The sequence below is a fragment of the Rhodococcus cerastii genome, assembly GCF_033042195.1.
Taxonomy (GTDB): domain Bacteria; phylum Actinomycetota; class Actinomycetes; order Mycobacteriales; family Mycobacteriaceae; genus Rhodococcoides.
The window spans coordinates 57,672-115,342 of record NZ_JAWLKF010000013.1 but is presented as its reverse complement, the minus strand read 5'-3'; the positions used below and the strand labels follow the sequence as shown (position 1 = coordinate 115,342).

The window sequence follows — 57,671 nt, the reverse complement described above, 5'->3', positions numbered from 1 at the left end:
CAGCTTGCACACCTGGGCGATCTTCACGTTGCCAGGGTTGGCATTCGGCTTCTTCATCTACCGGTACAAGCTGCCGATGCGCGTGTCGTCGGTGTTCTATCCGATTCTGAAGGAACGCATTTGGGGTCCGATAGGCAAGACGATCGATGTATTCGCAGTATTGGGCACGATCTTCGGACTGGCAGTGTCGTTGGGGCTCGGTACTTCTCAGATCAACGCCGGACTGAGTGAGCTTGTCGGGCTTCCCGATGCCGTGTGGGCGAAGGTGCTGATCATCGGCGTACTCACTGTGGTTGCGACGATTTCGATTGCCGTCGGGTTGGACAAGGGCGTGCGTCGCCTCTCCAACCTGAACATCCTCGTCGCGGTCGGTTTGATGATCTTCGTCCTGATCGCGTCGGACACCGTCTTTCTGCTGCGCCAGGTGTTCGAGAGCTTCGGCAATTACGCACAGGACATCGTTCCGCTGTCCTTCTGGAACGACGCCATGGCCGAGTTCACCTCCGACGGCGGGTGGGGATGGCAGGGTGGTTGGACCGTCTTCTACTGGGCGTGGACCGTCACCTGGGCCCCGTTCATGGGCGTCTTCCTCGCACGGATCTCGCGGGGCCGCACGATCCGCCAGTTCGTCGCCGGAGTTCTGGTCGCACCGTCGCTGTTCACACTGGTGTGGTTCGTCGTATTCGGCTGGTCTGCAATGAGAATCGATGGAATCGGTGGCAGCGGCGGTTCGATCTCGGAAGCAGTGTCCGAGAGCGTGCCATTGGCGATGTTCACGTTCTTCGAGAACTTCCCGGCCGCGACCCTGGTTCAAGGGATCGCCGTGGTCGTCGTGGCGCTGTTCTTCGCAACCTCGTCCGACTCGGCATCGCTGGTGATCGACATGCTGTGCTCCGGTGACGGTGAAGCGGGCCCCGTGCGGCAGCGAGTGTTCTGGGGCGTCACCGAAGGCGCGGTGGCCGCCACTCTGATCGTGCTCGGCGGTGAGGCAGGACTGCAGGCGCTGCAACAGGTCATCACCGTGATCGGGCTACCGATCTTCATTCTGGTGTCGTTGATGATCATTGCTCTGGTGATGGGACTGCGCGCCGAGCGAGTGAAGGTGCAACCGCTCACCCGGGAGGAATTCCGCGAACACAACGGCGAGTCGACCGCTACCGAGTCCGAGAAAGTGCGCTCGTCGAGCCTGGCACGGAATTCCGATACCCGCGTCGAGTCTCCCGACGATCGAACGGAGTGAGGGCTCGAATATCTGTTTCGAGGCCGGTCGAGGTCACTTGTGCCGTCACTTCCGTGGGCCTGAGTGTTCAGGATCGTGCGGACGACGCGGGAAGTCGCGCAATGTGTTCGATTGTGAACGCTCGGGTGCGGGCGGGGTAAGAAATACCCTGGGTGCATGGCTCGAGAGCAACCGGATGTGATCGGGTGACTCCATGCGCACCTCGACCTCCACCCGACTGATCACCGCTATCGCAGCGGTGACTTTGACACTCTCCACAGGCGTCGCGTGTTCGGCGACGACTACCGCAGAACCACCGCAGACCGCTGCAACCACCACCGAACAGTCCGTCGATGAACAGTCCAGTACCGAACAGGTCTATCTCGATTTCGAGGCCAGGGATAATGCTCGACTCGGCGTCAGTGCTGTCGATCTCGCCTCCGATTCCACCGAAAATCATCGCGGCGACGAACGTTTCGCGTTCTGTTCGACGTTCAAGGTGTATGCCGTCGGTGCCGTTCTCGCCGCCGTCGACGCAGGCACTCTGCAGCTGACCGACACCAGAACGATCACCGCGGAAGACAAGGTGCCCGAGTCGGCGGTCGATTGGGAACCCGGGTCGGTAGTCACGATCGCAGACTTGGCTTCGGCCGCATTGACCGAGAGCGATAACACCTCCGGCAATCTGTTGATTCGCGAGGCCGGTGGCACGGCGGCTCTCACCGAGTTCGCGAGGTCGCTGGGGGACACCGAGTTCCGGCTCGACCGCACCGAGCCCGAACTCAACACCGCTATCCCCGGAGATCCACGCGACACCACGACACCGAACTCGATGGCCGCCGGCTACCGAACCTTGCTCGACGGCGATGTGCTGACCACGGACTCACGCGAACAGCTGTTGGCCTGGATGGCCGATACCCAGACCTCCGATGCTCGGTTCCGCGCCGGCATCCCCGATGGGTGGACTTCGGCCGACAAGACCGGCACGGGCAGTTACGGCGTCTCGAACGATGCAGGGCTGTTGCTGGGACCGGACGGGCAGCGAATCCTCGTGGTCATCCTCAGTGCTACGACGTCAGACACCGAAGATTCACCGGCCATGAATTCCCTCGTTGCCGATGCGACGCGACAGGTCGTCGAACAACTGCAGTGATTCTCAACCCTCCGCGCGGCGGACGGCGTCGACCAGTGGGATCAGATCCGGCTCGGTCGACGCCTCATCGAGTGCCTCGCGCAGCGCCGCATCGTTGGTCGGGCGTGCGGCCTCGAGCAGGGCCAGGCCTTCTTCGCTGACGTCGGTGTAGATGCCTCGGCGATCGGTGGGGCACAGGTACCGAGTGAGTAGTCCGCGGTCTTCGAGCCGGGTGACCAGGCGTGTCGTCGCACTCGGGCTCAGTACGACGGCGTCGGCCACCTGCTTCATCTGCAGATGCCCGCCCTCCCCATCGTGCTGTCTGCCCAGGACGTCGAGCAGCCAGTACTCACGAGCACTGAGGTTGTGCTCGGCCTGTAGTGCGCGTTCGATCCGACCCTCGATCCGGCCGTGCAGCACCGCCAGCGCCAGCCAGTTCTGCGCCAGCGCCGTCAGCGCGGGGTCGTGTGCGCTCATGTGTCGTGCCTCTCGGTACCGATACTCGTGACCACCCACCGTACCGCGCCGGCAATTAACGGCGTCTGCAACGACAGGCCTACGACGGCCTCCGTGCGACGATGCGTCGAGCATGCGCGAGTACCGGGGCATCGACCATCTGGCCACGGAAGGTGAAGACGCCGCGGTTCTGGGCTACGGCGTCGAGCACGTCGGTGGCCCAGTCGAGTTCCTCGGCGGTGGGCGCATAGGCCTGGCGAACGACGGGGATGTGGCTCGGATGAATGGCCACTTTTCCGTCGAAGCCGATAGCCACGGCATCCTCGGACTCCGCGCGGACACCGTCGAGATCGGGGATGTCGAGGAACACCGAGTCCAACGCGAACACCCCGCGTGCCTTGGCTGCAAGCAGCGTCTGCGACCGAACATGCTGCGCCACAGCACGATACTGTCCATTGGAATGCCTGCTCGAGTTGCCACCCATGGCGGCCACCAGATCCTCGGCACCCCACATGGCACCGATCGCATTGTCGGCGGCGAGGGCGTCGAACACCGTCATCGCGCCGAGCGGGGACTCGATCAGCGCGACGACATTCAACGGAGCCAGTGCCGCAATCTGTTCGGCCGATTCACATTTGGGGAGCATGACGGTGGTGTACTCGGTCTGCTGCAACGCCGCGAGGTCCGCAGCCTGATCGTCGGTGCCGTGCGCGTTGACGCGGACGATGGTGCGCGCCGGATCCAGGGGGGTCGACAGGACGGACTCACGAGCACCCGCCTTGTCCGCCGCCCCGACCGCATCCTCCAGGTCTAGGATGACGACATCCGCTCGTGCTGCGGCCTTTTCGTAGCGCTCGGGGCGGTCTGCCGGGCAGAACAACCACGCGGGCCCCGGCGGAACCCAGGTCACGACGCCTCCTCCGGTGGTTGCATCCGGACGAGCGTCTTGCGGACGGCGATCGCGACGACGTCCCCGTGTTGGTTTCGACCGGTGTGGGTGAATGTCACGATGCCCTCGCCGGGGCGGGATTTCGATTCGCGCTTGTCCGAGATCACGGTCTCGGCGTAGAGGGTGTCGCCGTGGAACAGCGGCTTGGGGAACGACACCTCCGAGAAACCGAGGTTCGCAACAATAGTTCCCTGCGTCAGTTGGGCGACCGACAAGCCCACGACAGTGGAGACCGTGAACATCGAGTTCACCAGGCGCTGCCCGAACGGCGTCGACTCGCTGTAGGCCGCATCGAGATGCAGTGCTTGCGTGTTCATCGTCTGTGTGGTGAACAGGGTGTTGTCGGCCTCGCTGATGGTGCGGCCGGGTCGGTGTTCGTAGATTGTGCCGAGTTCCATCTCCTCGAACCACAGGCCCCGCTGGCGAATTCGCTTGTCGCTCACAGTCCCAGGCTCCGTGCGATGAGCATCAGCTGAACCTCGGTGGTGCCTTCGCCGATCTCGAGGATCTTGCTGTCGCGGTAGTGCCGTGCGACGACGTACTCGTTCATGAAGCCGTAGCCGCCGTGGATCTGCGTCGCATCGCGGGCGTTGTCCATGGCTGCCTCGGAGGCGACGAGCTTGGCGATGGACGCAGCCTTCTTGAACGGCTTGCCCGCCAACATCAGTGCCGCCGCGTCGTAGTACGCGGTTCGCGCGGTGTGGGCGCGGGCCTCCATGCGGGCGATCTTGAACGAGATCGCCTGATTGCGGGCGATCGGGCTGCCGAAGGCTTCGCGCTCCTTGGCGTACTTGACGCTCTCGTCGACGCAGCCCTGTGCGGCACCGACCGAGACGGCGGCGATCGCGATCCGGCCCTCGTCGAGGATGTGCAGGAAGTTGGCGTACCCGCGGCCTTCCTCGCCGAGCAGATTCTCCTGGGGCACGCGTACATCGGTGAAACTGAGCGGGTGGGTGTCGGAGGCGTTCCAGCCGACCTTGTTGTAGGCGGCCTCTGCGACGAATCCCGGGGTATCGGTGGGGACGAGGATCGAGGAGATCTGCTTGCGCCCGGTGGCTTCGTCGACACCTGTCACGGCGGTGACGGTGACCAGTTCGGTGATGTCGGTGCCTGAGTTGGTGATGAACTGCTTGCTGCCGTTGATGATCCAGTCACCACCGTCGCGCTTGGCGGTGGTCTTGGTGCCACCCGCGTCGCTGCCGGCGCCGGGCTCGGTGAGACCGAACGCGGCCAGGGCCTTGCCTGCGGTGAGCTTGGGCAGCCACTGCTGCTTCTGCTCGTCGTTGCCGAATCGGTAGACGGGCATTGCGCCGAGCGAGACGCCGGCTTCGAGGGTCATCGCCACGCTCTGGTCGACTTTGCCGAGCTCCTCGAGGGCCAGGCACAGCGCGAAGTAGTCGCCGCCCATGCCGCCGAACTCCTCGGGAAACGGCAGGCCGAACAGGCCCATCTCGGCCATCCCGGCGACGACCTCGTACGGAAAGGAATGCTCGGCATCGTGTTTCGCCGAGACCGGGGCCACGACCGTTCGGGTGAAGTCGGCAACGGATTTGACCAGTTGCTGGTACTCGTCGGGCAGATTCGCGGACGACAGATGATCGGTCATGATGGGTCCTGTTCGGTGTGGTTGGGGACGATTCGGGCGAGGAGCTGGTCGACGCGGACCTGATCTCCCACTGCAACAGTCAGTTCGACGGTGCCGTCGATCGGGGTGGTGAGGGTGTGTTCCATCTTCATCGCCTCGACGACGACGATGGCCGTACCCGCGCTGACGGCGCTGCCGGTGGTTGTTCCGATCGCGATGATCGAGCCCGGCATGGGCGAGAGGATCTCGGCGTCGCCGGAGTGCGCGTCGTCCTCGCGGACGCTCGCCTCGGCGATCCGGTCGACTCGCCAGGTGCCTCGGGAGCTGGAAATCCATGTTGCCGAGCCGCTTCGAGCGAAGGTCATCGATTCGCGTAGACCGTCGAGCACCAGATCCACTGAATTCTCGGTGGCCGTTGCCCGCAAGGCGCGCGGCGATCCGTCGTCGACGACGACCGTTGCCGCGGCCGTCGTGCCGGTGATCGCTACGTGCGCCGTCCGACCTCCGGACGCGAGGCGACGATGGAACGACGCGTGCGCGCCGACTCGCCAACCCGACGGTGCTGCCCAGATGTCCTGTTCCGCGGTCTGCCACGCGTCGAGCCACTGCACTGCGGCGGCGGCGATCAGCGCCTCGTCGGTGGCCTCGGCGGCCACGAAATCCTCGACACGGCGGTCGAGCAGCCCGGTGTCGAGATTACCGGCACGAACATCGTTGTCGGCGAGCAGGAACCGAGCGAACTCGATGTTGGTAACGACCCCGAGTACTGCGGTGTCGGCCAGTGCACGATCGAGGCTGCGCAATGCGGTCGCGCGATCGGGGCCGTGCGCGATGACCTTGGAGAGCATGGGGTCGTAGTTGCTGCCCACCTCCGTTCCGACGGCGAGACCGGAGTCGACGCGAATCCCCGGCGCAGATGGCTCACGCAATCCGACGACGGCACCGCCGGTGGGGAGGAATCCGCGGCCGGGGTCCTCGGCGTAGACGCGGGCCTCGATGGCATGTCCGGTGAGCCTGATGTCGTCCTGCGCGAGAGTGAGGGGTTCGCCCGATGCCACCCGAACCTGCCACTCGACGAGGTCGAGACCGGTGACCATCTCGGTGACCGGGTGCTCGACCTGAAGACGAGTGTTCATCTCCATGAAGAAGAACTCGTCGGGGCGATCGGCCGAGACGATGAATTCGACTGTGCCGGCACCGGAGTAGTCGACACTGCGGGCAGTGTTGCAGGCAGCCTCGCCGATGCGTGCGCGGGTCGCTTCGTCGAGCAGGGGAGACGGAGCCTCCTCGATGACCTTCTGGTGCCTGCGCTGCAGACTGCATTCGCGTTCGCCGAGGTGGATGACATTGCCGTGTCCGTCGGCGAGGATCTGTACCTCGATGTGCCGGGGCCGCAACACGAATCGCTCGAGGAAGAGGGTCTCGTCTCCGAAGGACGAGGCCGCCTCCCGGCGAGCACTCGTCAACGCTGCAGGCAGATCCTCGGCACGCTCGACCAGACGCATGCCCTTGCCGCCGCCACCGGCGGAGGGTTTGACGAGTACCGGGAATCCGACGTCCGGCGCGCCGGCGACGAGATCGGCGTCGGTGAGGCCGGGGCGGGAGATTCCCGGAACGACGGGTACGCCGAATGCGCTGACGGCTGCCTTCGCAGCGATCTTGTCGCCCATCACTTCGATGGCTTTAGCCGGGGGCCCGAGGAATGCGATTCCGGCTTCGGCACAGGCGGTCGCGAACTCGGAGTTCTCGGAGAGAAAGCCGTATCCGGGGTGAATGCCCTGAGCGCCTGTGCTTTTCGCGGCTGCGATCACCTTGGCGATGTCGAGGTAACTCTCACGAGCGTTCGCGGGTCCGAGTCGGACGGCGGTGTCGGCCTCACGAACGTGTCGGGCATCGGCGTCGGCATCGCTGTACACGGCGACGGTACGAATTCCCATGCGGCGCAGTGTTCGTGCCACCCGCACGGCGATCTCGCCGCGGTTGGCGATCAGAACGGTGTCGATCATCGTGGTCATATCTCTCACATCCTGAAAACGCCGTAGGAGACCGGCTCGAGCGGCGCGTTGGCGCACGCCGAGAGGGCCAGTCCGAGAACCTGCCTGGTATCGGCCGGGTCGATGATGCCGTCGTCCCACAGGCGGGCCGTCGAATAGTAAGGGTTGCCCTGACTTTCGTACTGGTCACGGATGGGAGCCTTGAACGATTCCTGGTCCTCGTCACTCCACGGCCGACCGGCAGCGTCGAGTTGTTCGCTGCGCACCGTGGCGAGCACGGACGCCGCTTGCTCGCCGCCCATCACCGAGATACGCGCGTTGGGCCACATGAAGAGGAAGCGCGGAGAGTATGCGCGGCCGCACATCGAGTAGTTGCCCGCACCGTACGAGCCGCCGATGACGACGGTGATCTTGGGGACCCGAGCACAGGCGACCGCGGTGACCATCTTCGCGCCGTGCTTGGCGATGCCGCCTGCCTCGTAGTCGCGGCCGACCATGAAGCCGGAGATGTTCTGCAGGAAGACCAGCGGAATGCTGCGCTTGTCGCACAGTTCGATGAAATGCGCGCCCTTCATGGCGGATTCGGCGAACAGCACGCCGTTGTTGGCGACGATTCCGACGGGATGGCCGTGGATGTGGGCGAATCCGGTGACGAGCGTCTTGCCGTATTCGGCTTTGAACTCGTCGAATTCACCCGCGTCGACGACGCGGCCGATCACCTCACGCACGTCGTAGGGAGTGCGTGGGTCGGTGGGGACGACGTCGTAGAGATCGGTCTGGTCGGCTACGGGTGCGCGTGTGGGAAGAAGGTCCCACGGCCGCGGAGTGCGGGGTCCGAGGGTGGAGACGATGCGGCGGACGCGGTGCAGCGCGTCTCGATCGTCCTCGGCCAGATGGTCGGTGACGCCGGAGATCTTCGAGTGCAGATCACCGCCGCCGAGTTCCTCTGCGGTGACGACCTCGCCGGTCGCGGCCTTCACCAGAGGCGGGCCGCCGAGAAAGATCGTGCCCTGATTCTTGACGATGATCGCTTCGTCGCTCATCGCCGGCACGTAGGCGCCGCCCGCGGTGCAGGAGCCCATGACGGCGGCGATCTGCGCAATTCCCTTGGCGCTCATGGTCGCCTGGTTGAAGAAGATGCGGCCGAAGTGGTCGCGGTCGGGAAAGACCTCGTCCTGGCGCGGAAGGAATGCGCCGCCGGAGTCGACGAGGTAGATGCACGGCAGAGTGTTCTGCAGTGCGATCTCCTGCGCGCGTAGATGCTTCTTCACCGTCATCGGGTAGTAGGTGCCGCCCTTGACGGTGGCGTCGTTGGCGATGATCACGCATTCGCGACCGGAGACGCGGCCGATGCCGGCGATCACGCCTGCGCCGGGGCACTCGTCGTCGTAGAGGCCGTTGGCGGCCAACGGTGAGATCTCGAGGAACGGGCTGCCGGGGTCGAGAAGCTCGTCGACGCGGTCGCGGGGGAGGAGCTTGCCGCGGGCGATGTGCCGTTCCCGAGACTTCTCGCTCCCGCCGCGGGCAGCAGTGGCCAGCTTTTCTGCGAGCTCACTGGTGAGAAGCTCGTGATCTGCCCGGTTGGCAGCTGTGTCGATCGCCATGAGGTGCACGCCTTAAGGGGTTGGACGTCAGTGTCACGAAAGTTCAGTTAATCGTTGATAACTGACACGATAGTAAACTACGATTAACTGAGTGTCCAGAGTCGAGGAGGTGACGGTGCAGGAGTCGGAAGCGAAACCGACGACCGTGCGTGAGCAACGCAAGGCCGAGCGTCGGCAGCAGTTGCTGGGCGCTGCAGCATCACTGTTCGCCGAACGCGGGTTCACCTCGGTGCGACTCGAGGATCTGGGCGCGGCCGTCGGTGTCAGCGGACCGGCCGTCTACCGGCACTTCCCCAACAAGGAGGCCGTGCTCGTCGAGTTGATGGTCGGGATCTCGGAGTATCTGCTCGACGGTGGCCGTGCGGTGGTCGATCGTGGTGAGGTCGCCGCGGACACCGTGTCCGCATTGGTCGAGTTCCACCTCGACTTCGCCTTCGACACACCGGCATTCATCAGAATCCAGGATCGCGACCTGCAGAGTCTTCCGGAGGGTGCGCGCCGCAAGGTGCGCCGAATGCAGCGCGAGTACGTGGAACTGTGGGTCGAGGTGCTGTGTGCCGTCGACCCGGAATTGAACGAGTCCGACGCGCGAACCACGGCGCACGCGGTCTTCGGTCTGATCAACTCGACGCCCTACAGTGCGGGGCGTACTCCGTCGAAGAACGCTCGTCCGGTGCTGCGGGCAATGGCGCTGGGGGCGTTGGGGGTTGCTGCGCCGAGCCGCACAGCATCGACCTGAGCGTCCACCTACACCGACGCGCGCTCGGCTTTCTCCGCATGTCGGCGGGTGGGCTCGGGCGGACGAGCGCGACGGGATCCGATCACTCCGGCGGCAACGGCACCGACGAGGCACACTCCACCGACCGCGTATCCCAGGAGCGGTCCGCGGGAGGTCACCCACTCCAACTTGTTGGCCGCGTCGCGAGCCGAGGCCACCTGCTCGAGCCGACCCGTCTCGTCCAGGGCGAGAGACGCCTTGAAGATCGTCACCTCGGGGACCTTCGGATCTCTCGCGAAGTACTGGTACGGCGTTTCCTGTCCCCACACCAGGCTCCCGCTCGTGGGCTCGACGTAGATGTCGCGCACGTTCGAGTACCAGCGCTTCATCGTGATCGGCTCGTCCCCGTCGCCCAATCCCCACTTCGAAGCCGGGAGGGTCACCGAGTTGATCGGCGACTGCGTGGTGGTCGAGAGGTCGGCCTCGGTCACGATCGATCGGAAGTGATAGATCGGCAGCCCCTCCATGGTGAGCTCCTCGACGAAGTTCGCCTCGAAGCTCGTCCACGCAGTCGCGTCGTAGACCGTGTACGTGATCGGCTGGGTATCGAAGGGAAAGCGATGCTGTAAGCCGTTGCGCGGCAGAGGAATGGCCGGCGAGTCGACTGTGGTCTGCAAGGATCCGGCGGGCTCGACGGGTAGTCCGGTGCGCCGGTCGCTCGTCACGCGATCCACCGAGGCGGTGAGCAGGCCCGCGTCACCGTCGCGGTCGGCACGTCGCACGGTGGCTCCGACCTGGAAGGTGACGCGGTCTGCATCGGAGGGGTCTTCCACGGTGATGTACCGCTGGAGAACGAGGGGGACATTATTCGCGATCGACAGGGGGCCGGGGCCGGTGATCGTCCTCGAGTCGAGGACCTCGCCGCCTGCGCCTTCTGCCGTGGTGGCCACCGTGGTTGCGGCGATGTCGAGGGGAGTTACCGCCAGACGGTCGTAGACGAGGGTGGGCAGCAGTAGCGCAACGACGATCGCGAATGATCCCAGACCTGCGAGCACGCACATCGCGATTCTCACCCGTGACATAAACACCGTCCCAACTCATTTCGATTCCGGCCATCTCATCCTGCCGTGACGGAAGCACCGAATGTCTGCTTCCGCGTTGTGACCTGTCAGCATGTTCGGCGGCAATCACAGAGACATCAACCGATGTTGAGATTTCGTCGAAAGGGGCACACTGGGATCGATCGCGCTGAACAGGGGGGACGACGCATGGCGACCGGTATCGATCGAGGCACGGTGGTCGGTCGTGGCAGTCGTTGGCGAACCATCGGGACCTTGCGAACCGGGCCCGGTTCTGCAGTCCTTCCGTTCGGCTGGGGACCGGCGATCGTGTTGGTCCTCGTGGCCTTCGTGGACCGTATCGAATTCAGCCTCGTAGCTGCCGTTCTTCCTCAGCTGCAGGCCGAATGGGGTTTCGGCGACGCGGTGGCGGGATCGCTGCCCAGTGCGTCCGCGATCGCCGCGGGCGTCCTGGCGATACCTGCTGCATACCTCGCCGACCGTCACGATCGCGGCAGGATCGTGACGTGGGTCGTCGTTCTGTGGTCTTTGGCGACGCTGGGTTCTGCGCTTGCGCCCACGTTCCTGATCTTCTATCTCGTGCGGGTCGGTCTGGCTGCCGCAGAGGCAGTGGACAACCCGGCGAGCGCGAGTCTTCTTGCCGACTTCTACCCGCCTGCAACACGATCCACGGCGTTCGGTTGGTGGCGAACCTCGGCGTACCTGGGCGGGGCGGGCATCGTCCTGGGTGGTGTGCTGGCGGACTGGCTGGGCTGGCGCGGGGCATTCATGGTCATGACGATCCCGGGACTGCTTGTGGCAGTGCTCGTCTCACGTCTGAAAGAACCCGAACGCGGATACGCAGACAGGTTGGCGGCCCGTGCAGACCCGAGCCTGCAGGCTCACGCGCCGTCCGGACCGCTTGCCATCCAGCTCCGCCGACTGCTGCCCATCCGAACGCTGTGGTTCACCGGTGCGGCTCTGACGGTCATGAGTCTGTCGATCGGTGGCCTGACCTTCTGGCTACCGAGTCTGCTGCAACGCCGGTACGGCCTGTCCGAATCGGCCGCTGCGACGTCGGGCGGAGGAATGACGCTGCTCGGAATCGTCTTCGGCACGCTCGTCGCGGCGATGGCAACCCGTCGCGCCGTGGTCGGCACCAGCCTCGCGCAATGGCGAGTATTGCTGGGTGGTAGCGGAATTCTGGTGGGAAGTGTGTTCATGTCGATTGCGCTCGGCATGAACTCCACGGTGGTGTTCGTCGTCCTCCTCACTGTGTTCGCCTTCTTCTCGGCCTTCGCCCTCCCCACGCTCACCGCCTGCGTCGCCGACGTCGTTCCGGCACGCGATCGGGGTCTCGGATTCGGTATGCTGCAGATCGCCGCGACCGCGGGCGGTGCCGTCGGGCCGCTTCTGGTCGGTGTGGTGTCCGACGCAGCCGATTCACTTACCGTCGGCCTGATTCCGCTCCTTCCGCTGCTGGCCATCGGCGGAGTTTTCGCCCTCCTGGCCTACTGGTCCGTGGAACGCGATTCGCAGCGCGTCCTGGCCGCGGCTGCGCGGGAAGAGTAATTCGTTGTCGTCGGCCACAATGTCCCCATGACGATTGAGCTATCGCGCGCCGAGGTCGGCCGACGGCAGAGTCGATTCACTCTCGACGAGATCCCCCGCCTGTTGGCGATGGCCGGCTTCGTGGCCGCTCTGCACGTGATCGGGTGGGGGTTGTTCACGCACTACGACTCCATCCCGAGCATTCATGGACTCACCGGGGCCGACGGCACCCTCGTGTACGCCGGAGCGGGCGTGTTGGCGTACACCCTCGGGCTCAGGCACGCCTTCGACGCCGATCACATCGCCGCCATCGACGACACCACCCGCTTTCTGCTGCAGAAGGGCAAGCGGCCGTTGGCCGTCGGGCTCTTCTTCTCCCTGGGTCATTCGACGGTCGTGTTCGTCTTCGTCGCCGCCATCGCCTTCGTCGCGTCGCAGGCGACGGCGTTCCAGGACGCATTCGCCGGAGTCGGCGGCATCATCGGCACGCTGGTGTCCGGAACGTTCCTGTATCTCATCGCGGCTCTGAACATCGCAGTGCTCGCGGGAATCGTCGGAGTCTGGCGACGCGCGAAACGAGGTGAGTTCACCGAAGCCGGCCTCGACGAGTTGCTGGCCAAGCGTGGGCTGATGAATCGACTGTTCCGTGGCCGCTACGACAAGCTGATCAACCACTCGTGGCAGATGTACCCGCTGGGACTGCTGTTCGGGCTGGGATTCGATACCGCCACTCAGGTCGGTCTGCTTGCGATCGCAGGTACGACGGCCATGGCAGGCGGACTGCCACCGATGGCGATCATCGCGCTGCCGATTCTGTTCGCCGCGGGCATGACCACCATGGACACCATCGACGGCATCTTCATGTCCAAGGCGTACGGCTGGGCATTCGTGACGCCGGTGCGCAAGATCTACTACAACATGACGATGACGGGACTGTCCGTCTTCGTGGCACTGGTGATCGGCACGGTGCAGCTGTTGACCCTGCTCGCCGAGCAGTTCGAGCTGACCGGCGGACTGTGGGACGCGTTGGCCGTCATCGACCTCAATCTGGCCGGCCAACTCGTCGTCGGCACGTTCTTCGTCGTGTGGATCGGAGCGGTCGTGTACTACAAAGTGGCGCGCATCGACGAACGCGGTGGCTTCGCACACTCGAATGGAATGGAGACCCAGTGACCTCTCGTCGTCGGATCGGTGCCCTCTCGGTTGCCGCGGTTGTCGCGTCGAGCATGGTGACGGCGCTGCTGGCCGTACCTGCCTCCGCTGCACCGGCGATCACTCAGGAGATCGGTGACGTCGTCTCGACTCGCGATCTGGACCGAAACCTCTGGATTCCCGGCGCGGCCTCGGCCGAGGTGCTCACCTACGTCACCACCGACACCTTCGGTGAGAAGGCTCTGAGCACCGGCACCGTCTTTCTGCCGCCGGGCACTGCGCCGGAGGGCGGCTGGCCGGTGATCTCATGGGCCCACGGCACATCCGGGCTCGGCGACGCGTGTGCGCCGTCGTTGATCGGTCCGACCTACGCCGAGCGAGATCTGCCGTACTTGGCGAACTGGCTCGCGCAGGGCTACGCCATCGTCGCCAGTGACTATGCCGGCCTCGGAACACCCGGATTGCCGACCTATCTCGACGGGCGAACCACGGCTCACAACGTGGTCGACATGGTCAAGGCCGGCCGCAACCACAGCGAGGACCTCTCGCGATCGTGGGTGGCCGTCGGCCAGTCGCAGGGCGGCGGCGCAGCGATCTACACCGCGCGATACGCAACGGAATTCGGCGGCCCCGATCTCGACTACCGCGGGGCGGTCGGTACCGGAACTCCCGCGTACATCGAGAAGTTGGTCTCGATCGGTGGACCGGGCGTTCCGCCGGTGGAACTACCGTCGGGCCTGACCGCCTATGTCGCGTACATCGGTGCGTCACTGCGCTACGCGCATCCCGAGCTCGGGCTGGACGACATCCTGACCCCGCTCGGGAAGAAGTACGCAGACCTGGCCGAGACGACGTGCGTAACGGATTTCGAGGCACAACTGGACGGTGTGACGATCGGTGACTTCTTCACCGCACCACTGACCGGCCTGCCCAACTTCACTGCTGTCCTCGACGACTACATGGCGATGCCCGAAACCGGTTTCGACAAGCCCTTCTTCATGGGCAACGGGGTGCAGGACATCGACGTTCCGTTTCCGACCACCGCTGCCTACGTCGCCCGTCTGACGGCCAACGGTCAGCCGGTGACGTTCAGGGCCTACAACACCGACCACAGTGGGGCCTTCGTCCAGTCGCAGGCCGATACGATTCCGTTCGTCGCAAACCTGTTCCGCTAGTTCGCCGGCCGCTTGCTGGGTAGTCCGTAGGCGCGGGCCGTGAACAATTCGAGTACCGTGCGCGGCAGCAATCGCTGGGCGAGGAACACCGCCGGAGCATTGCTGCCGACCGCGTAGATGGGCAGCGTCTTCTTGTCCTCGACCGCTTTGAGGACGGTGAGGGCTACGGTCTCGGCCGTGATCCCCTCGGCCTCTTTGGCGTCGAGCTGAGAGATCACCGTGGTGAAGTCGCGAAGGTACGGCGAATGCGGGCCGCAGTACTTGGTGCGACGGGCCGACAGGCCGGTCGCGATGGCACCGGGTTCGACTGTGGTGATGTCGATTCCGTAGGGCTTGAGCTCGTAGCGCGCGGCCGTGGCAAACCCCTTGATCGCAGCCTTGGTGGCGGCGTACGACGAGCGGTAGGCCAATGGGAAGCTGGCGAGCATCGACCCGACGTTGACGATCTTTCCGCTTCCCCGATCTCGCATGCCCGGCAGCACGGCCTGGGTCAACTCGATCGCTCCGAAGACGTTGAGCTGGAAGAGCCGGGTGATCGCCTCGATGGGCAGCTCTTCGAGTGGGCCGCACTGGCTTTCGCCCGCGTTGTTGATCAGCACATCCACTGCGGTGTCGGCGATGCCCGCGACGAACTCGCGAATCGATGCCGGGTTCGTCAGGTCCAGGTCGCGGTAATCGACGCCGGGAATCGGGTCGGCCACCGAGGAGCTGTCGCGGCTCGTTCCGATGACGTGGTAGCCGCGAGCGATCAGAACCTCGGCGACGGCCTCGCCGATTCCGGACGTCGCTCCGGTGACTATTGCAGTGTTCATCTACGCCTCTTCGTTGCAGTGCGAGCTGCAGTGCGCGTGGCACTGCGGGTATCGGCCGGTTTCGTCGTGGTGGTCCCGGGGTGTTCCACGGCGCGCAAGGTGGTGCTCGGCACCGCAGTGTGCAGTGACGGCACTGACCTACTGGCCGACATCACAGTCCGGTCCGGACGCACGATTGCCGCGACGGCGTGACCGCGCCGCAACCACACGCCGAGATCGGAGGATGCCGCCACCTCGACTACCGCGGCTCCGCGCCGCTCGAGCTCGCGTCGCTGCTCAGTGCTCAGGGGTGTCGACGAGACGAACAGGAACTGCCCCGGTGCCGCATCGTCGAGTCGGATCCCGTTGTTCAACACGCTGTTCGGGCAAAGCTGTCCAGCAAGAGATCGAACCTGCGCACGAGATCGCAGCACATGCGGCGAGCGGGTGAGCGACGGCGTGGTGCTGGCGGTGACCTTTCTGCCGATGAACGGCAGATGCCCCAGAGCCGGCGCGACGTTGGTGCGCATGATGCCGGTCAGTCTGCTTCCGCCGGTCATGGCCAATCCGATCGCCACTGCCATCTGGATCATGGACTTGGCGTGTGTCTTTCGTTCGATTTCGTAGCTGTCGAGCGAGGAATCGGACACGTGTCCGTCGAGAGCGCCGACCAATTTCCACACGAGGTTGCGCGCGTCGCGCAGGCCTGCGCCCATTCCCTGACCGATGAACGGCGGAGTCAGGTGTGCGGCGTCGCCGAGAACGAAGACCCGGCGATCACGCCACCGATCGGCTACCTGCGCCTTGAAGGTGTACTCGGCGCTGCGAATCAATTTCATGTCCGGGATGTCTCCGGAAACGAACCACGGTGTGATCAAAGGTCGGATGGCCGAGAGGTCGGTGAACTCGTCGAGGGTCTCGCCGTCGAGCATCTGGAACTCCCAGCGATAGCGGGTGGTGCCGATGCGCATATACGTCGCCGATCGCTCGGAATCGCACACCTGGTGCACGCCGTCCCACTGATCGAGGTCGTCGTCGGTCTCGATATCGATCACCAACCACCGCTGCTCGAAACCGAGATCCTGCATTTTCGAGCCGATGGACCTTCGAACCACGCTGTTGGCACCGTCGCAACCGAGGACGTAGTCGGCGGTCACCCAATGTGGCGTCCCGTCCTCGGTGGAGGTGTACAAGACTCGGACCCCGTCCTCGAGGTTCTGCACATCGGTGATCTCGCATCCGCCACGCATCTGCACGGAGTCGTAGCGCGCGATGTGAGAGCGCATCAGACGTTCCAGTTCGGGCTGGTCGAACATGTTGGCCTGCGGATAGCCGTGCGGTCGATCGTCGGGATCCCGCTCGAACTCGGCAAGAGTTCGGATGTCCTTGGTGCACAACCGTAGTCCGCGACCCGGACGGGAAATGGCCGCGAAGTCCTCGGCCAGGCCCAGATCGCCGAGGATGCGGTACACCTCGTCGTCGAGGTGGACTGCCCGCGGCTGAGGGTAGACGTCCTCCCACCTGTCCAGCACGAGGCAAGGCACTCCGTACCGAGCGAACAGCAGCGCAGCGGTCATGCCGGATGGCCCGGAACCGACGATCACCACTTTGTGGTGCGTTCCGTCGGCTTCGAGTCCGATCATCGGTAGGAGACCCGGGTGCGCTGAACCCCCAGATCGAGGGAGCCGTCGGGAGTCGAGCAGGTGAGCTCGAGGACGTCGCCGTCCTGGAGGAACGCGGGATTCTTGGCCTGCTTCTTGAAGAAGACCTTCCACTTGACCGACGGCGGAACCAGCGATCCGATCATTTCGATCGGCTTGGCGGGGGCCTTCAACGCGGTACCGCCGGGAGTGCCGGTGAGCAACAGATCGCCCGCGTCGAGGCGCTGGAACTTGCTCAGAGCCTTGAGCGACTCGACCGGACGATAGATCATATCGGCGACCGTACTGTCCTGTCGCACAGAGCCGTTGACCCGCAGAGTCAGTGCGAGTTCGCCGAACCGGTCGAACTCACCGGCCTCGAGAAGTACCAGGCGCGGCCCGACCGGAGTGAAGGTGGGATACGACTTGCCCTCGTAGAACTGGGTTTTCGGCAGCTGCACGTCACGTGCCGAGACGTCGTTGGTGATCACGAGCCCGGCGACGTACTCGGCCACGTTTGAGGCGTCGACCTTGGTCCCGACGGTGAGCGTCTTGCCGAACACCAGCCCGATCTCGATCTCGTAGTCGAGCAGCTTCACATGCGGCGGCTTGACGATGTCATCGGTCGGGCCGCTGATCGATCCCGAAGTCTTGCGGAAGAACGTCAGCGGAACGGTGTCGGGGTTCATGCCCGAATCCTTCACGTGCGAAACGAAATTGGTCATGTTCGCCATCACCCGACAGGGTGCGGTGACCGGGGAGATCAATGACAACGTTTCCACGGCAACGACATCGGTGCCGGACCGAGCTGCCTCGATGGCTTGGCGGTCGGCGAGGAGCTCGGCGGTGGTGGTAGCGGAGGTATCGATGCGCGACGCGCCGACCGGGGTCTCGACCCACCAGGCGTCGGCGGTGCGGAGTACAGCGATGCTCATGAGGATGCCACTTTCATCAGGCCACGAAGGCGTTCGGTGTCGAACTCGTTGTCGTTACGCAGGGAGGAGAGGATCGATTTCAATTCGTGTATCGACGCTTTGCTGGGGGCGATTCCGAGGAAGTCCTTGGTCGCGGGCGGCCCCCACTGGGCCAGCCCGGACGCCGTCATCGGGGCCCAGCCGGGTTCGAGGGAGTCGTCGAACATGTCGCCGTCGCTGAAATGTTCCACCAGGAAACCGTCGGGATCACGCCAGTAGTCGAAGATCTGGCTGCCCTGGATGTGTCTGCCGATACCCCAGGAATGCTTGTATCCACGCGCGGTGAGGAATTCGCCGCCGGCGGCGATGGCGTCGATGTCGGTCACCTGATAGGCCGAGTGCACGTACCGATCCGAGGGGCCGAGAGTCATGGCGAGCGTGTGATGATCGGACGGGATGCTGCCGCGATCGCAGCGGATGAAACTCATCACCGGACCTCGGTCGCGTTGGCCGTCGTAGTAGAGGAAATCGCTGACGATCAGTCCCAGGTGATGCAGATACCAGTTCAGGTTTTCCAGATAGTCCACTCGCTGCAGCACCACATGCCCGAGTCGTTGTACTCGTGCAGGCTGATGCGGTGGCCGCTGAGTGGCGTTCACCCGATTGCGGGGATCGCCGAAGTTGTAGGTGTGTGTGTCCTGGCCCGGAAGCTCCGGGTGTTCGGTGTATCCCGAGACGACCTGAACGGGCTGACCACCCGGATCGGTCAGAGTGACCGCGATACCACCGAGTGTGTCGGGTAGGCGCTGGACCCGCTGCCCGGTGGCCTCGGCGAGTCGGACGACGTCGGCATCCTCGGCGGCGGCGAACGCTGCACCGACGAAACGAGTTCGCTTACCGCGTCGGATGATCACGCACGGTGAGCCGATGTGGGTGCCACGGAGGTGAATTTCCTCGGACGTGCGCAGTGAGACGGTGAATCCGAACGCCACGGCGAATGCCTCGGCCTTCGCCAGATCGGGTTTGCGGAACTCGAGCCATGCGATGTCGCGCACCTTGATGATCGGGTCGGTGGCTTTACCCGGGTGTTCGCCGGGCAGCGCGCCCTGATCCACATGCATGTTCTTGTGGCCGTCGACGTCGTGTCCCATCAGCCCTCCCTCGTTGTTGACACTATCGTCACCTATGACTGCTGAGTCAGTCAAGGATATTGACAAAATCGTCAGCGGTGAGGAAGAGTCAGGGCTTCGACCAGCGCAGACAGAAGTAGGGAACATGACAGAGACCCCGAATCGGCTCGAGCGGCGCAAAGCACGCACTCGCGGCGCGCTGATCGCGGCGGCGCAAGGATTCATCGCCCGCGGCGAACTGAACGCGCCGATCGCGGAGATCACGCAGGCTGCCGACGTCGGGATGGGGTCCTTCTACAACCACTTCGAGAGCAGAGAACAGCTGTTCCAGGCCGCGGTCGACGGCGCGCTCGAGCTGTTGGGTATCTACCTCGACTCGCTGACCGATGTTGCCGCCGATCCTGCCGAGGCGTTCACTCGATCCTTCCGAATCGCCGGCCGCCTGTTTCGGTTGCAGCCGGAGCTGAGCCGCGTACTCATCCACTCCGGCCCCGAATTGATCACCTCACCGCACGGTCTCGGTCCGCGCGCCGCGCGAGACATCGAGGCCGGAGTCGTTGCCGGATACTTTCGCGTCTCGGACATCCAGCTGTCGCTGGCATTGGTCGCGGGTGCACTGCTGGGCATGGGGCAGCTACTGCTCGAGCAACCCGAGCGGAGCGACGTCGAGGCCGTCGACCAGATGGCCTACGGCGTTCTGCTCGCCCTCGGCGTATCCGACGCCGATGCACGGGACCTGTGCGCGCGATCGCTACCGCCCATGAGTGACGTACCCAGCGTGGACGGGGCCAGCGAGTAGCCACCCGCCCACGCCGGCGAGCTCAGCGGGCGTGCGTCTTCTCCAGATCCCGGATGATCTCGGCGATCGCGCGGTCCTTGACGAGTCTGCGTTCCAGAATCGGGTTGAGAACTCCGCGGAACCAGAAGTACGGCGTCCAGGTGGACGGCGCGATGAGGCGGGCCCGACGCGTGCGGACCGAGTGCACCAGCAACTCTGCGGCGCGCTGCGAGGGCAGACGCCGGTTCAGTGGCCAGGGTAGAAACCCGCCGATTCGTCGGCCCATCGGATCGCTGTCGAGGGTGTTGCGGGCCAGATCGGTATCCACCACACCGAAGTACGCGAGGCCCGCTGTTGCGCCCACGGCGGCGAGTTCGATTCTCAGGGCGCGGCCGAGCTGTTCGACGGCCGCTTTGCTCACCATGTAGGCAGACCCGCCCATGCCGGGAGTGAAGGCGGCGCACGACGACACCAACAGGATGTGGCCGCCGCTCGCCACGATCTCGTCGGCCGCAGCACGCACGATGTTGAGCACGCCGCCGAAGTTCACGGCCATCACCGAGTCGAAGACCGCGCGGTCGATGGTCCTGATGGTGGCGGGCGGGGGCGTGATGCCGGCGTTGGCGATCACGATGTCGAGACCGCCGAACGTGCGCACCGTCGCGGCAACGCAGTCGGCCATCGCATCGGGATCGGTGACGTCGCCGGTGAGCAGCAGGATTCGTCCGGAACTCGTGGCGTCCGCGGGGAAGTCTCGATCGACCACGGCCACGGAGGCTCCCGCGGATACCAATTTCGCGACCGTCGCAGCTCCGATTCCACGTGCGCCACCCGTCACCAACGCCACTTTTCCCGGTAGCTCGATGCTGTTCTTCATGTGATGTCCCTCGTGGTCACGAGCTCGGTATCGGGTCGGAAATCTGCACTGCGCCAGTGGTAATGGCCGAGTTCGATGCTGGACATACGTTGGGTGAAATTCCGCACCGAACCGGGCCAGTACGTCACGTTTCGGCCCGACGGGCTCAGGTAGTAGCTGCTGCACCCGCCGGAGTTCCACACCGATCCCGCGAGCTTGCGGTCGGTGTGTTCGGCGAACGTCGACTGCGCACGCATGCTCACCTCGAGCGCCGTGATCGCGTTGGAGTCCATGGCGCGCAACGCCGCCAGGATGTAGTTCACCTGAGCCTCGATGGTGACCACCTGCGAGGTGTACACCACCGAGTTGGGGCCGAGCAGCATGAAGAAGTTCGGGAAGCCGTGCACCGTGGTACCTCGGTACGACGACATCTCGCCGTCGGGCCACTTGTCCGCCAACGATTTTCCGTCGCGGCCGACGATGCGCCGGAAGCCGGTGTGGCCGGAGACGGTGAATCCGGTCCCGAGGACGATCGCGTCCACCTCGTGCACGGTCCCGTCGGTGGTGACGATGCCCTCGGGCACGATTCGAGCGATGCCGGTGGTCTCGACGGTGACGTTCTCTCGGCACAGTGCGGGATAGAACCTGTTCGAGAAGGTGGGTCGCTTGCAGCCGAATTCGTAACCGGGCGTCAGCTTCTCGCGAAGAACAGGATCCTTCACCTGACGGCGCAGGTGAGCGCGGCCCACCGCCGTGAGCGGTGCCAACAACGAGCGATGGCTGATGAGTCCGGGGACCAACGCTTCCTGGAACAGATCGAACACGCGGCGCATGGCCCGCTGGGCCCGGGGGTACTTTCGCAGCACGGATCGGCCGGATTCGGAGATCGGCCGGTCGGGGTGCGGAAGAATCCAGGTGGGCGTCCGCTGGAACAGAGTCAGGTGTGCGGCCTCGGGGGCCAGCCGCGGGACGAACTGCACCGCCGATGCGCCGGTGCCGATGACGGCGATGCGTCGACCCTCGGCGGAGTGCTCGTGGTCCCACTTCGCGGAGTGGAACACACTGCCCGAGAACGCTTCCAGACCTTCGATCTTGGGCGTGGCCGGCTCGCTGAACGGTCCGAGGGCTCCGATCAGGATGCGCGCCGACCACGTTCCTGCACTCGTCCGCACCACCCATCGGGCCTGCTCGTCGTTCCAGGTTGCGTCCAGTACCTCGTGACCGAAGCGGATCCGATCCCGGATCCCGAACTTGTCGGTGCAGTCGTTGAGGTACGCCTCGATCTCGGGCTGCAACGGGTACAGCCGCGTCCAGTCCGGGTTGGGCGCGAAGGAGAACGAGTACAGGGCGGACGGGATGTCGCACTGCGCACCGGGATAGGTGTTCACGTGCCACGTTCCACCGACGGCGGTGTCACGCTCGAAGATCAGGAAATCGCCGCGTCCTTCCTGCTCGAGTCGGATCGCGGCACCGAGACCGCCGAAACCCGCGCCGATGATCGCGACGTCGATCTGCGGCACAGTCGTTTCGGTGTCGTTCGTCAGTGTTCCGGTCATGAGAGTTGGCTCCTTCTACAGATCGAGGACGACGACTTCGCCGTCGACGGCACCACGCGAGACGCACAGGGTGAGCGAGTTCTCGCGTTCGGAGGCATCGAGAACGCGGTCGCGGTGATCGACACGTCCGCCGACGAGACCGACCACGCACGCTCCGCAGAAGCCCTGGCGGCAGGAATAGGGCTGGTCCGGCCGCGATCGACGGAGGGCGTCGAGAGCGGTCTCCTGGGCCCCGACCTCGACGGTCTCGCCGGAACGGTCGAGCTGCAACACGAACGGCGTGCCGTCGACCACCGGTGCGGGCGCGAACAATTCGGTGTGGAATTCACGGACGGCCGTACTCGAGAGGGCCTCGGCACGAAGCCTGCTCGACAGTGCCGCGGGCCCGCAGACGTACATGGCGGAGTTGCCCATCCCGAGATCGACGATGTCCGCCGGAATCGGAAATCCGTCGACATCGTCGGTCTTGACGATCACATGACCGCGCGAGGTCAGTGCCAACTGCTGCAGTAGGGCAACGAACGGCAGACTCGCCCGAGAGCGACCGTGGTAGTACAGCGTCCACCGCGCCCCGTCCACAGCGGCGCGCTCGATCATCGCCCGGATGGGTGTGATGCCGATTCCTGCGGCCACGAAGAGGTAGTGCTCGGCCTCGGCCATCGGAAAGGCGTTGCGGGGTCCGCGAACTCGGAGGACATCACCGCGAGAGAGGGTGTGAATCTCGGTGGACGCCGTGCCGCCGGGGATCCTGCGAACGCTGATGCGGTAGCGATCACCTGCGCCGGGGCGACCGGCGAGCGAGTACTGCCGCACCGAGCCGGACGGGGTGGTGACGTCGATGTGCGCGCCGGGCAACCACTTCGGAAGCGGTGCACCGTCTGTGCGAGACAGCAGCAGTGAGCGAACATCCTCGGCCTCGTCGATCGTGTCGTCGACGACGGTCACGAATTCGTATCCGACACTTCGCCGGGGCCGCGCCGCGGACAGTGCTGTCACGATCGACGAATCGGTGACGAGTTTGGCGTAGACGCGGGACGCGGCACCGACGGCCCGCAGTCCGAGGCCGGGCGCGGTCACGGTGACCTCGCCCAGATGGCTGTGGGTGGGAGTGTTCACCACGTGAGTGCCTGTCATTGCTGGGCCGCCAGGGCTGCGGGGGAGACGGCGAGATACTGCACTGCTTTGTCGATGTCGCCCATCTTCGAGGGGTGGAAGCCCGGACGGATGTAGAGGGCGAGCTGTACGAACAGGAACGACAGACCGGGAATGAGATTCTTACGGGACGCGCGGGTGAAAGCGAGGGGCCAGGGGGTGCGCATTCGACGTTTTCCGGTTCGCGGCGTGGCAACCGAGTTCTTGTACAGGTACGCGGCGGTGGTGAACCAGAGCACGGCCAACCCGGCACTGGCCACGACTGCCGTTCGGGCCCGGCGGAATCCGCCACCGTCGACGTATTGGAACGCGTCGAATGCGACGTTGCGGTGCTCGAGCTCTTCCGCGCCGTGCCAGCGGAGCAGGTCGAGCATCGTGGGGTCGACGCCGATGCGGTCGAATTCGGTGTTGTCGAGCAGCCATTCGCCCACCACGGCAGTGAAGTGCTCTGCCGCTGCGTAGATTCCGAGGCGCTCGTTCAGCCATGCTTTGCCTGCGCGGCCGGTGAGGCCGTGGTCGCCGAACACCACACCCACGGCGAAGCGAATGCGCTGCAGAATCGGTTCGATGTCCACTCCGTGCGCAACGAGGTAGTTGCGGAAGCTCTCGTGGGAGGACGCGTGCGTTGCTTCCTGACCGACGAATCCCACGACTTCCTCGTGCAGTCGGCGGTCGTCGATGAACGGCAGCGCGCGGGCGAACACGTCCGCCATCGCTCGTTCTCCCTCCGGCAGGAGCAGGTGCATCACGTTCCAGAAGTGGGTGGCGTACCACTCGTGGGGGATGTACTGGAGCGGAACGCCGGACCAGTCGAATGTCACCGCGCGCGCCACTATCGCGTAGGACTCGTCCGTGTACTGCTCGTTCGAGTCGACCGCCTTGTTCCGAGACATTCGAAACTCCGTTTCTTCGAGATGGTGATGCTGCTGACATCGATGCTACATAGCAACACATTCTGTTGCAATGTTGCACGATAGTGGCCGGACGACCGTTAGGATCGAGCGATGCATCCAGATGGTGACGACGGGCCGATTCTCGATGCCGCCTTGGAACTGTTCGGTGAGGTCGGTATCCCTCGAACCACCATCGGCGACGTTGCCAAGCGCGCCAGGATCAACCGAGTGACCGTCTACCGCCGGATCGGGTCCAAGGACGACCTGGTGCGGGCGGTCATGGCGCGGGAGTCGTCGCGGCTGTTCGTGGCGGTGGCGGCAGCGGCCTCGGAGCAGACGTCACGAGCCGATCGTGCGGCGCACGGATTCGCCACGACCATCGACTCGGTTCGGACCAATCCGGTACTGCTCAAGATGTTCGATTCCGAGAGTTCGTTGGTGCTCGAGCAACTGACCACCAATGCGTCGGCATTGCTCGTGCCCGCGATCAACGCTGCCGCGCACATCGCCAGGGGCGAACTGGAATCCGATACCTTCGCCGTACCGGACGCACCGGAAATTGTTGTGCGCGTTGTTCATTCGATCTTGCTGACGCCGTCGGCCGCAGCCCCGCTCGATACCTACGATGATCTACTCGCGTTCGCGCACCGCAACATCGTGCCGCTTCTCGTCGGCGCTGGCTAGCGGGCTCCGACGTCAGGCTCGCGGCACGTACGAGTCGAGTACGCGCAGCAGGGCATCCTTCAGTTCGGCCCGATTGCCACCCGGTGTCGGCCTGGCGATCTCGTGCAGGGTGTAGCCGTCGATCAGCGCCAGGAAATGCCGAGCCGGTAGTTGTGGTTCCGCGATACCGAATGCCCCCAACGCCGCCTCGGCCGCCTCCTCGATCATCCGCATGATTCGATGCACCGAATCCGCCAGCTCGGGCCGTCTACGCACAGCGAGGTACGCCTCGAACTGGACGAGGGAGTCGTCGTCCTCGGGGGAGGACAGCAGCGAGACGAGGTCCATGATCGCGTCGGCGAGATCGTCGCGAGTGAGCCCGCCGGTGTGCGCGACGTCGAGTAGAGCCGTGACTTTCGCCGTCACGTTCTCGGCAATTCGGGTGATCGCGGCATCGATGAGTTCGCCGACCGAGCCGAAGAAATAGCTGGTGGTCGACGGCGGGAAGCCGGCGGCGTCGGCAACGGACCGAAACGAGACGCGTTCGAGTCCGCGTGTTCCGATCACGCCGATGGCAGCGTCGACCAGGGCGTCTCGGCGTTCCTGGCCACGCGCGTATCGAGTCTTCCGGCGCTCTTCGGTCATTGCTACAACGTAGCCGGGGTGTTGTCTTCCGCTCCCATCGCAGTGCTCTCCAGCAGGCACTTTCCATCAATCCTGGCCTAGTGGCCAATATTGGGCTACTGTCGCCGCTACATCGAACAGCCTGGAAAGGAGCACCCATGACCGAGATTTCGGAAGCCTCGCGGGTGGACGTCGTGGTCGTCGGCGCAGGACTCGCGGGTCTGACCGCCGCGAGGGAACTGACGGCCGCAGGGTTGACCGTGCAGGTCCTCGAGGCCAGGGACCGGGTGGGCGGGCGGACGGTCAACCACGCACTCGGGGAGAACTCGGTGGTCGAGACCGGCGGGCAGTTCGTCGGTCCGACGCAGGACCACGTCCTCCGCCTCGCCGCGTCGGTGGGCGTCGGGACGTTCCCCGCGTACGACATCGGATCGAGCATCTACGTCAAGAACGGACGCGCCCGACGCTTCGACGGCGGGGTGCCACCGGACCTGGCGGCACTACCCGACGTCGGGATGCTCGTGGCGCGGATCGATCGGGCCGCCGGCCAGATCCCCGTGGATAGACCCTGGACGGCACCGCGTGCACGCGAGTGGGACACCCAGACTCTCGCCACCTGGGCCCGGAGGCACTCGGCAACCGACGGCGGCGTGGAACTGCTCGACATCCTGCTCGGGTCGGTGTTCGGTGGCACATCCGCCGACGTGTCGGCACTCTTCGGCCTGGCGTACATAGCCGGGGCGGGCAACGAATACACTCCCGGCACCGTCGATCGGTTGATGAGTGTCGCTGGGGGAGCGCAACAGTGGCGGTTCATCGGTGGCTCACAGGCGATCTGCATCGAGATTGCGAAGCAGCTCGGTGACGCCGTCCGGCTCGACACTCCTGTGCGACGCGTGGAGCAGCATCCGGATCGCGTGGTGGTGCACAGCGATACCGAATCGTGGGTCGCCCGATCGGTAGTCGTCGCAATTCCGCCCGTACTGGCCACCCGAATCGACTGGAGCCCTGCGCTTCCCGCGCCCCAGGACGCACTGTTCCAGCGGATGAACTTCGGCGGATTGGCCAAGTGCGAGGCCGTGTATCCCGCACCGTTCTGGCGTGCGAGCGGGCTCTCCGGCCAGGCACTCTTTCGTGACAGCGCCGTACCGGTGTCCTCGATGTTCGACAACTCACCACCCGGCGACAGTCAGGGAGTACTGATGGGATTCGTCGGCACCTGGGGCGCTCGCCATCGAGGCGGCCGAAACTGGTGCGCCGGCAACGAATCCGAGCGCCGCGGCGAGGTGCTCCGTGCCTTCGCCTCGGCGGTGGGGCCGCGCGCACTCGAACCGACGGAGTGGATCGAACTGGACTGGACCGACGAACGGTGGACCCGCGGCGGGCCGACCGCGGTGTTGACCCCCGGGGTGTTGACCGGGCTCGGACAGTGGCGCGATGTTCCGTTCGGACGAGTGCGGTGGGCCGGTGCCGAACACTCCGACTATTGGAACGGATACATGGACGGTGCCGTCAGATCGGGTGAAAAGGCAGCAGCAGAAATACTTTCGACCGAAGGAGAACTCTCGTGGAACAACGCTTCGTAGTCTCGGCCCACCGCACACTCTCGGTGACCCCGGAGGAGGTCTGGGCACTGACCGGTGACACCAGCCGCTACGCGGAATGGGTGTCCGACGTCCGAGCCGTCACCGCTCATCACGGCACCGCACGCACAGGTGGTGTCTACACCGAGGAAGTGGCGGCGCTCGGACGCTTCACCACTCACGCCACCTGGACCGTCCGGCAGCTGGAACCGAACCGACTGCGAATCGATTCGGGTCAGGGATTCGCACCGCTCACCAACGTGGCGAACGTTTTTCGCTTCGCGCCGCTGGGCGGCGGAACCTCCACCGCGATGACCTTCGAGTTCTGGTTCGATGTTGCTCCGAGCTGGCTGGGACGTATTGTGCGGCCCATCGCGACGGCCGGGATGTCCGCACGATTCGATGTCTCGATGTGCAACCTGGAGGCGCTGATCCTCTCCGAGCGAACCGCGACGATCCGATGAGAGAACCGGCGGAAGTCCTCACCCTCGGGGTGCACATACTCGACACTCTGGTGCGGCCGGTGACCGAAATACCCGACGGTCAGGCGGCGGTTCTGGCGGAGCAGATCGCGATGTCGGCCGCAGGCACCGCTGCAGGAACGGCGCTGGTGCTGTCCCGCCTGGGCGCCGCGGTACACACCGCGGGAGTCGTCGGTGGTGATTCGGCGGGCACGTTCCTACTGCAGCTCCTCGCCGACGACGGAGTGGACGTCTCCCTCGTTCATCGCATGGACGGGGTGCAGACCTCGGCGTCGGTGTTGCCGATCAGGCCGGACGGATCCCGGCCTGCTCTGCACGTGATCGGAGCCAACGGCTATCTGGCTCAGCATGTTCCGTGGAACATGTTCCACAACGTCGACTTCCTGCATCTCGGCGGACCCGAATTCTTCGGACCGGACACCGCACGCGACATCGCGCGCCGCGCCCACGAGGACGGCGTCGTCGTCACCGTCGACAGCCTGGCACCGTCCGTTCCGGAAGGACTCGGTGCGTTCGCCGCCGCGCTGCCCCACGTGGACTACCTGCTGCCCAACGACGAGCAGGTCCTCGGCTGGACCGGCTGCGCCACTGTCGAAGACGGGTGTCGTCGACTGCTCGAGCTCGGGGCATCCTGCGTGGTGGCCACCGCGGGGGCGTCGCCCACTCTCGTCGTCACGACCGACGAGGCCGTCGAGGTCCCCGCGTATTCCGTGGACGTGGTGGACACCAGCGGATGCGGAGATGCGTTCTCGGCCGGGTTCGTTCGGGGCCTGTCCCTGAGCATGAATGTCGTCGAGGCAGCCGAACTGGGCAATGCGACCGCCGCGCAAGTGGCGCAGGGTCTCGGTACCGATTTCGGCACCTACGACCTCGAGTTCGTTCGGAAGTTCGCACGTACCTGCAGGACCATCTGATGCCGGCCGACGTGGACGAGCTGAGGCAGTCCGTCGCCGAGACCGCCCGGCAACTGGGCCTACGGGGCCTTGTTCTCGGTACCGCCGGCAATGTCAGCGCACGCGCGGGTGATCTGGTGGCGGTGACGGCGACAGGGCTGGTGTTGGCGGACGCGACGATCGAGGACGTCACGGTTGTCGGCATGGACGGGATTGTGCGCGCTGGTGCATGCGAACCGACCTCGGAATTGGGCCTGCACCTGGGTATCTACGCGTCGTCCGAAGTTCGCGCGGTGGTGCATGCGCATTCTTCTGCGGCCGTTGCGCTTTCGCTCGTCGCGGACGAACTGCCGCCCGTGCACTACGCGCAGCTGGCTCTCGGCGGCAAGGTTCCGGTGGTGCCGTTCGCGCCGTTCGGTACGGCCGAGCTCGCCGACGCGGTGGTGACGGCGATGCGTTCGAGGTCGGCGGTGATCATGGCCCATCACGGATCGGTGGCCACCGGTCACGATCTCGGGGCCGCGATGTCGAACATCGAACTGCTCGAATGGCTCTGCGGGGTCTACCTTTCCGCTGCGTCGGTGGCGAACCCACGCTCCCTCGGCGACGTGCAGCTGGCGGCGACCCTCGACGAGGTGGTGCGCCGTGCATACGGAACCGCGGCACCCGTGCGAAGAGACTGACCGATGACCACCCGGGTGCGCCCGCTCTGGATTGCCGTGTTCTCCGTGGCGTGGCTCGGCTACTGGATGGCCAATCTGGTTCCACTGCAGCTGCTTCTGCCCGAGCGATTGCAAGAGATAGATCCGCAATCGAAGGTGTTCGACTTCGCCGTGATCAACGCGGTCTCGGCCGTGGTGCTCCTGATCGGTCTACCCCTGTGCGGGTCGCTGTGCGATCGCACTCGCAGCAGGTTGGGGCGACGGCGCGTCTGGTTCGGCGGCGGTGTCCTGTTCTTCGCCGGTGCGTTGGTGGTCACGGGGCTGCAGAGTACCGTTCTCGGAATCGGGACGGCGTGGTCGGTGGCGATGCTCGGATTGAGTGCTGCAACAGCAGGGTTGACCGCAGTGGTGGCCGACCGCGTACCGGATGAGCAGCGCGGAACGGTGTCGAGTGCGATCTATGCGCCGCAAGCACTGGGCGTGGTGGCGGGCCTGGCCCTGGTGTCCACACTCGCTCTGTCGGTACGGGGCGGGTACCTCGCCGTGGCGATCGCCCTGGTGATCTGCTCGGTGCCGTTTCTGCTGATGTATCGCGAAACCGAGTCACCGACGGCGCTGTTGAGCCTGCGCAGCATCGCGGCCTCACTGCTCGATTCGTTGCGCCACCGCGACTTCGCGTGGGCCTTCGGGGGTCGAATCCTGGTCAACGTGGCCAACTCGCTCGGCACCTGCTATTTGCTGTTCTTCCTCACCGACGGCCTTCGAGTCGCCGATCCGACGGGATCGCTGCTCGAGGTCACCGTCGTCTACCTGATCGCCTGTGTGTTGTGCACCTTCACCTTCGGTCCGTTGTCGGACAGGATGCGGCGCCGCAAGATCTTCGTGGCGGTCGCGGCATCGATGCAGGCCGTCGCGGGCTTCGTGCTGGCGGTGCATCCCACGATGGACGCGACGTTCGTCTCGGCCGCGTTGCTGGGCGGCGGATTCGGCGCGTACATGGCCGTCGATCAGGCGCTGGTGACCGGGGTTCTTCCGTCCGCAGACAGTCGGGCGACCGATCTGGGCGTGATGAACATCGGGGCAATCGTGCCACCTGCCATGGCTCCGCTGCTCGCGAGTGTGTTCCTCTCCACCGTCGGTGGATACCCGGCGTTGTTCGCGGCGGTGGGGGTGCTGGCCGCACTCGGGGCAGCGGTGACATGGCAGGTGAAATCGGTGCGCTGATTGCTCAGCGTCGGTGACGCAGCCCCAGTACTCGGTCGATCAGCGGCATGACCCACCGTTTGCGTCGAAGCGTCACCAGCTCGAATCCGGGGATGTCGAACAGCTTCGTGACGCGGCTGTGCGTTCGGCAGAACTCGGCGAACCCTTCGTCGCCGTGTACCCGGCCGAAGCCGCTGGCACCGACGCCGCCCATCGGAACCGATCCCATCCCAGCGAATGCGATCACGGAGTTGACGGTGACCTGGCCGCACACCAGTTGTGCCGCAATCTCTTTGCCGTGCGTGCGGGAGAACACCGATGCGCCGAGGGCATACCGATGATCGTTGCTCAGCTCGATCGCCTCGTCGATGCTGTCGACCTCACGGACGGTGACCGTGGGGCCGAACGTTTCCTCGCGAACGGCCGAGCAGCTCTCGGGGGTGTCCACCAACACGGTGGGTCCGACGAATCGCTCGCCGATCGAGGACAGTCCGCCGATCAGTGCTCGGCCACCGGCCGCCCCGGCGTCGGCGATGTGGCGTCGTACGATGTCGATCTGGCTGGGCATCGTCATCGGTCCGTAGGTGGCCGACGCATCGCCACCGGGCTGTATGGCACGTGCGTGCTGCACGAGAGCACCGGTGAATTGTGCTGCGACACTGCGCTCGACGTACACCCGCTCGACTCCGACGCACGTCTGGCCGCTGTTGCTGAATGCTCCCCAGGCGACTGCCTCGGCTGCTGCGGTGATGTCCGCATCCGCAGCGATGATCACCGGATCCTTGCCGCCGCATTCCACGACCACCGGGGTGAGCGTCTCGGCGCACGTGGCCATGATCTTCGAGCCGGTTCTCGTCGAACCCGTGAACGCGATCTTGTCCACACCCGAGCGGCACAGCGCGGCACCGGTCTCGCCGTATCCGGTCACCAGCGACAGAATGCCCAGTGGCAGAGTCGGATTGGCTTCGTGGAAGGCGCGAACGTATCGAGCCGCCACCGCGGGGGTGTACTCGCTGGGCTTGAACACCACGCAGTTGCCTGCTGCCAGAGCCGAGCCGATCGCACTGTTGGGTGCGTAGAGCGGGTAGTTCCACGGGCCGATGACGCCCACGACGCCGAGCGCGACCGTCTCCACGTGAGCGGAGTAGTTCGCGAGCAGCAACCCGGGGTTGACTCGGCGCGTGCGCATGAGCCGTGGTGCCTGCTTTTCCGCCCACGCGATGTGTTCGAGGGTCAGTACGATCTCGAGCAGTGCATCGTCGGCGGGTTTGCCGTTCTCACGGTGAATCAGATCGATGAATTCGGCTCGGCGGCTCCAGATCTCGTGTCGCCATGCGCGCAGGTGCCGGGCGCGAGTACGCGGCGGTAGTGCCGCCCAAGTGCGCTGCGCACTCCGCGCGAGGCCGACCGTTCGCGCGACGGACTCGGTCGAATCGACGGCGAACGAGGCAACCGGACCGTCGTCGATGGGGGAGATCGAATCGAAAGTTGCTCGCGCCTGGACCTGGCTGGTCACAGGGACGCTCCGAGCGCGTCCTTCGCCACGTGCGCGTCCCGCAGTTCGCGCTTGAGGATCTTGCCTGCGCCGCTCATGGGCAGTGCGGTGACGAACTCGACGGTGCGCGGTGTCTTGTATCCGGCAACGTAGCTGCGGGTGTGATCGCGAAGTTCTTCGACCGTCGGCGAGGTGCCCTCGGCCAGCACGACACAGGCGTGGACGCGCTCGCCCCATTCGCCGTCGGGAACACCGATCACGGCGCAGGCCAACACCGAGGGGTGCAGGCTCAGTGCGCTCTCGACCTCGGCGCTGTAGACGTTCTCGCCACCGGTGATGATCATGTCCTTGAGGCGATCGACGACGAACAGGAATCCGTCGGCGTCGAGGTAGCCGACATCGCCGGTGTGCATCCAACCGTTGCGAATGGCCGCGGCGGTCTCGTCCGGCTTGTTCCAGTAGCCCAGCATCACGTGTCCACCGCGAACGCAGATCTCGCCGACGGATCCGGTGGCCAACTGCTCGTCGTCGGGGCCGAGGATCTGGATCTCCGAGTGCGGGGCTGCGCGACCGGCCGAGCCGATGCGTTCTCCCACATGATGTTCCGGCCAGAGCAGCGACGCGACCGGTGCGAGCTCGGTCATGCCGTAGGCCTGGGTGAGGCGGGCCTGCGGGAGCCGGGCGAGGGTGCGCTCGAGGACGCCCGCGGAGATCGGTGATCCGCCGTACAGCACGCGGCTCAGCGAGGAGGTGTCGAACTCGCTCAACGTGGGGTGGTCGACGAGAAGCTGAATCATCGTCGGCACCAACAGCACATCGGTGATCGAATGCTTCGCGATCGCCCCGAGGACGGCGGTCGGCTCGAAGAACGGAACCATCACGTGGGTGCCGCCGAGCATGACCTGACCCACCCATGCGGCCAGATCGGCGAGGTGGAACATCGGAGCGGCATGGAGCAGGATCGACGCGTCGTCGAGCAGCTGTCCGGTCGCCACCGTTCCCAGGCCCGAGGTGACGAGGTTCGCGTGCGAGAGCATGACGCCCTTGGGGAAGCCGGTGGTGCCACCGGTGTAGAACAGCCCGGCGAGTGCGTCGCCGCTGCGGCGCGCATCGGGAATGGGATCGTGGGACGAGACCAGGTCCTCGTAGGAGACCATGCCCTCGGGGGTGGCACCGTCTCCGCAGTAGACGATGGTCTGCAGGCCGGCACATGCCGGACGCAGTGCCGGGACCATGGCACCGAAGGTGTCGTCGACCAGCAGGACCTTGGTGTCGGAGTCGTTCAGTGCGTACGCCACCTCCACGGGCGACCACCGGATGTTCACCGGGTTGAGCACGGCGTCGGCCCACGGCACCGCGAGCAGGTACTCCGAGTACCGATCGCTGTTGAACGCCAGCATCGCAACTCGATCGCCGGGCTCGACGCCGATGGAGTGCAGGCCCGCAGCCAGTCTTGCCACTCTGTCGATCTGTTCGGCGAAGGTGCGAACGCGATCGCCGAACACCGTTGCTGCCCGGTTCGGAGTGGTTGCCGCGGAGCGGTGAAGGCCCTGAGTGAGATACATGGCGAGTCCCTTGTGCGAGAGGGGGCGAGGGTGCCCGAGGTGAATACCGTCACAGTTCCACCTTATTGGCACAGTGTCAATAGGCGATTTGCACGTTTACCACTCGAATGGACCGCCGAAATGGGTTGTCTGGCTAACGGTCTCGGGCGTCGTCCAGAGCCCGCGCCGTGTCGAGGACGGTGACGAGCACATCGGTCAGCAGAATCTCGACCTGTTCGCGCGTCAGTGTGCCGCGCACCAACCATTCGCGGCCTGCCGCCTTGACCATGCCGCCGAAGGCACGCACCGCAGAGGTCGCCACTCGTCGGTCACCGCCTCTGCCCTCGAATGCCGTTGCATCGAGCACGCGTTCGGCAGCGAGATCGTCGGCCTCGTCGAGAATGCGGGCCACCTGCTCGTCGACCCCCGATCCGCTCGCCACCGACACCCACGCCGCGCCATGCGTCTCGATCACCCCCACCAGCCAGTGCACACTGCCACGGGCTCGCTCCTCGAGCGAGCCCGTGGGCAGATGTACGTCTTCGATCGGCGGCACGGTGACCAGGAAGCGAACGCTCTCGAGATACAGATCGCGCTTGCTGCCGATGTAGTGGTGAATGAGCCCTCGTGCGACGCCGGCCGAGGCAGCGACATCCGACATCGACACCTCCGCGTACGGCTTGTCGCCGAACAAGCGAACAGCGCTCGCCAGGATCTGCGTTCGTCGCTCGTCCGGTTCCAGTCGATTCCACTTGGGTGTACTTGCAGCCGGCATGGTTGTCATGATCGCACCGAACCGACGCCGCGAGGCGTCAGAGGTACCGCTCGGTGCGTGAGCGCAGCGACCTCGGCACGACGAACCGATCGCCGTACAGTGCCCGCAGTCGGTCGGCTCGCTCCACGAATCCCGGAAGGCCGCCGTCGAACTGATTGACGAACTGCAGCACCCCACCGGTCCACGCGGGGTAGCCGATGCCGAGGATGGAGCCGATGTTCGCATCGGCGACCGTCCGCAGGACACCTTCGTCGAGGCACGCGATCGAGTCGAGCGACTGCGCGATCAGCATGCGATCCATCATGTCCTCGAACGGAATTCCGTGATCGGGGCGGTGATAGTGCTCCACCAGGCCCGGCCACAATCCGGCCTTGGTGCCGTCCCCGGCGTACTCGTAGAAGCCACGTCCGGCCTTGCGGCCGGGGCGGTCGAACTCGTCGACCAGGCGATCGACCAGGGCATACGAGTTCGAGACGATCCACGGTCGACCGTCGGCGCGGGCGGCCTGAGCCATGCCCTCGCGGATGTGCCGAGACAGGGTCAACGAAATCTCGTCCATGAGAGCCAGCGCACCGGACGGGTAGCCCGCCTGAAGAGCGGCCTGCTCGACGGTGGCCGGGTGCACGCCCTCCGCGACCAGCGAGATCGCCTCGTCCATGAACCGGCCGATGACGCGGGTGGTGAAGAAGCCGTGGCTGTCCCCGACGACGATCGGCGTCTTGCCGATCAGACGAACGAAGTCGAATGCGCGGGCCAGCGCCAATTCGCTGGAGTGTGCTCCCACAACGATTTCCACCAACGGCATCTTGTCCACCGGGGAGAAGAAGTGCGTGCCGATGAAGTCCGAGGTGCGCGAGACTCCCGTCGACAGCTCGGTGATGGGCAGGGTCGAGGTGTTCGAGCACAGCAGGGCGTCGGCGGTCAGGTACTTGTCGACGGCCTCGAAAGCACCCTGCTTGACGGCGGGATCCTCGAACACCGCCTCGACGACCAGATCGCAACCCTCGGCATCGGCCGGGTCGGAACTGGGTGTGATGAGCGCGAGCACCGCATCGGCGTCGGCCTGGGTCTTTCGTCCCTTCGCGACGGCCTTGCCGAGAATCGAACGTGCATAGTCTTTTCCACGCTCGGCGGATTCGAGCGAGACATCACGCAGCACGACCGGAACCTTGGCCGAGGCGACGACGTAGGCGATGGCGGCGCCCATCATTCCGGCACCGATCACCAGGACCTTCTCAGGTACCCGGTGCGGTTCGGCGCTCGGACGAGAGCCACCCTTGTTGATGGATCCGAGATCGAAGAACATCGATTGGATCAGATTGCCCGAGACCGCTCCGCAGGCGAGCGAGGTGCAATGCCGGGTTTCCACGAGCGATGCCGACTCGAAGTCGAGCACCGACCCTTCCACGGCCGCAGCAACCACCGCGATCGGAGCGGGCATCGGTGCACCCTTGACCTGCTTGCGGACCGTGGCCGCGAAGGCAGGCAATTGCGCAGCCAACGCGGGTGAGGCCGCGGTGCCGCCGGGGATCTTGAAACCGTTTCTGTCCCAGGGCTGTACGGCCTCGGGATTGGCGACGATCCAGGCGCGAGCGCTGGCCATCATCTGCTCGTGGGTGTCGACGACCTCGTCGACGAGTCCGAGTTCGAGTGCCTGCGCCGGCCGATACCGCTGGCCCTGGCCCACCACCTGTGTCAGAGCCTTGACGATGCCGAACATGCGGACCGTCCTGGTCACTCCACCGGCCCCGGGGAGAAGCCCGAGGGTGACCTCGGGAAGCCCGAAGCGCGCTTTGCTGTTGTTCAGAGCAATTCGACGATGGCAGGCCAGCGCGATCTCGAAGCCGCCACCGAGTGCGGTGCCGCCGAGCGCAGCCACCACCGGCTTGCCCAGCTTCTCGATCCGGCGAAACTTGTCCTTGGTGAAGTCTAGGGCGTCGGCGATGGCCTCGTGGTCGTGGGGGCCTGCGTCGCGTAGCAGTTCGAGGTCGCCGCCGGAGAAGAAGGAATCCTTCGCCGAGGTGACGATCACTCCGTCGTAGGCATCGACGTTCGCCTCGAGCCAGTCGACCGTCTGCCCGAGTGACTCGCCGAACGCGGCGTTCATCGTGTTGGTGGACTGCGTCGGGTCGTCCATCGTCAACACGAGTACGCGGTCGGTGCCGATCTCGCCGGTGATCGTGGAAGTGTGCAGTGCAGCAGTGCTGTTCATCGTTTCCTCGGGTCGTTGTTCGAGCGCAGGGTGGTCACAGGCGCTCGATGATGGTGGCGACGCCCATTCCGGCACCGATGCAGAGTGTGATCAGTGCGTAGCGCTCGCCCCGGCGCTCGAGCTCGTCGAGAGCCATTCCGGTGAGCATCGCGCCCGTTGCGCCCAGTGGGTGGCCGATCGCGATCGCGCCACCGTTGACGTTGATGCGATCGTGGTCGATGTCCAGCTTCTTCGCGTAGTTGAGCACCACCGATGCGAATGCCTCGTTGACCTCGAACACCGCGATGTCGTCGAGGCTGAGTCCCGCTGCGGCCAAAACCTTGTGGGTGGCCGGAACCGGGCCGGTGAGCATCAACGTCGGGTCCGATCCGGCGACGACACCGGCCACGACGCGTCCGCGTGGGGTCAATCCGCCTGCGCGACCGGCTTGTTCGGAGCCGATGAGCACCATTGCGGTGCCGTCTACGATGCCGGAGGAGTTGCCGGCGTGGTGGACGTGATCGATGCGCTCGACCTCGGTGTACTTCTGCATCGCGACGGCGTCGAACCCGGCGAGCGAACCCATCTGTGCGAACGACGGTTTCAGGGCAGCGAGATCGGCCGTGGTGGTCTCGGGTCGCATGATTTCGTCGTGATCGAGCATCAGTCGGCCGTTTGCGTCGAAGACCGGGATGACCGACTTCTCGAAGTGGCCCATCGACCAGGCGTGTGCGGCGCGCTGCTGGCTGCGCACTGCGAAGGCGTCGACCTCGTCGCGATCGAATCCTTCGATCGTCGCGATGAGGTCTGCACTGACTCCCTGCGGAACGAAGTAGCTGCCGTAGTTGGTCAGCGGGTCGCACGGCCATGCGCCGCCGTCCGCCCCGAGCGGGACACGAGACATCGATTCGACGCCACCGGCGACGATGAGCTGATCCCATCCGGACCGAACACGTTGCGCCGCAGTGTTGACGGCCTCCAGTCCCGATCCGCAGAAGCGGTTGAGTTGAACGCCGGCGACACTGTCCGGCAGTCCGGCAACCATCGCGACGGTGCGGGCGATATCGCAACCCTGGTCGCCGAACGGGGTGACGACACCGAGCACGACGTCGTCGATCAGGGCCGGATCCAACTGAGAGTGTCGAGAGAGCAACGTGGACAGCGTGTTCGCGGCCAGATCGACCGGCTTGATGGTGTGCAGTGAGCCGGAGCTCTTACCGCGGCCACGTGGGCTGCGAACTGCGTCGTAGAGGAACGCCTCCATGGTGGTGCCTTTCTGGGGCAACGAGATTGCCGAGTTCTACAGGGAGCGGGAGATGAGGTCTTTCATGACTTCGTTGGCACCGGCGTAGATGCGTGCGATGCGGCCGTCGACGAACATGCGGGCGATGGGGTATTCCTCCATGTAGCCGTACCCACCGAAGAGCTGCAGGCAACGGTCGACCACCTCGAACTGTCGGTCGGTGGTCCAGTACTTGACCATCGCTGCCGTGGTGACGTCGAGGCTGCCCGAGATGTGCTGTGCCATGGCGTCGTCGACGAAGGTGCGGACGACGCGGCCGATGGTGGCGCATTCGGCGAGCTCGAACTTGGTGTTCTGCAGATCGAACAGTGTCTTGCCGAAAGCGCTGCGCGACTTGGTGTATTCGACGGTCTGCGCGACGGCGGCGTCGATCATCGCGGCGGCGGCAATGCCGCAGATCAGGCGTTCCTGGGGGAGTTGCTGCATCAACTGCGCGAAACCGCGGCCCTCTTCACCCAGAATGTTGCCCGCGGGGACGCGGAGGCCGTCGAAGGTGAGTTCGGCTGTGTCCTGGCCCTTCTGGCCGATCTTGTGCAGCACGCGTCCGCGGTGGAAGCCTTCGGTGTCGTCGGAGACCTCGGCGACGAGCAGTGACAGTCCCCGGGCTCCGGCGGACGGATCGGTCTTGGCGGCGATGATGATCAGATCGCAGTGAGCTCCGTTGGAGATGAACGTCTTTCCGCCGGTCACGACGTAGTCGTCGCCGTCACGCACTGCGCGGGTGGTGATGCCCTGCAGATCCGAGCCGGTGCCCGGTTCGGTCATGGCGATGGCACCGATCCACTCTCCCGAGCACAGCTTCGGCAGCCACTGCTGCTTCTTCTCCTCGGACGCGTAGGCCAGGATGTAGTGCGGAACGATGCCGCTGTGCACGCCGAGCTGCATGGCCGAGTCGCCGGAGCGGACCTGTTCGGAGAACAGCACCGCCTCGTGGCGGAAGTCGCCGCCGCCTCCGCCGTACTGCTCGGGCACCGACATGCCGAGCAGTCCGAGGCTGCCTGCGGTGCGGTAGACCTCGCGGCTGGGGCGTCCGGCAGCCGCGAATTCCTCGCGATGCGGCGCGACCTCCTTCTCGAAGAATCCTCGGGCGAGCTGTCGCACGTCGGCGAGCTCGGTAGCGAGGTCGTCGGAGGTGCGGTCTGCGAGTGCAGTCATGGTGGGTCCTTGGCTCGAAGCGCAACCGTGATTTATTGGCGCTGTGCCAATAATGATTGCGCGACGGTGCTGTGGATGTCAACAGTGGGTGCTCCCTACCTGCCGAACTCGAAGTTATGGACGGATTCGGGTCCGGATTCGTCCATAACTTCGAGTTCGGCGGGGAGTCCTCTAGGTATCGACCGAGCGCAGTAGCGCTACATCCGAGACGAGTCGGATGTGGTCGGCCATTGCCCGTCCTGCCTCGGCCGGATCCTGATTTCGTACGGCCTCGGCGATGCGTCGATGGTGCTCGAGCGAGGCCTGGGGCCGGTTGGACTGCGACAACGACTCGATGCGGGTCTCGCGGATGAGGCCGGCGATTTCCCCCATGAGCCTGGCAAGCAACGGTGAGTGCGCTGCCTCGGTGATCGCGTGATGGAACAGCTCGTCGCCCGAGTCTCCTCGATCGCCGTCGGTGATCTCGGTGGCCATCACGGACACGGCGTGGTCGATTGCTGCCATCTCGTCGTCACTGCGACGCGTCGCCGCCAGTTCGGCGAGCTTCACCTCGAGTGCCTCGCGTGCCTCGATCACCTCGGGCAGCCGGTCTGCGTGCTCGCGCAGAGCGCGAATTGCCATGTCTCCCACGGGTCGTCGTACGAGCACTGCGCCGTCACCGTGCCGGACCGACAGGATGCCCTGCACTTCGAGGGCGACAAGGGCCTGGCTCAGAGATGCTCGGCTGACCCCGAGGTGGCCGGCCAGTTCGCGCTCGGGCGGAAGTCGATCACCGGGGTTCATCTCGCGGTCGGCGATGTGCTTGCACAGCTGTTCGACGATGACCTCGTACAGCCGTGGTCGGGTCACGGGGCGAATTTGCTCAGCCACTGTGTCACTCGCTCTCTGTTCCTCTGGACCTCCACCCTAGTCGCCGTCGCACGGGTAACGACGGCCACATTCAGGGCTGACAAGTGATCCACTTCACTGGTTGAGTCCCTATTGACTCAGTGGCCAGTCCAATTAGCCACTGGAGATCCTGGGCAACCGCTCGGGTGACACCACAGACGGACCGGAGACCTTCGATGTCGACCGAGTTGATACCCATCCTTGCGCTCGTCGTCATGTTCCTCGCCGCAACCGTGTTCCCCGTGAACATGGGCGCGTTGGGGTTCGTGGCGGCGTTCTTCGTCGGAACACTTGCCGTGGGCATGGGTGCCGACGACATCATTGCCGGCTTCCCGAGCAGTCTGTTCCTCACGCTCGTCGGCATCACCTACCTGTTCGCCATCGCACAGAACAACGGCACGGTCGACCTCCTGGTCCGCGGAGCCGTTCGACTCGTCGGAGGCCGGGTGGCGCTGATCCCCTGGGTGATGTTCGGTATCACCGGCGTTCTGACGTCGATCGGTGCGCTCGGGCCGGCCGCGGTGGCCATCGTTGCCCCGATCGCCCTCGGCTTTGCCGCGCGCTACAAGATCAACGCCCTGCTCATGGGCATGATGGTCATTCACGGCGCGCAGGCAGGCGGATTCTCACCCATCAGCATCTACGGCGTCACGGTCAACAACATCGCCGCCGACGCAGGACTCGTCAACAGTCCGCTCACGCTCTTCCTCGGCAGCTTGTTCTTCAACGCCGCAATCGGCGCGCTGCTGTTCATGTTCCTCGGTGGCCGCTCCCTCATCGGACGCAGCGTGCACGACGAGGACGGCACGCGTCCCGACGGTGACACCGGCGGAGTCGGCGGTTCGGGTTCGCGAACGGTCATGCGCGGCTTCGGGGCATCGACGCCTCGTCCGTCCGGTCAGACGGTCACCGTCGAGAACGCACCGCCCCTGGCCACCGCGGTCAAGGCCATCACCTTCGATCAGATTCTCACGCTCGTCGGCCTGGCCTCGCTGGCTCTGTTCGCCCTCGTGCTCGACCTCGACGTCGGATTCATCGCGATGACGGTGGCCGTGATCCTCGCTCTCGCATCGCCCAAGGCGCAGAAGGGCGCGATCAACCAGATCAGCTGGTCGACGGTGCTGCTCATCGGTGGTGTGCTCACGTTCGTCGGAGTGCTGCAGGAAGCCGGAACCGTCGAGTACGTCGGCGATTCGGTCGCGAACATCGGCATCCCGCTTCTCGTGGCGCTGCTGCTCTGCTACATCGGTGCCATCGTCTCGGCCTTCGCGTCCTCCACCGCGATCCTCGGCGTCACCATCCCGCTGGCCGTTCCGTTCCTGCTCGCCGGTGAAGTAGGAGCCATCGGAGTCATCGTGGCTCTGTCCATCGTGTCGACCATCGTCGACGTCAGCCCGTTCTCCACCAACGGAGCCCTGGTGCTCGCCAACGCTCAGGACATCGACCGAGATGTCTTCTACAAGCAGATCCTCAAATACAGCGCCCTGGTCGTTGTCATCGGCCCGCTGATCGCCTGGGGATTGCTGGTCGTACCCGGCTGGATGTAGCAGTACTGCGGCTGAAAACAGGCGCTCGATGATGGCGGCACGTGTGTTCGACGTGCCGCCATCACGCGTCTGAGCTGGGCAAAGGCACGTAAATCGGCACTTGACTTCTCTGGGGTTCGCTGGTCCAATTGAATTGGCTAGTCCACTGGCCCAGTAATCCAATCGGACCTCGGGTCCGGTCCCACCTCGCTTCGACGTAAGGATCAATTCGATGCCCCTCAACACGACAGGCAGAACCGGACCGCTCGAAGGCACCGTGGTGGTCGATCTGACCCGCGCCCTGGCCGGCCCGCACGCGGCGATGATGCTCGGCGACCTCGGCGCAGACATCATCAAGGTCGAGACGCCCAAGGGCGGCGACGACACCCGAGTCTGGGGTCCCCCCTTCGTCACTCCGCGCGATGCCGAACGCGAGTCGACGTACTTCCTCTCGGCCAACCGCAACAAGCGGTCCATCGCCCTCGATCTCAAGACCGACGACGGCCGAGAAGCGTTGGAGCACATGATAGAACGAGCAGACGTGCTGCTCGAGAACTTTCGCACCGGAGTGCTCGACCGCCTCGGTTTCTCACCCGAGCGCATCGCCGAGATCAACCCGCGCACGGTCGTACTGTCGATCAGCGGATTCGGCCACGACGGACCCGAGGGCGGCCGCTCCGGCTACGACCAGATCGCCCAGGGGGAGGCCGGGCTGATGTCGTTCACCGGCTCGGGCCCCGAGGATGTCCAGCGCGTCGGCGTTCCCATCGCAGACCTGCTTGCCGGAATGTACGGAGCCTTCGGCGTTCTCGCGGCATTGCGTGAACGCGACCGCACCGGGCGCGGCAAGGTCGTCCGCACCTCGCTGCTCGCCAGCGTCGTCGGAGTGCACGCCTTCCAGGGCACCAAGTGGACCGTCGCAGGCGAGGTGGGCGCGGCTCAGGGTAATCACCACCCGTCGATCTGCCCGTACGGATTGTTTCCGACATCGGATGGCGCAGTGCAGATCTCCGTGGGTAGCGAGGGGCTGTGGCATCGGTTCTGCGAGGGCTTCGGCATCGACCCCGATCTCGAGGGCATGGCCACCAACCCGCAACGGGTGGACAGTCGCGACGACGTCATCGAACTCGTCTCCAAGATCTTCCGCACCTACGACACCGAACCGCTGCTGTCCCTTCTCGACGAGATCGGTGTTCCCGCAGGCAAGGTGCGCAATGTGCAGGAAGTGTACGAGTGGGAGCAGACCAAATCCCAGGGCCTGCTCGTCGACGTCGAACACGCGACGTTGGGCACGGTCACTCTGCCGGGGCCGCCCCTGCGCTTCTTCGAATCCGACGGCACCGAGGTCACCGAAACGAATCATCTGGCGCCGCCGGTGCTGGGTGCCGACGACGAGCTCGTCCGCGACTGGCTGAAAGAAGCGATCCGATGACCAGAATGACCGCCCTCGAACTGCTCGATCTGGTGATCGATCCCGGCAGCTTCGACTCCTGGGACACTCCGACTGCGGACTACGTCATCGACGACGAGTACGCGAGCGAACTGGTGGCGGCCCGTGAGAAGACCGGTCTCGACGAGTCCGTCCTCACCGGGTCCGCGACCGTTCGGGGCCGCAGGGTCGCAATCCTGCTCGGCGAGTTCGCATTTCTGGCCGGCTCGATCGGGGTTGCGGCGGGTGAGCGGCTCGTCACTGCCGTGCACCGGTCGACGGACGAGCGGCTGCCGCTGCTCGCGTTACCGACCTCCGGCGGAACCCGCATGCAGGAGGGCACGGTCGCGTTTCTGCAGATGGTCAAGATCACCGCCGCGATCACAGCACACAAGGCGGCGAACCTGCCGTACATCGTCTACTTGCGGCACCCCACCACCGGCGGAGTCTTCGCGTCCTGGGGATCGCTCGGACACGTCACCGTCGCCGAGCCCGGTGCCCTGGTCGGCTTCCTCGGGCCTCGCGTCTACGAGGCCCTCTACGACGCGAAGTTCCCCGCGGGCGTGCAGACGTCGGAGAACCTCCAGGCCCACGGGCTCATCGACGCCATCCGCCCGCCCGAGCAGCTCGGCGAGATCGTCGATCGGGCGCTGCGGATCATGACCGACGTCCCGTCGTGCCGGCCCCGCACCGTCGAGGCGCTCGAATGGAAGATCGAGGACGTGCCCGCGTGGACGTCGATCCTGGCCTCCCGTAGGAACGATCGTCCCGGCGTGCGCGAGTTGCTGTTCAGTACTGCAGCAGATGTGCTGCCGCTCAACGGAACCGGTCAAGGCGAGTCCGATCCCGGTCTGATTCTGGCTCTCGTTCGGTTCGGCGACATGCCGTGCGTACTGCTCGGGCAGGATCGACGGGGTCAGACGACGAAGACCCCGCTCGGTCCCGCAGCGCTCCGCGAGGCTCGACGCGGTATGCGTCTGGCACAGGATCTGAAGCTTCCGCTCGTCACCGTCATCGACACGGCAGGTGCAGCGCTGTCGAAGGAGGCGGAGGAAGGTGGCCTGGCGGGCGAGATCGCCCGGTGCATCGCAGACATGGTCGATCTCGAAACCCCGACGCTGTCATTGCTGTTGGGGCAGGGGACGGGCGGCGGCGCACTCGCGCTGGTACCGGCTGATCGCGTTCTTGCCGCTCAGCACGCGTGGCTCTCGCCGCTGCCGCCCGAGGGTGCGTCGGCCATCGTGCATCGCGACACCGCCCATGCCGCGGAGATGGCCACCAAGCAGGGAGTGCGCTCGCTCGACCTCTTCCGGGCCGGTGTCGTCGACATCATCATTCCCGAGCTGCCCGACGCGGCGGACGAATCGCAGCAGTTCTGCGATCGGGTGGGTGCGGTGCTGCACCGTGAGCTCGCGGACCTGATCGCCCAGGATCCGTCGTTGCGGATGATTGCCCGCGAAAAGCGTTTCAACAGAATCGGCTTCGCGGCGGCCGCGGTCTGATGCCCGCCGAACTCGAAGTTGTGGATGATTTTCGGCTGGAATTCGTCCATAACTTCGAGCTCGGCGATGACCGGGGAGGCTATCGTCGTTCAGGTGGCGGGCAATGCGCGGGATCCGGGGGTCTCGGTGGCCTCGCGACTGCTGGCGCTCCTGGCCGTGTTCGACGAGAAGACCCCTGCGCTGACGTTGTCCGAACTTGCCGACGGTGCCGACCTGCCCGTCGCCACCGCACATCGCCTGGTGCGTGAACTGGTCGGCTGGGGAGCGCTCGTCCGCGGCGACGACGGCCGCTACGTGGTGGGGCGTCGGCTGTGGAAGTTGGGCTTGCTGGCACCGGATCAAGCCGATCTGCGAGAGATAGCCTCGCCGTTTCTGCACGACATCTACGGCGCGACGCTCGCCACGGTGCATTTGGCCATTCGCGACGGCGATGAGGTGCTCTACCTCGACAGGTTGGCCGGGCATGCGTCGGTGCCTGCGGTCAGCCGGGTCGGAGCCCGCCTGCCTCTGTATGCGACCGGAGTCGGCAAGGTGTTGTTGGCCTACGCCCCGCGCGAGGTGCACGATCGCGTGCTCAGGAACTTGGCCCGCATCACCCCGTACACGGTGACTCATCCGGGGAAGTTGGACAGCGAACTACGCCGAGTGCATCGTGAGGGGTATGCGCAGACGGTCGAGGAGATGACGCTGGGAGCGTGTTCGGTGGCCGTACCGGTCCGCGGCGAGGGTGAGAGTGTGGTGGCTGCGTTGGGAATCGTGGTTCCGAGTATCGGCCGAGATCGCGCCAGACTGGTTGCAGCTCTGCAGGTTGCAGCCCGAGGTATCGAGCGAAGTCTGCGGAGGTGAGAGCAGTGTTTTCACTGAGCGGAAACCGTATCTTGTTCCCGGCCCGAACGCGCGGTGTACTCGATGCATGCGTACACAGGTTGCCATCATCGGAGCAGGGCCCGCGGGTCTGCTGCTGTCCCACCTGCTCGGGGAGCAGGGAATCGATTCCGTTCTGATCGAGTCGCGCACGCAGCAGTACGTGCTCTCGCGAATCCGCGCAGGCATCCTCGAACATTCGACGGTTCAGCTGCTCGACGACCACGGCCTCGGCGATCGATTGCATCGCGAGGGCCACGAGCATCGCGGAATCTATCTGCAGTGGCCGGAAGAGCGGCACCACATCGACTTTCGCGACCTGGTGGACCGAAGCGTGTGGGTGTACGGGCAGACCGAGGTGACCAAGGATCTCGTGACGGCACGCGAGAAGGCCGGCCAGCAGATCTACTACGACGTCTCCGACACCGCATTGCACGACGTCGAGTCCGACGCCCCGTATGTCACGTTCACCGATTCCTCCGGCACGCCGATGCGGATCGATGCGAATGTCGTTGCCGGATGCGACGGTTCGTTCGGTCCCAGCCGCGCCGCGATGCCGGATTCGGTACGCAACACCTGGGAGCGGACGTATCCGTATTCCTGGCTCGGTGTGCTGGCCGATGTGCCGCCCTCGACCGACGAGCTCATCTACGCCTGGCATCAGGACGGATTCGCGATGCACTCGATGCGATCGTCGACGGTCAGCCGGCTGTATCTACAGGTTCCCAACGGCACCGACATCGCCACCTGGTCCGACGACCGTATCTGGGATGCGCTGGCACGCAGGCTCGGTCACGGTCAGGACGGCTGGGAGCTCACTCCGGGGCCGATCACCGAGAAGAGCGTGCTGCCGATGCGCAGCTACGTGCAGACACCGATGCGACACGGCAACCTCTTTCTGGCCGGCGACGCCGCGCACATCGTGCCGCCGACCGGAGCGAAGGGCCTCAACCTCGCAGTGGCCGACGTAGCACTGTTGGCACCGGCGCTGACATCCTTGCTGGGCAAGAACGACTCCCGCTCCGCCGATACCTACAGTGACGACGCCCTCCGACGCGTCTGGCGCTGCACCCACTTCTCCTGGTGGATGACGACCATGCTGCACACCGGCGACGATCCGTTCGACACGCAGCTGCAACTCTCGCAACTGAAATGGGTGGCCTCGAGCGAGGCAGGGGCCACGGGACTGGCAGAGAACTACGCGGGACTTCCCATCGGCTTCTGAGCCCTGCCGAGCTCGCAGTTGTGCAGGAAAACGGCCGACATCGATACATAACTGCGAGTTCGGCACTCCGGCGGTGGTGCCAGAGACTTAGGGTGGCACCATGCGCATCGACGAGTATCGGAAGTACGACGGTCTTGGCCTGGCGGGATTGGTTGCCGACGGTGAGGTGACACCGCGCGAATTGCTCGACTGTGCACTGGCGCAGGTCAAGTCGATCGATCCGCGGCTCAATTCGGTGGTGCGGGTGATGTCGGAGCAGGCCGACGACCAGTTGACGCGACCGCTGCAGGGGCCGTTCGCCGGCGTGCCGTTCCTGATCAAGGACCTCTCGCAGGACTACGCCGGCCTGCCCACATCGAGTGGATCGCGTTCGTTGACGGATCTGCCGATGCCCGAGCATTCCACGGTGGTGCAGCGCTGGCTCGACGCAGGCCTGGTGATCTTCGGCAAGACCAACACTCCGGAATTCGGGGCGAAGGGGATCACCGAACCGGCGGTGCACGGCGCGACTCGAAACCCCTGGGATCGCAGCAGAACTCCCGGTGGATCGTCGGGTGGATCGGCCGCCGCGGTCGCGTCCGGCATCGCCGCGGTGGCGGGAGCCAACGACGGCGGCGGTTCCATCCGGATTCCGGCGTCGTGCTGTGGGCTCGTCGGGCTCAAGCCTGGACGCGGACTTGTGCCGTCGGGCCCCACGTTCGGCGAACCCATGCACGGGGCAGCGGTGCAGGGCGTCGTGTCGCGGTCGGTGCGCGATACCGCCGCGATGCTCGACGTGCTGGCGGGCGGCGAGGCGTCGTCCGGCTACCTGCCCGCGCGTTCGGACGGAACGTTCCTGTCTCGAACGGAGATGGACCCGAAGCCTTTGCGCATCGGCATGTATGCCGTGACATCGGTCAATCCGTCGCCCCACCCGCAGGCCGTCGCCGCGATGGAGTCCGCCGCCGAGACACTCACCGACCTCGGCCACACCGTCGAGCTGCTCGACGCCCCGCCGTACGACGACGCGAACCTCAACCGCGAGTTCCTACTGGCCTGGTTCACCTACCTGGCATGGGAGATGGACGAGGTGAAACGCAGAACCGGTTGCGGCGACGACAAATTCGAGCGTGACACCCGCATCATGGCGGCGCTGGGCAGATCCGCCAGTGGCGTCGAGTACCTCGAAGCGGTGGAAGGTCGCCACGTTCACGTTCGTGCGCTGGCCACCTTCTTCGAGAAGTACGACCTGCTGCTCACGCCGACTCTTGCGGAGCTGCCTCCGAAGATCGGTGCCTTCGATCTCGCGAAGCCGTTGGAACTGGCATCGGAGTTGTTGTTGCGCAGCAGGACTGCCGGAGTCTTGCGATACACCGGCATCGTGGATCAGATGATCGACGACAACATCTCGTGGATTCCCTACACCCAGCTGGGAAACGTCACCGGGCGTCCGGCGCTGTCGCTTCCCGTGCACTGGACCCCCGAGGGCCTTCCGATGGGCGCGCACTTCACCGCACCGCTGGGAGGCGAAGCACTGCTCGTCCAACTGGCCGGACAGTTGGAACGAGCCGTGCCGTGGGCGCACCACTACGCCGACATCGGTTAGCGGGTCGCTCCGAGCAAGGCCTTTCCGAGGATGCCCGACGGCCGTTGCCGTACCTGGCCGTCGACGATGTCGACGACCCCACCTGCCCACTCGGGATCGGTGTCGGCGGCAGCCTGGGGATCGGCGTGGGCATCGGTGCCCTCCTCGGCTGTGACGGTGATGGAACGCTCGAGAGCCTCTCGGACGCTCATCAGCGACGTACCGGGCTCGGCGAACACCTCCGTCGCCGCGTTCCCACGGCGCACCACCATGTCGTGGGTGAGGCTGTCGACCAACGAGATCACCGTGCCTGGAGGCATGGCGGTGATGGTGGCGACGGCGCGGCCCACCAGACCGGTCGGCAACAGCGGAACCGGAATCTGTACTCGACGCAGACCGGCGACGCTGCCGTACGCCTGCAGCAGTTCCGGGTAGCTCATCGTCTCGGTTCCGCCGATGTCGAACGTTCCCGGGCGTGCGGTGTCGCCGAGGGCACGCGCGATGATGGCGACCACGTCGACGACGGCGATGGGCTGCACCTGCCTGCGCATCCACGTCGGGATGGGTGTGAGCGGCAGACGCTCGGTCATCCGGCGCACCAGCTCGAACGAGGTCGATCCCGAACCGAGGATGATCGCCGCCCGCAGCACGGTGGCGTCGACGGAACTGTCGAGGAACGTCTCCTCGACCTGCAGTCGAGAGCGCAGATGATCGGACAACGGGGTTCCGTCGTCGGGAATGAGGCCGGAGAGGTAGACGATCCGGCGCAGGCCGTTGCGCTCCGCGGCGGCGGCCATGGACTGCGCGGCGTGGCGATCCTTCTCGACGAAGTCGCCCTCGTCCATCGAGTGCACCAGGTAGACGACGGCGTCCACGTTCTCGGTCGCGGTGTCGAAGGTCTCGTGATCGTCGAGGTCGAAGTGCACCGCGGTGACGTGAGCGCCCCAGGCGAAGCGCGATTTCTTGCTCGGATCGCGCATGGCAGCGTGCACCTGGTGACCCTGTTCGAGGAGGACCGGGATCAGCCGAGATCCGATGTATCCGGTTGCGCCGGTGACCAGCACTCGCATGACTTTCTCGTTTCTGTAGACAATGGCCATACCCCGTCGGAGCAGTCTCACTCCCCGGCGTCGGAGGCAGATGACACACTGTGCGGGTGAGTGCGCGTATCAGGAACAACGTCAGGGTCGTGGGGGCTGTCGACGGACCCGTGGTGATGCTGGCTCACGGCTTCGGTTGCGACCAGACGCTGTGGCGTTCGGTGACCGATCTTCTGGCTCCGAATTTCTCGATCGTGCTGTTCGATCACGTCGGGTCCGGAGCGTCGGACCCCTCGGCGTGGGATGCGGACAAGTACGCGCCGCTGGACGCCTACGTCGATGACATCGTCGACATAGTCCGGGAACTCGACCTCCGCGACGTCACGTTCGTCGGCCATTCGGTGGCGTCGATGATGGGTGTTCTCGCGGTCCAGGCGGCTCCCGAGTTGTTCGGCAAGCTCTTTCTCCTGACGCCGTCCCCCCGGTACATCGACGACGGTGACTACCGCGGTGGATTCAGCCGCGAGGACATCGACGAGTTGCTCGAGTCGTTGGACAGCAACTACCTGGGGTGGTCCGCATCGATGGCACCGATCGTGGTGAACGCGCCGGATCGGCCGGATCTGGAGAACCTGTGGACCGCGAGCTACTGCCGAACCGATCCCGAGTGCGCACGGGTGTTCGCCCGCACCACCTTCCTGTCCGACAATCGCGCTGATCTGGCCGGGGTAGCCCTGCCCACGATGATCGTCGACTGTGCGCGGGATTCGCTGGCACCGCCTCAGGTGGGCAGATACGTCCACGAACACATCACCGGCAGCACTCTCCGGACACTCGACGCCAGCGGACACTGCCCGCACGTCACCCAGCCCGAACAGACCGCCGAGGCGATTGCGACCTTCGTGAGATCGTCGTGATTCACGAACTCGACATCGAGGACCTGTACGAGAACGCGCCATGCGGTTATCTCTCGGTTCTTCCGGACATGCGAATCGTGAGACTGAACTCGACGCTGGCGAACTGGCTCGGCTTCGACGTCGACGCCCTGATCGGTACCGACTTCACCCAACTTCTCACCGCCGGTGGCCGGATCCACTACGAGACCCATTTCGGCCCGATTCTGCGTATGTACGGCCAGCTCGACGGCATTGCCATCGACTTCGTGACGTCCGATCGCCGACGGCTGCCCGTGTTCATGACCGCGAACGTCAAGACCGACGAGACGGGCACGCCGGTACTGATTCGCATCACCGCGCTCGACGCCAGGGACCGTCGCACCTACGAACGCGAGTTGCTCGAGTCCCGAACGCGAGCGGAGCTGCTGGCGAAGACACTGCAGCGGTCTCTGCTGCCGCCTGCCCTGCTGCCGCCGTCGGGAATGACCGCTGCCGCTCACTATCACGCGGCATCGAGCGACGAGGTGGGTGGAGATTTCTACGATCTGTTCCCGCTGTCGGACGACCGCTGGGGATTCTTCCTCGGCGACGTGTGCGGCAAGGGTGCGTCGGCCGCAGCCGTGACGTCGTTGACGCGGTACACCCTGCGCGCGGCCGCGGTGTACGACCACGACCCGGTCGCTGTTCTGCACAATCTGGATTCGGTTCTGCGGCAGGAGTTCCGCGAGAACAACGCGCAGTTCTGCACTGCGGTGTTCGGGGTGCTCAGCCGCTCGGCCGGAGGATTCGAGGTGTCGATGGCCAGCGGCGGTCATCCGCCTCCGCTGGTGATGCGGGCCGACGGCAGCGCGCACTACGTCCACATGACGGGTGGGCAACTCGTCGGAATTCTGCGTCACGCGCGGTTCGTGCCTGCCACCGTCACATTGAGCGCAGGCGACACCCTGATGCTCTACACCGACGGCCTCACCGAGGCCCGGGTGGGCACAGGTCGATACGACGACGAGGGCGCGCTGCTCGAGTTCGCGACCGCCAACGCCCCGGCGGCACCGGCGGCAATCGTCGAGAATCTGCGGGTCCTGCTGAACAGCTTCGGCGACGGGTTGGCCGACGACGCAGCAGTGATGGCGCTGGGAGTGTCGTCAGTCGAGAGCGGCGAGGGCTGACGCCAGATCTGCGTGCAGCGCGAATTCCTGATCGAGACCCATCAGTCTGATCGGGCGGCTGGTGGTCGGCCCATCGGCGACGACCGAGAAGGCAACGGTGTCCCCGTGGTCCTTCTGGGTCGTTGCCAGCACGGTCATGGCAGCCGAGGCCAAGAACGAGACCTTGCTCAGATCGACGATCAATGCAGCAGGCGTGGTGGAAATCTGTGCGTCGATCGCGCTCGACAGTGCGGGGGCCGTGGTGACGTCGAGTTCACCGGCGACCGCGATGACGGCCGCGCGCCCGTCGTTGCTGGACTGGATGGAAAATCCGGCGGTGTTCGTATCGGCTGGCATCTGCACTCCTGAATCGTTACCCGCCGCGCTCGTCGACGGGGCATGCGGACCATTCAATCAGTAGGTCCTATTGGAACGTGACCTGCGTTCCTCTGAGTGCGGGAGCGCCGACCGTCGTGGTCCAGGACGGCACTGCGTCGGGCTCGATTCCCGTGGCCCCGCCGTAGACGACGGCCAAGGTCTGTTGCTCGGTGACCGAGTTCGCGTACGAGGCGGGCACGGGGGAGAGCTGCGGAACCGGAAGCGACGGAATGTCCTGTTCACCGGGGTTTCTCGACGGCACCTGGTACGAGCCGTCGTTGGGGGAACTGCCCGGGTACTGCGGGAAGTACTCGCCGGCCGAGCGGTCGAGGGGGGAGTAGCAGGTGGGTGGGCGTTCCTGCTCGAACAATCGCGGCTCGTCCTGATTCGGTAGGTACCGACCCTTCGGATTGACGAACGGCATCGAGACGTTGATGCCGGGGTACTCGTCGCCGACACCGGTGACGATCCTGCCGCGCCTGGCCCCCTCCGCGAATTGGGCGACGGTGCAGCCGAGAGCCGGGGAGAACTCGGCGAGCACCTCGAGTGCTTCGCGGGAATTCGCGGCCAGCCCGATGATGTCCGCGGAGTTGGCATCGAGGAAGTCGGCGGTGGTGTTGGAGGCGGATGTCAAAGACGCGTAGAGCGTCTCGAGGGCCGGGCGCTTCTCGACGACGGTATTTCCGGTGGTCCGCAGGTTGTCCAGTGCGTTGATCAACTCGGGGGCCGCATCGGCGTAGGTCTGCGAGAAGTCGGCGAGCCCGCGCAGGTCCTCCTGGATTGCGGGCAATTCGGTGTTGAGCCCGGCAAAGATGTTCTCGAGTCTGTCGATCGTGAGGCCGAGCTCTTCGCCGCGACCGCTCAGGCCCTGTGCGAGCGCGCCGAGGGTGTTCGACAGGTCCTCCGGCGGCACGGCCTGGAGCAGCGGCAACAGGCCGTCGAGCACCTGCCCTACCTCGATGGCGTTGCCGCTGCGGTCCTGCTTCAACACCGTGCCCTCGGTGATGGGCGACCCCGGCCTGCCGTCCGGCAACTCCAACGCGACGTAGCGCTCGCCGAACAGTGTCTTCGGCAGCAGTCGCGCGGTGGCGTTCGACGGAATCATCTCGGCCATGTCCGGTTCGATGGCCAATTCCGAGGTGACGACGCCACCTGCCGTCGTCGCAGATCGCACTTCGCCGACGATCAGGCCGCGTACTTTGACATCTGCGTTGCGGGGAAGTGCGTTGCCGACGCTGTCGGTTTCGAGGGAGACCGTCACCACGTCCTTGAACGTCTTGTTGTACGAGGTGACGCTCCACCCGACGAACACGACGATGAGCACGACGAGAGCGATTCCGAGGAGTCGGTTCTGGACCGGCGAGGGGGAGCCGGTCATGGATAAGTCGCAACGACAACAACAGCCATGTCGCGAACCTTAGTGGTACACAACGTCACACTTACTACCGAAGATTGGTTTGTGAGATGGACCTAGCACTTCGGTAGAAATGTGACAGGGACCACGATTGTCAGTCGGCGATCAGCCGGGGTGCGTGGAACCAACCGCCCTGCCCGCCTTCGCGCTGCCGGCCGATGACGTAAGTCCCCGGCGCGATTCCGGTGGCTCCGTGTTCGGGATGAATGAGGTATGCCGTCTGCGAGTTGGTCAGGATGCCCAGGGCCAGACCTCGGACGTCGTGCACGGGACTGGCCCACGAGCAGAAGCCACCGTCGGCCACCAGGCTGTGCGGGTTGCCGCCTGCTGCGCTGCGCAGTAGTTCGATTCCCGTCAGCGGCACGGTCTCGCGACGCGTCTGTTCGGTGGGGACGACTATGCCGTCGAGCAGTACGTACGGTACGACGATCAGATCGCCCTGGGCTTGCAGACCGTCGATGACGGGCACGGAGATCTCCTTGTCGAGATAGTCGAATACGTCGAGCCCGGTGAGGTCGGTCAGTGCGGACAGTGTGATGTTCGAGTTCATGTGTTTCACCTTGGGTGTGTTGTCGGGGTATGGGGTCAGGTTCTGCGGAGTAGTCGGCCGTAATCGGCTCCGGCCAGACCGTAGGTCCAGCCCGCGGCGTCGACCGCGGACGAGAACGCGCCGGGAACGCGAAGCCCGTAGCGTCGGCGCTCGCCGTCTCGTTCGCGAGAGCCGTTGACGGCAAGCAGTATTCGGCCCTCACCTCCCCAGCCCGCGGGTGTGGCGAACAGTTGCAGGGTGCAACCGGGATTGCCCGGATCGTCGTCGGTGTCGACCAGTCGCAAACCGGCTCGGTCCAGGTAGGCATCCCAGCCGATTCGTTCTATGGCGCTTCGTCGGATCTCGACGTTGCGTTCGACGGTGATGCGCTCGACCGTCGGATCGTGGATCACCCACTTGGGAACCACGGTCCCGTTCAGGACGTGGACACCGCTGCCGTCGCCGAACTCGACCGCGGGCGAGGACGAATTGTGCAGTCGCACTTCACCGTGCACCGGATCGGGAATCGGTTCGGTGTGCAGAACCGTCGGCCGTTCGGACATCACCGCGATGTCGTCGAACGCCCACCACCATCCCGTCGATTCGACGAGGGCCGATTGAATGTCGAGAAGTTCGTTGTCCTCGTGCCCGAACGTCATGAGGCCGAAGGAGCGATAGATGTCGTAGTAGGCGACGCGATGGGCTTCCTGCTGCCCGTACCAGCTGACGGTGCCGAAGGGGTGCGGCGCGAGGGATCGGACGGCAGTGGCAACACCGTCGAAGAGGCTGGTGTGCAATGATTTTCGCACGGTTCGGCGAATGATCGGATCGGGACTGATGCCGGCGCGGGCAGCGTCCGTCGGCGAGCGGCGTGAGACGTCGATGCGCGCTACCAGATCGCGCTGTGCATTGCGGTCGGAATAGAAGTACTGCTGCGGCCATTCGATCTGTCGTCGATCGATTCGCTGGTCCATCCGGTGCCGGGAATCGGACAGAATGGATGCGATTCGGGCTCCCACGTCTGCGTTGTTCGCCAATGTCCTGGCGGTGATCAACTCTGCTGCGGCTGCCGGAGAGGGGACCCACACGAACTGTGGATCGGGGTGCCCAGATTTTCGATACAGCTGTGCCACTGCGGATTCCGCGGTGGTTCTATCGGAGGGGCCGGATTTCAGGCCGTAGCCGAGCCATCGATCGCGCTGCGCGCAGACCGCACGAATGCTCTCGGCGTATTCATCGGGATTGTCACTGAATGTGCCGCGACGGGGAAATGTCGACGGCATCGGCACGGCGCTCACGTGAGGGAGGCGGTGTCCGCCTTTCCGGTTGTCATGAAGAAAAGAGTGACACGAGAATCGGATGAGCGCAAGGCGCACGTGCACGAAACTTCGTAGTGGGTTACGAAGTTCCGCTCACGTGGGTCAGCCGCGCGAGCGCAGGATCAACTGGGCCGCGCTGATGTCGTCGATGACGAGATCGGTGATCAATCCGCCGCGCAGCGCGGCGGTGAGGGCATCGAGTTTGGACGCTCCGGCGACGATGCAGACTCGGCGCGGAACCACCTTGAGGCGATCCAGACTCGGTCCACTCGATCTGTCGTTCAACGCAATTCGGTCGTGACTGCCGTCGGAGCGCAGGAACACGGTGGCAATGTCTCCGACGACGCCGTCGCGCTGGAGCTCGGCTCGATCCTCGCGCTCGAGGTAGCCGGCGCTGTAGACGTGACTCGGAACGGCACCGCTCATGACGCCGATGCTGAACACGGCGAGGTTCATCCGATCCTGCAGTTCGAGTACTCGCTTGATGCTGCGTTCGCGCCACAGGTGTTGCCGGGTTTCGGGGTAGTCGAAGAATGCAGGCACCGGAAATCCCTGCGCCACAGCGCCGTATGCGTCGGCGAAGGTTCGGACGATGTCGGTGGCGTAGGAGACTCCGGTGGTGCGGGTGTTGGCGGCCCCGTTGAGCTGCACGACGGTGGAGTTGTGGGTTCGTTTGGGTGCGAGCTTGCGGCTGACGGCGCTGACGGTGGTTCCCCAGGCGACGCCCATCACCATGTCGGACTCGAAGAACGATGTCAGCAATCGGCCTGCGAAGGTGGCGACCCGATCGAGGCGTTGCAATTCGTCGACGGTTTCCGACACGGGGACGACATGTGCACGAATGTCGTACAGATCGGCGAATGCCCGCTCGATTCGTGGTGCCTGACCGAGTGGGGTGGAGATCTTGATTTCCACCAGTCCTGATGCCCGCGCGAACGTGATGAGTCGTGAGACTGTCGAACGAGATACGCCCAGCTCACGGCCGATCGCCGCCATCGTCATGTCCTGGAAGTAGTAGAGGCGCGCTGCCTGGGTGGCATGGCCGGTCCGCAGATCCGATTCGGGCGCTATGCGTTGGTCCGTCACCGTCGCAGTGTACGACCGCTTTGCACATATGTGCATCAGCTGTGCAACGCAGTGCAGGCCGTCTACCGTGGCAAACAGCACGCAATGTGGCGTGCATCACCAACTTTGCGGAGGCTACACAATGGCTCGTAAGGAACCGGAATGGGGACTGCCGGCGCACATGGCTGCCGAGTTCGCCGGAACCATCATTCTCATTCTGTTCGGCGTCGGCGTCGTCGCGCAGGTCGTCTCGGGCGGTGAATCGGGAAGTCTCGGAGACCACGACTCGATCGCCTGGGCATGGGGGCTGGGCGTGATGTTCGGCATCTACGTCGCGGGTCGTATCACCGGCGCGCACCTCAACCCCGCGGTCACGATCACGTTCGCACTCTTCCGCGAATTCAGCTGGAAGATGGTTGCGCCCTACATCCTCGCGCAGACCGCAGGTGCCTTCGTGGCCGCGCTGCTGGTGCGCTGGAACTACAACGACATGATCAACGCAGTGGACCCCGGGCACACCACCGCCACCCAGACGATCTTCTCGACGCTTCCCGGAAACGGAACGTTGCCCGTCAGCGTGTCCTCGGCGCTGATCGATCAGATCATCGGCACCGCGATCCTGCTGTTCCTCATTGTGGCAGTGACCGATTCACTCGGCACCGCACCGATGGCCAACATGGCCCCACTGATCGTCGGCCTCATCGTCGTCGCCATCGGCTTCGCATGGGCCACCAACGCCGGATACGCGATCAATCCGGCCCGAGATTTCGGACCTCGCCTGGCGTCGTACATCACCGGATACGGTGGAGCCTGGCGAGATCAATACGGCGGCCTGTACTTCTGGGTCCCGATCGTCGGACCTCTCGTAGGCGGACCGATAGGAGTGTTCCTGTACGACCTGCTCATCGGAAAGAACCTCCGCAAACAAGAAGGTTCGACGCCCGAGCCGCCATCACGACTCCCAGCAGACACCCAGACCACAGGAGAGAAGCCATGACCGAGTTCGCAGGAAAGTACGTCGCCGCGATCGATCAGGGAACCACGTCTTCACGCTGCATGATCTTCGATCACGCGGGCACCGTCGTCGCGGTCGATCAGAAAGAACACCAGCAGATCTTCCCGCAGGCCGGCTGGGTCGAGCACGACGCGTCGGAGATCTGGGACAACGTGCGCGCCGTCGCGGCCGGTGCCATGGCCGCCGCGGATCTGACGCGCGAGGACATCGCCGCCGTCGGCATCACCAACCAGCGTGAGACGGCGCTGGTGTGGGAGCGCGAGACGGGCAAGCCGATCTACAACGCCATCGTCTGGCAGGACACCCGTACCGATCGCATCGCCACCGCACTCGGCGGCGGCGACGCCAACAAGTACACCGCCACGACCGGCCTGCCGTTGGCCACCTACTTCTCCGGCCCCAAGATCAAGTGGATCCTCGACAACGTCGACGGCGCACGGGCGAAAGCCGAAGCGGGAGAACTGTGTTTCGGCAACATGGACACGTGGGTGCTGTGGAACATGACCGGCGGCACCGACGGCGGGTTGCACTACACCGATCCGACCAACGCCTCGCGCACCCTGCTGATGGATCTCGACACCCTGCAGTGGGACGAGGGCATCTGCGCCGACATGGGCATACCGATGTCGATGCTGCCCGAGATCAGGTCGAGCTCCGAGGTGTACGGCACCGGCCGTGAACGCGGACCGTTCCGCGGAGTGCCGATCTCCGGAATCCTGGGCGACCAGCAGGCGGCCACCTTCGGGCAGGCCTGCCTGTCTCCCGGTGAGGCCAAGAACACCTACGGCACAGGCAATTTCGTTCTGCTCAACACCGGCACCGAAAAGGTCATGAGCAAGAACGGCCTGCTCACCACCGTTTGCTACAAGATCGGCGATCAGCCGACGGTGTATGCACTCGAAGGCTCGATCGCGGTGACGGGCTCGCTGGTGCAGTGGTTGCGGGACAACCTCGGCATGATCTCCTCGGCTGCGGACATCGAGACCGACGCGCGTT

At 65.1% G+C, this 57,671-nt stretch carries 52 protein-coding genes (2 of these 52 cut by a window edge); 23 read left to right on the top strand and 29 right to left on the bottom strand.

Annotated features, from left to right (window positions below; all coding sequences use genetic code 11):
• Nucleotides 1-1,240: the 3' portion of a BCCT family transporter gene (locus R3P93_RS19925; RefSeq protein WP_256989553.1), read on the top strand. 440 nt of this gene lie to the left of the window's left edge; 1,240 of the gene's 1,680 nt are visible here — the last part of the coding sequence; the start codon falls outside the window, past its left edge; its stop codon occupies nt 1,238-1,240.
• Between the two features lie 193 nt (nt 1,241-1,433).
• A complete protein-coding gene (gene bla, locus R3P93_RS19920; RefSeq protein WP_317533863.1) occupies nt 1,434-2,372 on the top strand; it encodes a class A beta-lactamase in 939 nt (312 codons plus the stop codon).
• 3 nt (nt 2,373-2,375) lie between these two features.
• Here the strand turns inward: bla and R3P93_RS19915 are convergent, their stop codons facing one another.
• From R3P93_RS19915 to R3P93_RS19890, 6 genes are all read right to left on the bottom strand, one after another.
• A complete protein-coding gene (locus R3P93_RS19915; RefSeq protein WP_317533862.1) occupies nt 2,376-2,828 on the bottom strand; it encodes a MarR family winged helix-turn-helix transcriptional regulator in 453 nt (150 codons plus the stop codon).
• A gap of 79 nt (nt 2,829-2,907) precedes the next feature.
• Nucleotides 2,908-3,717, bottom strand: a complete 810-nt coding sequence (locus R3P93_RS19910; RefSeq protein WP_068054903.1) for an HpcH/HpaI aldolase/citrate lyase family protein — start codon at nt 3,715-3,717, stop codon at nt 2,908-2,910.
• Nucleotides 3,714-4,199: a MaoC family dehydratase gene (locus R3P93_RS19905; protein WP_394855335.1), complete on the bottom strand. Its 486-nt coding sequence runs from the start codon at nt 4,197-4,199 to the stop codon at nt 3,714-3,716. Before R3P93_RS19905 ends, R3P93_RS19910 begins: the two co-directional genes overlap by 4 nt.
• Entirely contained in the window at nt 4,196-5,362 is a 1,167-nt protein-coding gene (locus tag R3P93_RS19900; RefSeq protein WP_094671244.1) for an acyl-CoA dehydrogenase family protein, read from the bottom strand. The genes R3P93_RS19905 and R3P93_RS19900 overlap by 4 nt, the downstream gene beginning before the upstream one ends.
• Nucleotides 5,359-7,356, bottom strand: a complete 1,998-nt coding sequence (locus R3P93_RS19895) for an acetyl/propionyl/methylcrotonyl-CoA carboxylase subunit alpha (protein ID WP_317533861.1) — start codon at nt 7,354-7,356, stop codon at nt 5,359-5,361. Before R3P93_RS19895 ends, R3P93_RS19900 begins: the two co-directional genes overlap by 4 nt.
• A gap of 5 nt (nt 7,357-7,361) precedes the next feature.
• Entirely contained in the window at nt 7,362-8,939 is a 1,578-nt protein-coding gene (locus R3P93_RS19890) for a carboxyl transferase domain-containing protein (protein WP_094671240.1), read from the bottom strand.
• Nucleotides 8,940-9,030: 91 nt separating this feature from the next.
• Between R3P93_RS19890 and R3P93_RS19885 the strand changes: the two genes are divergently transcribed.
• Nucleotides 9,031-9,678, top strand: coding sequence for an SACE_7040 family transcriptional regulator (locus R3P93_RS19885; RefSeq protein WP_094687514.1), 648 nt, complete (start codon nt 9,031-9,033; stop codon nt 9,676-9,678).
• Between the two features lie 8 nt (nt 9,679-9,686).
• Here R3P93_RS19885 and R3P93_RS19880 read toward each other — a convergent pair whose 3' ends face one another.
• Complete coding sequence (locus R3P93_RS19880; protein WP_317533860.1) at nt 9,687-10,730, bottom strand: DUF3068 domain-containing protein; 1,044 nt, start codon at nt 10,728-10,730, stop codon at nt 9,687-9,689.
• Nucleotides 10,731-10,925: 195 nt separating this feature from the next.
• Between R3P93_RS19880 and R3P93_RS19875 the strand changes: the two genes are divergently transcribed.
• Genes R3P93_RS19875 through R3P93_RS19865 form a run of 3 tightly spaced genes read left to right on the top strand, consistent with a single transcriptional unit; the run spans nt 10,926 to nt 14,593 of the window.
• Nucleotides 10,926-12,287: an MFS transporter gene (locus R3P93_RS19875; protein WP_317533859.1), complete on the top strand. Its 1,362-nt coding sequence runs from the start codon at nt 10,926-10,928 to the stop codon at nt 12,285-12,287.
• 27 nt (nt 12,288-12,314) lie between these two features.
• A complete protein-coding gene (locus R3P93_RS19870; protein ID WP_317533858.1) occupies nt 12,315-13,439 on the top strand; it encodes a Nickel transporter NicT in 1,125 nt (374 codons plus the stop codon).
• Between the two features lie 53 nt (nt 13,440-13,492).
• Entirely contained in the window at nt 13,493-14,593 is a 1,101-nt protein-coding gene (locus R3P93_RS19865; RefSeq protein ID WP_317533884.1) for a lipase family protein, read from the top strand.
• Here the strand turns inward: R3P93_RS19865 and R3P93_RS19860 are convergent.
• The 4 genes from R3P93_RS19860 to R3P93_RS19845 are packed head-to-tail and all read right to left on the bottom strand — an operon-like array spanning nt 14,590 to nt 19,089.
• A complete protein-coding gene (locus R3P93_RS19860) occupies nt 14,590-15,405 on the bottom strand; it encodes an SDR family oxidoreductase (protein ID WP_317533857.1) in 816 nt (271 codons plus the stop codon). The genes R3P93_RS19865 and R3P93_RS19860 overlap by 4 nt on opposite strands.
• Nucleotides 15,402-17,027 (bottom strand): bifunctional 3-(3-hydroxy-phenyl)propionate/3-hydroxycinnamic acid hydroxylase MhpA, encoded by a 1,626-nt coding sequence (mhpA, locus tag R3P93_RS19855; protein ID WP_317533856.1) that lies wholly within the window; start codon nt 17,025-17,027, stop codon nt 15,402-15,404. The genes R3P93_RS19860 and mhpA overlap by 4 nt, the downstream gene beginning before the upstream one ends.
• Complete coding sequence (locus R3P93_RS19850) at nt 17,024-17,959, bottom strand: fumarylacetoacetate hydrolase family protein (protein WP_317533855.1); 936 nt, start codon at nt 17,957-17,959, stop codon at nt 17,024-17,026. The genes mhpA and R3P93_RS19850 overlap by 4 nt, the downstream gene beginning before the upstream one ends.
• On the bottom strand, nt 17,956-19,089 hold the full coding sequence (locus tag R3P93_RS19845; RefSeq protein WP_317533854.1) for a VOC family protein: 1,134 nt from the start codon (nt 19,087-19,089) through the stop codon (nt 17,956-17,958). Before R3P93_RS19845 ends, R3P93_RS19850 begins: the two co-directional genes overlap by 4 nt.
• Before the next feature lie 124 nt (nt 19,090-19,213).
• Between R3P93_RS19845 and R3P93_RS19840 the strand changes: the two genes are divergently transcribed.
• Complete coding sequence (locus tag R3P93_RS19840) at nt 19,214-19,867, top strand: TetR/AcrR family transcriptional regulator (RefSeq protein ID WP_317533853.1); 654 nt, start codon at nt 19,214-19,216, stop codon at nt 19,865-19,867.
• 22 nt (nt 19,868-19,889) lie between these two features.
• On the opposite strand, the gene R3P93_RS19835 is transcribed toward R3P93_RS19840, so the two are convergent.
• The 4 genes from R3P93_RS19835 to R3P93_RS19820 are packed head-to-tail and all read right to left on the bottom strand — an operon-like array spanning nt 19,890 to nt 24,303.
• Nucleotides 19,890-20,723, bottom strand: a complete 834-nt coding sequence (locus R3P93_RS19835) for an SDR family NAD(P)-dependent oxidoreductase (RefSeq protein WP_317533852.1) — start codon at nt 20,721-20,723, stop codon at nt 19,890-19,892.
• The gene (locus tag R3P93_RS19830; RefSeq protein ID WP_317533851.1) at nt 20,720-22,258 is read right to left on the bottom strand and encodes a flavin-containing monooxygenase; all 1,539 of its coding nucleotides are present in this window, start codon (nt 22,256-22,258) and stop codon (nt 20,720-20,722) included. The genes R3P93_RS19835 and R3P93_RS19830 overlap by 4 nt, the downstream gene beginning before the upstream one ends.
• A gap of 15 nt (nt 22,259-22,273) precedes the next feature.
• The gene (locus R3P93_RS19825; RefSeq protein WP_317533850.1) at nt 22,274-23,392 is read right to left on the bottom strand and encodes a PDR/VanB family oxidoreductase; all 1,119 of its coding nucleotides are present in this window, start codon (nt 23,390-23,392) and stop codon (nt 22,274-22,276) included.
• Nucleotides 23,389-24,303, bottom strand: coding sequence for a metal-dependent hydrolase (locus R3P93_RS19820; RefSeq protein ID WP_317533849.1), 915 nt, complete (start codon nt 24,301-24,303; stop codon nt 23,389-23,391). Before R3P93_RS19820 ends, R3P93_RS19825 begins: the two co-directional genes overlap by 4 nt.
• 111 nt (nt 24,304-24,414) lie before the next feature.
• On the opposite strand from R3P93_RS19820, the gene R3P93_RS19815 reads away from it, so the two are divergent.
• Nucleotides 24,415-24,987, top strand: a complete 573-nt coding sequence (locus R3P93_RS19815; protein WP_317533848.1) for a TetR/AcrR family transcriptional regulator — start codon at nt 24,415-24,417, stop codon at nt 24,985-24,987.
• A gap of 12 nt (nt 24,988-24,999) precedes the next feature.
• Here the strand turns inward: R3P93_RS19815 and R3P93_RS19810 are convergent, their stop codons facing one another.
• Nucleotides 25,000-25,611 carry a TetR/AcrR family transcriptional regulator gene (locus R3P93_RS19810; protein WP_317533847.1) on the bottom strand — a complete coding sequence of 204 codons (612 nt, stop codon included), beginning with the start codon at nt 25,609-25,611 and terminating at the stop codon, nt 25,000-25,002.
• Nucleotides 25,612-25,748: 137 nt separating this feature from the next.
• Between R3P93_RS19810 and R3P93_RS19805 the strand changes: the two genes are divergently transcribed.
• The 5 genes from R3P93_RS19805 to R3P93_RS19785 are packed head-to-tail and all read left to right on the top strand — an operon-like array spanning nt 25,749 to nt 30,434.
• The gene (locus R3P93_RS19805) at nt 25,749-27,176 is read left to right on the top strand and encodes a flavin monoamine oxidase family protein (RefSeq protein WP_317533846.1); all 1,428 of its coding nucleotides are present in this window, start codon (nt 25,749-25,751) and stop codon (nt 27,174-27,176) included.
• On the top strand, nt 27,158-27,637 hold the full coding sequence (locus tag R3P93_RS19800; protein ID WP_317533845.1) for an SRPBCC family protein: 480 nt from the start codon (nt 27,158-27,160) through the stop codon (nt 27,635-27,637). The genes R3P93_RS19805 and R3P93_RS19800 overlap by 19 nt, the downstream gene beginning before the upstream one ends.
• Nucleotides 27,634-28,569, top strand: a complete 936-nt coding sequence (locus R3P93_RS19795; protein ID WP_317533844.1) for a carbohydrate kinase family protein — start codon at nt 27,634-27,636, stop codon at nt 28,567-28,569. Before R3P93_RS19800 ends, R3P93_RS19795 begins: the two co-directional genes overlap by 4 nt.
• Nucleotides 28,569-29,231, top strand: a complete 663-nt coding sequence (locus R3P93_RS19790; RefSeq protein ID WP_317533843.1) for a class II aldolase/adducin family protein — start codon at nt 28,569-28,571, stop codon at nt 29,229-29,231. The genes R3P93_RS19795 and R3P93_RS19790 overlap by 1 nt, the downstream gene beginning before the upstream one ends.
• Before the next feature lie 3 nt (nt 29,232-29,234).
• Nucleotides 29,235-30,434 carry an MFS transporter gene (locus tag R3P93_RS19785; protein WP_317533842.1) on the top strand — a complete coding sequence of 400 codons (1,200 nt, stop codon included), beginning with the start codon at nt 29,235-29,237 and terminating at the stop codon, nt 30,432-30,434.
• 4 nt (nt 30,435-30,438) lie between these two features.
• Here the strand turns inward: R3P93_RS19785 and R3P93_RS19780 are convergent, their stop codons facing one another.
• From R3P93_RS19780 to R3P93_RS19750, 7 genes are all read right to left on the bottom strand, one after another.
• Nucleotides 30,439-31,929, bottom strand: coding sequence for an aldehyde dehydrogenase family protein (locus R3P93_RS19780; protein WP_317533841.1), 1,491 nt, complete (start codon nt 31,927-31,929; stop codon nt 30,439-30,441).
• Nucleotides 31,926-33,473 (bottom strand): acyl-CoA synthetase, encoded by a 1,548-nt coding sequence (locus R3P93_RS19775; protein WP_317533840.1) that lies wholly within the window; start codon nt 33,471-33,473, stop codon nt 31,926-31,928. The genes R3P93_RS19780 and R3P93_RS19775 overlap by 4 nt, the downstream gene beginning before the upstream one ends.
• A gap of 133 nt (nt 33,474-33,606) precedes the next feature.
• Nucleotides 33,607-34,236, bottom strand: coding sequence for a TetR/AcrR family transcriptional regulator (locus R3P93_RS19770; RefSeq protein WP_317533839.1), 630 nt, complete (start codon nt 34,234-34,236; stop codon nt 33,607-33,609).
• A 28-nt stretch (nt 34,237-34,264) separates the two neighbouring features.
• Complete coding sequence (locus tag R3P93_RS19765) at nt 34,265-36,439, bottom strand: 3-hydroxyacyl-CoA dehydrogenase NAD-binding domain-containing protein (RefSeq protein WP_317533838.1); 2,175 nt, start codon at nt 36,437-36,439, stop codon at nt 34,265-34,267.
• A gap of 34 nt (nt 36,440-36,473) precedes the next feature.
• Complete coding sequence (locus R3P93_RS19760) at nt 36,474-37,682, bottom strand: acetyl-CoA C-acetyltransferase (protein ID WP_317533837.1); 1,209 nt, start codon at nt 37,680-37,682, stop codon at nt 36,474-36,476.
• 36 nt (nt 37,683-37,718) lie between these two features.
• Nucleotides 37,719-38,876 (bottom strand): acyl-CoA dehydrogenase family protein, encoded by a 1,158-nt coding sequence (locus R3P93_RS19755; protein WP_317533836.1) that lies wholly within the window; start codon nt 38,874-38,876, stop codon nt 37,719-37,721.
• Nucleotides 38,877-39,047: 171 nt separating this feature from the next.
• On the bottom strand, nt 39,048-39,746 hold the full coding sequence (locus R3P93_RS19750; RefSeq protein ID WP_317533835.1) for a FadR/GntR family transcriptional regulator: 699 nt from the start codon (nt 39,744-39,746) through the stop codon (nt 39,048-39,050).
• A 194-nt stretch (nt 39,747-39,940) separates the two neighbouring features.
• On the opposite strand from R3P93_RS19750, the gene R3P93_RS19745 reads away from it, so the two are divergent.
• The 6 genes from R3P93_RS19745 (at nt 39,941) to R3P93_RS19720 (ending at nt 47,895) form a co-directional block, all read left to right on the top strand.
• Complete coding sequence (locus R3P93_RS19745; RefSeq protein ID WP_317533834.1) at nt 39,941-41,311, top strand: SLC13 family permease; 1,371 nt, start codon at nt 39,941-39,943, stop codon at nt 41,309-41,311.
• Nucleotides 41,312-41,522: 211 nt separating this feature from the next.
• Nucleotides 41,523-42,722, top strand: coding sequence for a CaiB/BaiF CoA transferase family protein (locus tag R3P93_RS19740; RefSeq protein ID WP_317533833.1), 1,200 nt, complete (start codon nt 41,523-41,525; stop codon nt 42,720-42,722).
• Nucleotides 42,719-44,221, top strand: coding sequence for a carboxyl transferase domain-containing protein (locus tag R3P93_RS19735; protein WP_317533832.1), 1,503 nt, complete (start codon nt 42,719-42,721; stop codon nt 44,219-44,221). Before R3P93_RS19740 ends, R3P93_RS19735 begins: the two co-directional genes overlap by 4 nt.
• Nucleotides 44,222-44,314: 93 nt before the next feature.
• Entirely contained in the window at nt 44,315-45,067 is a 753-nt protein-coding gene (locus R3P93_RS19730) for an IclR family transcriptional regulator (RefSeq protein ID WP_317533883.1), read from the top strand.
• A gap of 67 nt (nt 45,068-45,134) precedes the next feature.
• Entirely contained in the window at nt 45,135-46,310 is a 1,176-nt protein-coding gene (locus tag R3P93_RS19725; RefSeq protein ID WP_317533831.1) for a 4-hydroxybenzoate 3-monooxygenase, read from the top strand.
• A gap of 100 nt (nt 46,311-46,410) precedes the next feature.
• Entirely contained in the window at nt 46,411-47,895 is a 1,485-nt protein-coding gene (locus R3P93_RS19720; protein WP_317533830.1) for an amidase, read from the top strand.
• Here R3P93_RS19720 and R3P93_RS19715 read toward each other — a convergent pair.
• Nucleotides 47,892-48,944 (bottom strand): NAD(P)H-binding protein, encoded by a 1,053-nt coding sequence (locus R3P93_RS19715; protein ID WP_317533829.1) that lies wholly within the window; start codon nt 48,942-48,944, stop codon nt 47,892-47,894. The genes R3P93_RS19720 and R3P93_RS19715 overlap by 4 nt on opposite strands.
• A gap of 86 nt (nt 48,945-49,030) precedes the next feature.
• Here R3P93_RS19715 and R3P93_RS19710 point away from each other — a divergent pair, with 86 nt between their 5' ends.
• Both R3P93_RS19710 and R3P93_RS19705 read left to right on the top strand, forming a co-directional pair.
• A complete protein-coding gene (locus tag R3P93_RS19710; RefSeq protein WP_317533828.1) occupies nt 49,031-49,831 on the top strand; it encodes an alpha/beta fold hydrolase in 801 nt (266 codons plus the stop codon).
• On the top strand, nt 49,828-50,976 hold the full coding sequence (locus R3P93_RS19705) for a PP2C family protein-serine/threonine phosphatase (protein ID WP_317533827.1): 1,149 nt from the start codon (nt 49,828-49,830) through the stop codon (nt 50,974-50,976). The genes R3P93_RS19710 and R3P93_RS19705 overlap by 4 nt, the downstream gene beginning before the upstream one ends.
• Here the strand turns inward: R3P93_RS19705 and R3P93_RS19700 are convergent.
• From R3P93_RS19700 to R3P93_RS19680, 5 genes are all read right to left on the bottom strand, one after another.
• Nucleotides 50,953-51,312, bottom strand: coding sequence for an STAS domain-containing protein (locus R3P93_RS19700; protein WP_317533826.1), 360 nt, complete (start codon nt 51,310-51,312; stop codon nt 50,953-50,955). The genes R3P93_RS19705 and R3P93_RS19700 overlap by 24 nt on opposite strands.
• A 67-nt stretch (nt 51,313-51,379) precedes the next feature.
• Complete coding sequence (locus tag R3P93_RS19695) at nt 51,380-52,711, bottom strand: MCE family protein (RefSeq protein ID WP_317533825.1); 1,332 nt, start codon at nt 52,709-52,711, stop codon at nt 51,380-51,382.
• A gap of 130 nt (nt 52,712-52,841) precedes the next feature.
• A complete protein-coding gene (locus R3P93_RS19690; RefSeq protein WP_121872888.1) occupies nt 52,842-53,297 on the bottom strand; it encodes a hypothetical protein in 456 nt (151 codons plus the stop codon).
• Nucleotides 53,298-53,332: 35 nt separating this feature from the next.
• Entirely contained in the window at nt 53,333-54,574 is a 1,242-nt protein-coding gene (locus tag R3P93_RS19685) for a DUF6745 domain-containing protein (protein WP_394855334.1), read from the bottom strand.
• A gap of 123 nt (nt 54,575-54,697) precedes the next feature.
• Nucleotides 54,698-55,681, bottom strand: coding sequence for a sugar-binding transcriptional regulator (locus tag R3P93_RS19680; protein ID WP_317533824.1), 984 nt, complete (start codon nt 55,679-55,681; stop codon nt 54,698-54,700).
• Between the two features lie 121 nt (nt 55,682-55,802).
• Between R3P93_RS19680 and R3P93_RS19675 the strand changes: the two genes are divergently transcribed.
• Nucleotides 55,803-56,657, top strand: a complete 855-nt coding sequence (locus tag R3P93_RS19675) for an MIP/aquaporin family protein (protein WP_317533823.1) — start codon at nt 55,803-55,805, stop codon at nt 56,655-56,657.
• Nucleotides 56,654-57,671, top strand: the 5' portion of a protein-coding gene (gene glpK / locus R3P93_RS19670; RefSeq protein ID WP_317533822.1) for a glycerol kinase GlpK. 500 nt of this gene lie beyond the right edge of the window; only the first 1,018 of its 1,518 coding nucleotides appear in the window; its start codon is at nt 56,654-56,656; its stop codon lies beyond the right edge, outside the window. The genes R3P93_RS19675 and glpK overlap by 4 nt, the downstream gene beginning before the upstream one ends.

Excerpts from the sequence above, each read along its gene's own strand:
- bla (WP_317533863.1), top strand. The coding sequence starts at position 1,434 with ATGCGCACCTCGACCTCCACCCGACTGATCACCGCTATCGCAGCGGTG.
- R3P93_RS19735 (WP_317533832.1), top strand. The coding sequence starts at position 42,719 with ATGACCAGAATGACCGCCCTCGAACTGCTCGATCTGGTGATCGATCCC.
- R3P93_RS19675 (WP_317533823.1), top strand. The coding sequence starts at position 55,803 with ATGGCTCGTAAGGAACCGGAATGGGGACTGCCGGCGCACATGGCTGCC.
- R3P93_RS19850 (WP_317533855.1), bottom strand. The coding sequence starts at position 17,959 with ATGAGCATCGCTGTACTCCGCACCGCCGACGCCTGGTGGGTCGAGACC.
- R3P93_RS19795 (WP_317533844.1), top strand. The coding sequence starts at position 27,634 with ATGAGAGAACCGGCGGAAGTCCTCACCCTCGGGGTGCACATACTCGAC.
- R3P93_RS19775 (WP_317533840.1), bottom strand. The coding sequence starts at position 33,473 with ATGTATCTCACTCAGGGCCTTCACCGCTCCGCGGCAACCACTCCGAAC.
- mhpA (WP_317533856.1), bottom strand. The coding sequence starts at position 17,027 with ATGATCGGACTCGAAGCCGACGGAACGCACCACAAAGTGGTGATCGTC.
- R3P93_RS19765 (WP_317533838.1), bottom strand. The coding sequence starts at position 36,439 with ATGAACAGCACTGCTGCACTGCACACTTCCACGATCACCGGCGAGATC.
- R3P93_RS19835 (WP_317533852.1), bottom strand. The coding sequence starts at position 20,723 with ATGAAGAACAGCATCGAGCTACCGGGAAAAGTGGCGTTGGTGACGGGT.
- R3P93_RS19825 (WP_317533850.1), bottom strand. The coding sequence starts at position 23,392 with ATGACAGGCACTCACGTGGTGAACACTCCCACCCACAGCCATCTGGGC.
- R3P93_RS19845 (WP_317533854.1), bottom strand. The coding sequence starts at position 19,089 with ATGGGACACGACGTCGACGGCCACAAGAACATGCATGTGGATCAGGGC.
- R3P93_RS19785 (WP_317533842.1), top strand. The coding sequence starts at position 29,235 with ATGACCACCCGGGTGCGCCCGCTCTGGATTGCCGTGTTCTCCGTGGCG.
- R3P93_RS19790 (WP_317533843.1), top strand. The coding sequence starts at position 28,569 with ATGCCGGCCGACGTGGACGAGCTGAGGCAGTCCGTCGCCGAGACCGCC.
- R3P93_RS19820 (WP_317533849.1), bottom strand. The coding sequence starts at position 24,303 with ATGTCTCGGAACAAGGCGGTCGACTCGAACGAGCAGTACACGGACGAG.
- R3P93_RS19700 (WP_317533826.1), bottom strand. The coding sequence starts at position 51,312 with ATGCCAGCCGATACGAACACCGCCGGATTTTCCATCCAGTCCAGCAAC.
- R3P93_RS19890 (WP_094671240.1), bottom strand. The coding sequence starts at position 8,939 with ATGGCGATCGACACAGCTGCCAACCGGGCAGATCACGAGCTTCTCACC.
- R3P93_RS19760 (WP_317533837.1), bottom strand. The coding sequence starts at position 37,682 with ATGGAGGCGTTCCTCTACGACGCAGTTCGCAGCCCACGTGGCCGCGGT.
- R3P93_RS19690 (WP_121872888.1), bottom strand. The coding sequence starts at position 53,297 with ATGAACTCGAACATCACACTGTCCGCACTGACCGACCTCACCGGGCTC.
- R3P93_RS19805 (WP_317533846.1), top strand. The coding sequence starts at position 25,749 with ATGACCGAGATTTCGGAAGCCTCGCGGGTGGACGTCGTGGTCGTCGGC.
- R3P93_RS19715 (WP_317533829.1), bottom strand. The coding sequence starts at position 48,944 with ATGCGAGTGCTGGTCACCGGCGCAACCGGATACATCGGATCTCGGCTG.
- R3P93_RS19810 (WP_317533847.1), bottom strand. The coding sequence starts at position 25,611 with ATGACCGAAGAGCGCCGGAAGACTCGATACGCGCGTGGCCAGGAACGC.
- R3P93_RS19840 (WP_317533853.1), top strand. The coding sequence starts at position 19,214 with ATGACAGAGACCCCGAATCGGCTCGAGCGGCGCAAAGCACGCACTCGC.
- R3P93_RS19740 (WP_317533833.1), top strand. The coding sequence starts at position 41,523 with ATGCCCCTCAACACGACAGGCAGAACCGGACCGCTCGAAGGCACCGTG.
- R3P93_RS19895 (WP_317533861.1), bottom strand. The coding sequence starts at position 7,356 with ATGACCACGATGATCGACACCGTTCTGATCGCCAACCGCGGCGAGATC.
- R3P93_RS19745 (WP_317533834.1), top strand. The coding sequence starts at position 39,941 with ATGTCGACCGAGTTGATACCCATCCTTGCGCTCGTCGTCATGTTCCTC.
- R3P93_RS19860 (WP_317533857.1), bottom strand. The coding sequence starts at position 15,405 with ATGAACACTGCAATAGTCACCGGAGCGACGTCCGGAATCGGCGAGGCC.
- R3P93_RS19830 (WP_317533851.1), bottom strand. The coding sequence starts at position 22,258 with ATGACCGGAACACTGACGAACGACACCGAAACGACTGTGCCGCAGATC.
- R3P93_RS19870 (WP_317533858.1), top strand. The coding sequence starts at position 12,315 with ATGACGATTGAGCTATCGCGCGCCGAGGTCGGCCGACGGCAGAGTCGA.
- R3P93_RS19755 (WP_317533836.1), bottom strand. The coding sequence starts at position 38,876 with ATGACTGCACTCGCAGACCGCACCTCCGACGACCTCGCTACCGAGCTC.
- R3P93_RS19875 (WP_317533859.1), top strand. The coding sequence starts at position 10,926 with ATGGCGACCGGTATCGATCGAGGCACGGTGGTCGGTCGTGGCAGTCGT.
- R3P93_RS19815 (WP_317533848.1), top strand. The coding sequence starts at position 24,415 with ATGCATCCAGATGGTGACGACGGGCCGATTCTCGATGCCGCCTTGGAA.
- R3P93_RS19720 (WP_317533830.1), top strand. The coding sequence starts at position 46,411 with ATGCGCATCGACGAGTATCGGAAGTACGACGGTCTTGGCCTGGCGGGA.
- R3P93_RS19900 (WP_094671244.1), bottom strand. The coding sequence starts at position 5,362 with ATGACCGATCATCTGTCGTCCGCGAATCTGCCCGACGAGTACCAGCAA.
- R3P93_RS19770 (WP_317533839.1), bottom strand. The coding sequence starts at position 34,236 with ATGACAACCATGCCGGCTGCAAGTACACCCAAGTGGAATCGACTGGAA.
- R3P93_RS19725 (WP_317533831.1), top strand. The coding sequence starts at position 45,135 with ATGCGTACACAGGTTGCCATCATCGGAGCAGGGCCCGCGGGTCTGCTG.
- R3P93_RS19915 (WP_317533862.1), bottom strand. The coding sequence starts at position 2,828 with ATGAGCGCACACGACCCCGCGCTGACGGCGCTGGCGCAGAACTGGCTG.
- R3P93_RS19695 (WP_317533825.1), bottom strand. The coding sequence starts at position 52,711 with ATGACCGGCTCCCCCTCGCCGGTCCAGAACCGACTCCTCGGAATCGCT.
- R3P93_RS19865 (WP_317533884.1), top strand. The coding sequence starts at position 13,493 with ATGGTGACGGCGCTGCTGGCCGTACCTGCCTCCGCTGCACCGGCGATC.